We start from the raw sequence: 56,248 nt of genomic DNA on the forward strand, positions 1-56,248 counted from the left end.
TTCCCGTTCTCCTGAACGGCAACGGATCCGCCGACAATATTAACCTCATGCGCCGCCGCAAAGGCGGATAAAAACGCTTGCGTCCGTACACCGCCTTCATCGGCAGCACGCAATACATCGTCCGGATAAAAACCCGTATTCCACATTTCCGGCAAAACGACAACATCGGGTTTATCCGCCTGTACGGCCGCTTCCATCCGCTCGGCCGCAGCAGCGTAGTTGCAGTCGACGTCGCCGAGGCGGGAGGCAAATTGAATGATTGTTATTTTCATCATATCACCTGCTCTACGTAAAAAATTATTAGTAATTTTATTATACGAAAGGAAGACAGGCTATGCAACAAGACATGGCAGGCACGCCCCATTTATGATATAGTAAGGACATACTGAAAGGATGGGCCGGGCTCATGTCAAAAATAAAAAAGACCAATGTTATGCGTATACTTGATAAAGCGGGCATCGAATATACAGTCAAAACATATGAATATACAGAAGACGATTTATCCGGTCTTCATGCCGCAGCCGCAACCGGACTCAATCCCGACCGTGTTTTCAAAACGCTCGTCGGGGAAGGAAACAAGAACGGCCCTGTCGTCTTCTGTATTCCCGTGCATAAAGAACTGGATTTGAAAAAAGCCGCCCACGTAAGCGGCAATAAAAATGTGCGCCTCGTTCATGTCAAAGAGCTGCCGACTTTGACCGGATACATCCGCGGCGGCTGCTCACCCGTAGGTATGAAAAAACTCTTTCCCACTTATATAGACGCAAGTGCAATAAATACCGATATCATCAGTATCAGCGCCGGGCAAAGGGGTATTCAGGTGCTCCTTGAGCCCAAAGACATACAAGCCGTGACCGAGGCGGCCTTTGCGGATCTGGTCATGGAAGATATTATTTTAACGGAAGGACGTGTCCGCCCATGACAGCTTCTTGGCAAGATTGGCTTGACACCTTGACGCGCTGTGATTCCTGCCCGCTCCGTCACGAAGGAAATCGCGGCCCGACGCGCAGCTCCGGGCCTGCAGATTCGCCCATTATGTTCGTCGGTGAGGGGCCCGGCGGTGTGGAAGATGAATACGGCGTCCCGCTCGTCGGGCCGTCGGGAAAGCTATTGGATAAGGCGCTGTGGAGTGTCGGTCTGACGCGGGACCGCATATATGTGACGAACATCGTCAAATGCCGCCCCCGTAACAACCGCACGCCGACACTGGAAGAAGGCAGATACTGCGCAAACATTCACCTGGTGCGGGAGATTGAACTTGTAAATCCTAAGGTTATCGTCTGTCTCGGTAAGGTGGCTTTTCAATACTTTTACGGACAGGCTGCAAGCATTATGCGCAATCGCGGCAAGTGGCTCGAGCACGGAGATATTCCCGTCATGCCCACATATCATCCGGCCTTCCTGCTGCGGCAAACCGGCACAGAGCTGGTCGAGTCAAAATGGCAGGTCTATTACGATCTGAAGGCAGCCGTCGAAAAAGCAAAGAAATCCTGTCCCGACTACCTCTACGGCAGCAAAACCGTTCCCGATTTGCTGCAGCAGTATAAAGCGTTGAAAGAAAGCAGACATTTCTGAAAAAGGTTGCCATGACGGATTTGGTATCTTGTCATGGCAACCTTTTGTTCTGGAGCGGATGAAGGGGATCGAACCCTCGTACCAAGCTTGGGAAGCTTGTATTCTACCACTGAATTACATCCGCATGAGTTACTTGTTCAGTATATCAATAAAGCCATTTTTTGTAAAGGAGAACTGCTTCCATGGCTTGGAAAAACGACTGGATTCTCTTGGTACTTCTCATTTTCTACGGCTCTCTTTTTACGGTACTTTTCATTTCTTTACAAAAATACCGGGAATTATCCGGCCATGCCGCAATAGACTCCTGGCCTTTTATGGTTGTCGACAGCCGTTTGGTACTCAATAAATGGGCCTTGAACCGGTTTCCTCTCCTTCAGCTCTTTCACACCGCAACGATTTCCTTTCCCTTAGCGTCCGTTGAACAGGTGGAAATCGGATACAGCAGTTACCTTTCCATAGCCGGTTTCAATTCCTATGTGCGCATTCACACGAAAACCGGCAAAAAATCGGCCCGCTATTGGTATTCTTGGTCAGTCCGCAAACAACGTCCGGCACTGCATAATACAAAAGAAGAGTGTTTCCGCACGATGACTCTCTTATCGGAAAAGCTGATGGAAATGTGTATTCCCAACTATATACGCAAAGAAGAATTATGGACATTTTTCCATTGAGCTCTTCCAAACACGAGAGTTTTTCGGTTACAAATGCGAACTCCCAATCTCACAGAAATCCGTGCAGATTGGGAGTTCGCATTTACAGTCTATGGTGATCCACCCGAGACTCGAACTCGGGACACCCTGATTAAAAGTCAGGTGCTCTACCGACTGAGCTAGTGGATCATAGCTGGCAGGGGTAGCTGGATTCGAACCAGCGCATAGCGGAGTCAAAGTCCGGTGCCTTACCACTTGGCTATACCCCTGTGGGGCGAGTAAAGGGGATCGAACCCTTGAATAACGGAGCCACAATCCGCCGTGTTGACCGCTTCACCATACCCGCCATATAGGTCATCAAAAAGTCGATGACCTAGTCATCTTATCATGCAGACAAAGTCTCTGTCAAGCCTGTATGCTTTATTTACCCGCTTCTCCGTACAACAGTTCTTTTACGAAATTAGGCAATACAAAAGCGCTCTTCTGAATGCCTTCATTATAGTACTGCGTCGGGAAGATACGTTTTCTGTTCGGTTCCCACGTAAGGGGATCGTATTTTTTGGAGCCCATCGTAAAGCAGTGCATCCCCGTAGGGTAGAGGGGAATAAAAGCCGTGTACAGCCGCGTAATGGGGAAAATAGCACTTACTGCGTCGAACACTTCTTTCACCAGTTTACGATGCATAAAAGGAGATTCCGTCTGCTGTACGAAAATACCGTCTGCTTTCAAGGCTTTATACGTATCCTTATAAAATTCGCGCGTAAACAGCCCTTCGCCGGGGCCGACGGGGTCGGAGCAGTCGACAATGACTACATCATACAGATTTTCCGCTTCTTTCATGAAAGCAATGCCGTCGCCCACTTTAACGGTCAACTTCGGATTTTGTTCCAACATGGCCGACGCAATGCGCGGAAAGTATTGCTTGGACAACTCGATGACCTTGCCGTCAATATCGACCATCGTCACGTGTTCCGCTTCCGGGTGCCGCACGGCTTCTCTTGCCGTACCGCCGTCGCCGCCGCCGATAATGAGGACATTCTTCGGCTGTGGATGCAGGAAGAGAGGAATATGCGCAATATTTTCGTGATACGTAAATTCGTCTCTGTCCGACGTCTGAAACACGCCGTCCAACACGAGCACGCGACCGTATTCTTTGCTTTCCGCAATGACAATATCCTGAAAATCCGACTTTCCTTCATAAAGTATTTCCGATACTTCTGCACACAAATCCAGATAAGGGGACTGGTGTTCCGTAATATATTGTTTCATGTCATGCCTCCGAGTTGCTTCAATAATAAATATATCCGTTTTATTGTAGCACACTTCGCCCGGAGAAAACATATTTTTATGGGTCAGTCAAACATTATGTTACAAAATTGGTCAGGAGAAGAAAATGAGAAGAACTCCTTACCCAACTAAAATATTCCCGCAGTTATTTTGCACTGAAGCCGTTACAGGGATATTTTATTGCCGAATTATTACAAGTTAACTAAATTTGCCGTTCTGTGCAGAAAAATCTTTAATCAGAGCCATTCCTTATGATATACTAATGTTCAAGTTTTTTAATCAGTCTTTTATATGCGGGATCTATCTTCCCCTTACAGGTGATGAAATGAAATTGGATGTAAATAAGCTAAAAAAGAAACGTAAACTCCTCATAGTGGTCTTTCTTATCCATGTCTGTGCAATAGGCGGCTATCTCTATTATCAACATACAGTGACGGCACAAAATATGAAAGCCGTTGAAACGGCGGACGTCACAAGGATGAATATAAAATCAACCGTATCAGCTACGGGTACGATCAGCCCTGTAAACTCCGTTGAAGTATCGCCGAAGATCACGGCCCGTATCAGTACTGTAACGGTCAAGGAAAATGACAGCGTCACTAAAGGCGAAGTGGTCGCCACTTTAGACGGCAAGGACTTCGAAGCCAAAAGAGATCAGGCTCAATTCAAGGTAACGAATGCACAATTAAAATATGAACGGGCCAAGTATCTCTACGAAACCGGAGCCGGCTCCAAGCAGGATTACGACGACGCAAAGTTTAATTATGATACGGCTATCAGCAACTTAAGCGAAGCCGAGTCGGATGTTGCCGAAACGGTCATTACCGCACCCATGAGCGGTACCGTCGTAGGCGAACCTAAGACTCCCGGCACAATGGCGGTACAGGGCAACAGCAATCCGACAGTCATCATGCGCATTGCCGACACGGCAACCAAACAGATCGTAGCCAAGATCGATGAAACGGATATCGGTAAAATCAAAGTCGGTCAGGATGCCGTCTTTACGGTCGATACCTATACGAACAAGACCTTTACGGCCCGTGTATCCAAAATTTCTCAAACGGACACCGGTAATACATGGGATACGACGGATTCTTCCGAAACGACGTCATCTTCATCGTCATCTTCGGCAAGTGTTATCTATTACTATGTCACCTTGGATGTAGACGATCCGAACGATGATCTTCGCCTCGGTATGACGGCACGTGTCGACATCAATACCTCTCAAAAAGACAATGCCCTTGTCATCCCCATTGCCGCACTCAAGACAAATAACAACGGCTCTTACGTCTTGCTCGTTAAGGACGACGGCTCAACGGAAGCCGTAAATGTTACAACAGGTATTTACAGCGACGAGTATGTAGAAATAATCAGCGGATTGTCCGAAGGAGACAAAGTATCCGTCACGTACACGTCGGCAGGTAAATCTTCGTCAAACAATGACCAGGGACCGCCGCCGATGTAAAACAAGGAGTACACGATGGATAAAATAATGATTGATTTAAAAGATATCCGTAAAACTTACCGCATAGGTTCGCAAGATTTCGCCGCTCTGGCAGGTATTACCTTACAGATAAAGGAGGGAGAATTCGCAGCACTCATGGGCCCGTCCGGGTCAGGCAAGTCGACGTTGATGAATATTCTCGGTTGCCTGGATCGCCCCACTGCGGGATCATACAAACTGGACGGGGAAGAAGTTGCCAACCTGTCGGATGATGAGCTGGCATTTACCCGAAACAAAAGTATAGGATTTGTCTTTCAAAATTTCAATCTTCTCGGACGCATATCCGCACTTGACAACGTAGCTCTCCCGCTGGTATACGCCGGTATCAGCAAAAAAGAGCGGACTGAGCGGGCGATGGAAAAGCTTCGTGCCGTCGGTCTTGATACATGGTCTCACCACAAACCGAACGAACTGTCCGGCGGCCAACGACAACGCGTCGCCATCGCCAGGGCTCTCGTCAACGAGCCGCACATCATCATGGCCGACGAACCGACCGGCAATTTGGACACAAAGTCGACAAAAGAAATTATGAATATTTTCGAAGAATTGCATAGAGACAAGAAAACGGTCATCCTGGTTACACATGAACCGGAAATTGCGGCTTGTGCAGGCAGGCAGCTGCTGTTGAGTGACGGTGTGATCACGAAAGATGCCGGAAAAGGGGTGGTCATGGATGTTGTTTAGAGAAAGCATCGCCATCGCTTTAACGGCTCTCTTTTCCAATAAACTTCGATCTATTTTGACAATGCTCGGTATTATTATCGGCGTCGGAGCCGTCATCGTCATGATTTCCATAGGCATGGGAGTTAAGAAAGAGGTCACCGATTCGATTGCCAGCCTCGGCAGCAATATGCTTATCGTTACTCCCGGTTCATCGAATTCCCGCGGCATCCGCACAGCTGCCGGTTCGGGTAAAAAGCTGAAATATGATGATGCGACAGCAATAAAAAAGAAGATCAAAAATATCGACTATGTAGCTCCGACAGTCAACAACTCCTATCAAATAGTCAACGGCAACGAAAACTGGAATACCTCCGTATACGGAGTAACTCCGGAATACTTGAATATCCGTTCCCTAAACGTTACAACAGGCTCTTTTATTACTCAATCCGACTTGGATTCACGCAACCGTGTAGCCGTCATCGGCTCAACAGTAGCCTCAAATCTCTTTGACACGGAAAATCCTGTAGGTAAGAACATCCGTATCAATAATCAGCCTTATAAGGTCATCGGGGTCCTTGAAGCAAAGGGACAATCTTCCATGGGCTCCGACCAGGACGATGTCGTCCTCGTCCCCTTGACGACGGCACAGGAACGGCTCATGGGCATCACCTATCTCCGCTCTATCAACATTCAAGTTTCAAGTCCCGATAAAATTGATGAAGTACAAAGTCAGGTGGAGACCTTATTGCGCCAACGGCATCATATTACGGGCACAAAAGAGGATGATTTCACAGTTCGAAATCTGACGAGCCTGATGGAAACAATGACCAGCACGACAGCCATGCTGACTCTTTTCCTCGGCAGCATAGCTGCTATTTCCCTCATTGTCGGCGGGATCGGTATCATGAATATAATGATGGTTTCCGTCACGGAACGCACGCGGGAGATCGGCATTCGCAAGGCCTTAGGTGCAACGTATCGCACCATTATGATGCAGTTTCTCATCGAAGCGATCATTATCGGCGTCATCGGCGGTCTTTTAGGGATCCTTATCGGTATCGCCATCGTGGAACTCGTCAAGCAGACAGGCAGTTTTACACCTGTCATTACGGCTTCACCGATCATCGTCTCCTTCTCCTTTTCCGTCGGTATAGGTCTTTTTTTCGGGATCTATCCGGCACGAAAAGCGGCCAGACTCGACCCTATCGAAGCTTTGCGTTACGAATAAACAACTATATACAAAAAAGACGAGATTCGACTGTCTGCAGCCGTGACTCGTCTTTTTTTGTATAACTATCTTTCATTATTTCTTCGCCAAACATGTACGCTGAAGGCAAGAAGAACTCCCAACGTAACGATACCGGCAATAGCCGTCGTCACGAGCGTTATTCCTATTGCCGCCGGGGTTTGGAAAAAAATCTTACTTACATCACGAGCCGCTACGGCGAAAATGACAAGCGGAAATGTAAAAGAGGCAAATGTCGGATAAAATTTTCCGTTTCTGCAGAGGCGGACAATACAGGCGAGACTCATTCCATAAAAGGCCAGTCCCGGTACGGCAAGAAGCAGAAAAAAAGGCATATCCGGCAATCCTGTCGTATGAAGAAAAGCACAAAGACAAAGAGATGACGGTGCCGCAAAAATCGCCAGTGTCGGTTGTTCCCTTTCTTTTAGCGGCAAGACACGAAGGCGCCGGATAATAAGAGCTCCGATAACGACATATGCGATCAAGCCCCATGACAGCAGCATCGTCATCAGTCCGAAAGAAACAAAACCCGGGGGAGCCGTTACAACAGCAACAACAATACCTACATAGATGACAAACCATGAAGGCAGTACGTTTTCCAATCTGAATTTTCCGATAAATCGTTTTGTAAAGGATAAAATCAGACTGCCGTGCCAAATAAGTCCGCCATACCATAAAAGCAGGCCGGCAAAGTCCGACCAAGACACGGTATACGTCGACAGCGACATGACGGTCATCGACAAAACCGGCATGATCGGTGCCGACAAGGGATGTCCGGCATCCTCCTTATAGAGCCGGGGATACCGAAGATAGCGTAAGAGAACGATCGTCAAAAGCAGGCTTGCCGTGTACAGGCAAGCACAAGAAAAGCCCCGTCCGTACGGTTCAAGCAAACGGCTCATCGTTGCCAAAGCTAAGGCTATCCCGCCGCCTGCAACGGGGATGGATTCTAAAAGTCTCATAATATTTCCCTGACCGCAGGCTTTACCGAGCCGCTATATCGCGCAGTGCCGCAAGCGCAGCCTTTATTTCCGCTTCCGTCGTAAAAAGGCTGAGGGAAAAACGGACGGCGCCGCGGGCCTCCGTTCGCAGCTCTTTGTGCATGAGCGGCGCGCAGTGAAATCCCGCCCGCGTGGCAATTCCGAAATCTTCCCAGAGCAGTTCGCTCACCAGGGCGGATTCGGCTTCGCCTATGTTAAGAGCAAAGACGTTAACGCGCGGACCTGAAAAATCGCCGTATACGTGAAGGTTGTCTATTTGCTTCAGGCCGTCCACAAAAAGGGCGGACAGACGCTTCTGCACCTGCGTGACATCTTCGGCGCCTCTGTTCAGGAGATACTGCACGCCTGCACCGAGGCCGGCGATGCCGGCAATGTTGGCCGTACCGGCTTCAAAAACGCCAGGAACGGCATGAGGAAATCCCCTGTCAAAAGTGTGCACACCGTCACCGCCCGTAATAAGCGGCTTTACTTGCACATCCGTGCGCACGACTGCACCGCCCGTCCCGCCAGGACCGTAGAGCGACTTATGTCCCGTAAAGCAGGCAGCCGTAATCACATTATCGGACAGATCTACGGGATAAGCGCCGGCAGTCTGCGAAACATCGACAATCAGCATGAGTCCGTGTGCCTTACAGAAAGCTTTTATACGGTTTAAATCAAGAACATTACCGGTCAAATTGGAAGCATGATTGCAAACGACGGCCTTCGTTTCCGGCCGGAGCAAGGCTTCAAACTCATCGTAGTGGAGAATGCCCGTCTCCGCGTCGGAATGAACAAAGTCGACGGACAGGCCGTCATCTTCCAGTTGATATAAAGGTCGTAAGACCGCATTGTGCTCCCATGTCGTGGAGATGACATGGTCCCTTGCAGACAGCAACCCCTTTAAGACCTCATTTAAGGCGACTGTCGAATTATACGTAAAAGCGACATCGTAGGCGTTACCGGCATGAAACAACTCTTTTATAGATTCTTTCGCCTGCAGGACCGTGCGATAAGCGCGCAAGGCATAGCCGTGAGCACCCCGTGAAGGATTGCCCATTTGTCCGCTTGTCAGCGCTTCATATACGGCTTTGGCAACTACTTCCGGTTTATGGGCTGTCGTAGCTGCATTATCAAAATACATGCGTACTTCTCCCCTTTCTGCCACTTCCTTACAATCCGAAGCGGGCAAAGATTGTATCTACATGGCGCAACATTTTATTAACATCAAAGCACGCTTCAATGTCTTCATTCGTCATAACTGTTGCAATATCTTCATCTTTCTTCAGATTTTCCAGGAAATCTTCTCCTTCAAGCCACCGTTTCATGGCATTTCGCTGTACCCAGCGGTAAGCCTGTTCACGAACGGCGCCCTTTTCGACGAGCCTATTCAATAAGATGGGGCTGAAGATTAAGCCGCCTGTAAGCTCAAGGTCCTGCATCATTTTTTCGGGATACACGATAAGGCGATCGACGACACGCGTAAAGGTCGTAAGCATATAATCGAGGGCAATCGTGCTGTCCGGCAAAATGATGCGCTCTACGGAAGAGTGGGAAATATCCCGTTCGTGCCAAAGTGCCACATCTTCCAATGCCGCCTGGGCATTGCCGCGAATGACGCGGGCCAGACCGCACATGCGTTCACACGTAACGGGATTTCGCTTATGAGGCATAATAGACGAGCCCTTCTGTTTCGGGCTGAAATATTCTTCCGCTTCGCGCACTTCCGTCCGCTGCAAGTGTCTGATTTCCGTGGCAAATTTATCAATAGACGCGGCAATAACGGCCAAGGTCGTCATAAATTCGGCATGGCGATCACGCTGCAGTGTCTGCGTAGAAACGGGTGCCGGCAAAATACCGAGCTTTTCGCAGACATACCGTTCAATAAAAGGATCCACATCGGCGTACGTGCCGACAGCACCGGATATTTTCCCGACCGATATGACCTCTTTTGCCCGTCGCATGCGTTCAATATTGCGCTCCGTTTCGGCAAGCCACATGCACAGCTTCAGGCCGAAGGTCGTCGCCTCCGCATGAATGCCGTGAGTTCGACCGATGATCGGCGTGTACTTGAACTCGACGGCGCGACGACGCAAAACCAGGCGAAATGCTTCCAAGTCCTTCAGCAGAATCTCCGACGCCTCTTTTAACATATATCCCAATGCCGTATCCTTCACGTCTGTCGACGTGAGACCCAGGTGAACGTATTTCCCCGCTTCACCGATATTTTCGGAAAGGTTGGAAACAAAGGCGGCAATGTCATGGTGCGTTTCCGCTTCAATCGCATGAATGCGCTCTACGGAAAAGGACGCTTTTTCACGGATTTTCTCAGCCGCTTCCTTCGGAATATTTCCCAATTCCGCCTGTGCTTCACTGGCCAGGATTTCCACCTGCATCAGCGTATGCCATTCATTCTGTTCGCTCCAAATATGACCCATTTCTTCATTGGTATATCGTTCAATCACGCTGATCTCTCCTTTTCACGAAGTGATAATAAATAAAATACACACGACTACTTGCAAAGCAGCCGTGTATGTACTCACTTAAAACATAGTGTTGTCATCTTCCGCCTGTTCCGGGATATCCTGCAAAACCTCCCGGCGTCAGCCGGTATCGGCCAATTTCTTCCTTTTCAATCAAATACCTTGCTCTTGAGCTGCAATTTATTCATCGTCTGCGGCAATTCACTCTTCACCGCCGTCAAAATTACCGTGCATCTGAATAAAAACTGCCGAACACGGCGGCTATTGTTTTTTATATAAAATTCTCCCTCCCCACTCCTTGTACTCGTTGTTTTTTATTATCCTATATTTCCATATAATAGGCAATACAAAACACACGGCTGCAAACACAAAAGGGCATACATCCGCAATGTGACGTATGCCCTTGCCGCCGATATGACTACTCGACTACGATAGCCGTATCTTCTTTTACCGTTACGTACCCGATTATTTGGCCGCACGGCAAATTGTCTTTCAATTCTTTTTCCAAGGCAACCGCATCTTTTTCACTGACTGCGATCATGAGTCCGCCGGAAGTCTGCGGGTCATAAAGAATATCCATAACCGCTTCACTTATATCTCCGGCAATCTTTACGTGACCCTTCGTGTAATCGCGATTGCGATACGCGCCGGCCGGAATAAAGCCTTCCTCCGCCATACCGACGGCTTCCGGATGGTAAGGCATGTTCTTCACGTCCAAGTGAAGTGTCATGCCGCTTCCCGATGCCATTTCATAGGCATGTCCCATGAGGCCGAAGCCCGTAATATCCGTACAACTGTGAACGTCATACTTAATCATAATGTCGCGCCCGTATTTATTGAGCTCCGCCATTTCCTTGAAAAGTTGCCGTTCCAATGCCGGTTCTACGAGGCCAACCTTTGCAGCCGTCGTCAAAATGCCGACGCCAAGCGGTTTGGTCAGGAGCAGAACGTCACCTTCGCGAGCCGACGAATTGCTGAGCAATCGGTCGGGATGCATGAACCCCGTTACGGAAAGACCGTATTTCGGTTCTTTGTCTTCAATTGTATGCCCGCCCGTAATGAGTACGCCCGCTTCATAGGCCTTGCTGTAGCCGCCTTGAAGAATTTCCCGAACTGCGTCCTGCCCCATGGCGGAATTGATACACATGACATTCATGGCCAGTTTCGGATCCGCACCCATGGCGAATATATCGCTCAACGAGTTTGCTGCCGCAATTTGACCGAACATATACGGATCGTCCACAATAGGCGGAAAAAAGTCTACGGACTGAACAATTGCCAAGTCGTCGCGAACTACATACACGGACGCATCATCACTCTTATCGTAGCCGACAATCAAACGGTCATCGTGATGGCGGGGAATCCCGTCCAACATTTGTGCCAGCACGCCGGCACCGACCTTAGCGCCTCAGCCGGAGCAGGAAGCCATTGACGTTAATTTAATGTCGCTCATTGTAATCACACCCTTTATGTCGAACTGTAAATCTGCTCATAGCCGTTTTCCGTATGCCGGACAATTTGTTCGACTTCGCCACTTTCGTCACCGGAGTACGTGTAATCGTCAGGCGCCTGAAAACGGATGCCTGTGCCGCAAGACGAGCTCAGGTCCCGCGGCACGGGCATTAACTGAATGTCCGTTACCGACGGATGCGCTTCATTCTTAAAACGAATGGCCCCGAAATGGGAGTAAAAAGTAGCGATATATTGCATGATTACACCTGTTTTCTCACTTATTTTCTAGTAAACACCAACTTGAAATCTTCGCCTTCAGGCGCCGATTTTACTGTATACCCGTGGTTAGATACGTAGCGCGTAACATTTTCCATAGCCGTGTGTGTATCCACCATCATCTCATATTCCTGTTCCTGTGACTCCAAAGCCTTTTTCGCCATAATAACAGGTTCGGGGCAAGAGTATCCGCGTGCATCTATCATCGTGATCCCTCCTTCTATGCGCTCTGCTTACGTGTATTGACAACAGCAATAATAAAAGCAACGACAAAGCCGATGATAACGGCGACCTGACCGTTAAACGTCGGACCGGCGCCGGAAGCCGCCAAATTGAAATTATGAGCGAACGCCGCACCGACAATAAGTCCGAGAACGGTGACTGCCGAGTCGGAGTTTCCTTCACCGGTCAAAATAAGCTGACGCATCGGGCAACCGCCGAGAAGGATGCTGCAAAAACCTGCAAGAGCCATGCCGAGCAAATTCCACAAGCCGTCCGTATGGGCGATCGGTTGATTGGCAAAACCCGGATGGAAGTTACCGAAAGAAATATTTACAAGAAAAGCTGCAACCAATACAGCTACAAAGCCCAGTATCAATTTTGTTTCGTGGAATAAGATTATATCACGAATACCGCCTACCATGCAAAGACGGGTATATTGCGCCAAGCCGCCTACAACAAGGCCTGCAATCAAAGATACCGCCCAAGCCGCATGCATGGCACCGGGACCCTTTTCACTGAAGAAAATGAAAGCCGGGGCCGTAACGACAAAAATCAGCAATACTACCTGTAATACGGGCATAACGGCCGTATCGAGTTTCGTCAATTTATACGTGCGCTTCAGAGAATAGCCGTTCTTTAAGAAAACCGTCCCGATACCGATACCGATAACAAAGCCGACAAATCCCAAGATTGCATTCCAGTCACCGCCGGCAAGGCGAAGAATCAAGCGGAAAGGGCAACCGAGAAACATCAGGCACCCGATCATGACCAGGACTCCCAAAATAAAACGAGTCATCGGTGAAGAGCCGCCTTTAGACACATGTTCACCGCGAATAACCGACAAAATAAATGCACCTAAAATAAGACCGATAATTTCGGGACGAATATATTGTACCGGTGCGGCACGGTGCAGCCCCAAACCGCCTACAGTATCCCGAATGAAGCAGGCAATACAAAAGCCCATGTTGGCGGGGTTGCCCGCAAGGACCAAAAAGCCCGCAATGGCGCCGATAATCAAACCGGCAATAATAATAGCGCGTTTCTCATGTGTAATTCCCAAGATAAATCCTCCTCTCGAAATCGCGGTCAGGTACCGTTCACACCATACCGTCATATAAAAATATTTGAAAATCTCCGGCCTGTACACTATACTGAACGGGTAAAGAGAAATCAACAAACAGGAGAGAGAAAATGGAAAAACTTTATTTAGACAACGCGGCAACGACATTCCCAAAACCGGCAGTCGTTCCCGACGCAATGAGCGATTTCATCAAAAACCACGGGGTAAACATCAACCGCGGCTCGTACGCGCCTGCATATGACATGGAAGAACTCGTCTTCAACACGCGCCGCCGCCTTGCCGACCTTTTCGGCGGGAAGGATGTGAAAAACGTAATTTTCACGCAAAATGTCACCATGAGCCTGAACATGGTTATCAAAGGACTTTTCGGCAAGACGGACCACCTCCTCGTCTCCGCTATGGAGCACAATGCGGTTATGCGGCCTATTGTGCAGCTCAGTCATGACGGGCTGACCTTCGACAGGATTCCCTGTGCAGTCGACGGTACTCTTATTTCATCAGAAATGGAGCGGCTTGTCCGTCCTGAAACAAAAGCAATTATCATGACCCATGCGTCCAACGTCTGCGGTACGGTCATGCCGCTTGCTGAGGTCGGCGCTTTTTGTAAAAAGCACAACCTGCTCTTCATTGTCGACAGCGCCCAAACGGCCGGCACCTTGCCCATCGACATGAAGACGATGCACATTGACGTCCTGTGCTTTACGGGCCACAAGGGACTTCTCGGTCCCCAGGGCATCGGCGGCTTCGTTCTCAGCGATGAAGTGGCCAAAGCCATGACGCCGCTCATTGCCGGCGGTACGGGCAGCCTTTCCCATTCGGAAGAAATGCCCGACTTTTTGCCGGATAAATTCGAATCGGGAACAATGAATCTCCCCGGTATCGTCGGTCTCCACGCAGCCCTGAAGTTTCTTGACGAAACGGGCATGACCGCAATCCATCAGAAAGAAATGGCTCTTACGGAACAATTTCTCGCCGGCATTGCTGCAGTCAAGCATATTCACCTCGCCGGAAAGCAAAGCCTTGCCGATCGCACAGCCGTCATTTCCATCGCCTCAACAACGATGGACAACGCGAAACTCGCCGTTCGTTTGGAATCGGAATACGGCATCCTCACCCGTGTCGGGCTGCACTGCGCGCCGTCGGCACATAAAACGCTGCAAACCTTCCCGAGCGGCACGGTGCGCTTTTCTTTCGGTTATTTTAACACGGAAAGTGAAATCGATACGGCCGTAAAAGCACTTCATGCCATTTGTGACTAACAGTCATATAAAAGGCCTGTTCCTATGGAATAGGTCTTTTTTTATTCTGCCCCCAACTTTCCGCATGCATCGGCACGGCAACGACAGCAATGAGTCATTTGCGGCATTACTTGGCCGATGAATTGACGAATACGGTGCAGTTCTTTATCCGTCGGCGCCGTTTTCCCCGCAAAAGGCGTATCATGAACGGGAATCATAGAGATACAGTTCATAATATCCGCTCCCCAGGCGGATGCTTTGGCGGCAATTTCCGGTATATGCTCCATATTGACACCCGGTATGACAACCGTATTGATTTTGACGATCAGCTTATTTTCCTTCAAGCGCCTGATCGCTTCATCCTGACGATCCAGCAAAATTTCTGCGCCCTCTATACCCGTGTAAGTCCTGCCCTCATGACGCACGAACGCGTATACGTCGGCACCTACTTCAGGACGAACGGCGTTGACCGTAACCGTAACATGGCTAATGCCGATTTCGACCAGCTCGTCCACGTATTCCGGCAAGGCCAGTCCGTTACTGGAAAGACACAGCATGACTCGCGGGAAGTGAGCACGCACCTTCTCAAAGGTGGAAATCGTCTTATCGGCATCACACATGGGATCTCCCGGTCCGGCAATACCGACGACGGAAATATCCTGTCGCCTGGCGAAAAGTTTTTCCAGCATATCCACCGCCTCATCCGGCGTATACACGTGCTGTGTGACGCCGGGACGATTTTCATTGGCACAGTCATACATACGGTTGCAGAAGTTGCACTGAATATTGCAGTCAGGCGCGACGGGCAAATGAACGCGCCCCCAATTGGCGGACGCCTCCTTATTAAAACAAGGATGATTATTTAAAAAACTTTGTCCCCTTATGTCCGTCATTATTCCTTACCCTTTCTGCCGAACTTAATCGCGTTCTTATGGCATACGTTCAGGCAATCACCGCAGTTGGTACAGTTCATTTCGTCAGGACGCGTCCCCATTTCGCATGTACGCAGGCAAGCGTCGCAATTGTCGCAGGCGCTCGTCTTATATACGCGGAAAAAGGAAATTTTACGAATAAGTTCCATCGCGCCGCCGACAGGACAGATAAAACGGCACCAGAAGTTGGCAATAATGAGAGAAGCCGCAATCAGCGACACGACCATTACGGTACGTACGGCCCAATACCAATCGGCAAAGCGAACGGACATGATGACCGCATTAAAATACTCATCACTCGTACGCATAGGAATCATGACCCGCGGGTTATCAAGACAGAAGTATACGCCCAGGCCGATAAGAATTGTAATGACCATGCCGATTTGAGCGAACCTCATGCGCTTATCGCGTATCTTCAGCTTTGTAATCGCCAGCTTGCCGAGTATTTGATTGACAAGACCGCTCGGACAGAGCCAGCCGCAAAAGGCACGGCCCAAGAAGATGGCAAGGAGCGGTATAAAGAGCCAAAAACCGAAGAAATATGCCGTAATACGCCCCCAACAGGTGATGACGGGACATCGCTCACAATTGACGAAGGGAACAATAAAGGGACATCGGAAAATCCCGTAGTATACCCATTTACCCATAACTGCAAGGAATACGAGCTGTACTAAGCGGCGCAGCTTGGGAAGATAAAATGTATTTACTTTCTCTTTATTAGACATCTTTTACGCCGAACCTTTCTATTAAATCCAAGCCCCGCGGTGAATGAACGGAGGTAAACCCGTTGTGCTCAAACGCGGCCTGGCCTTCATCGGAACGAATAAAATCAACGAAGTCATCTGCCAACGCCCTGTCTTGAACATATTTCATCACATTAATAGTAAACGTTAACGGTGCCGGCGGAATAAATTTAGGATCGATCGGCATGTATTCGATTTTATCTTTAAACCGATCGTGCGTAGTCAACCGTTTTTCAATAATCGATACATCGCCCTTTCCCTCAATAAGGCCGCACATCATTTTAATGACGCACGTTTCGTTGACGATCATATTTTGCATAAATGCGTCCGTGAGCCCCGATTTCTTCATAATTCCCTGAACGGAAGCGCTGCCCGGAGGAGAAGCCCCTAAGGGAAGCATAACGCGTACTCCCGGTTCGGCCATATCCTGTAAATCACGAATACCCGCAGGGTTTCCCTTCGGCGTAACAATGACGTAATCCGTAAAACAGAGAGGTTTAAAAGCCAAGCTTACACCTTTCTTGCGCATATTCTTAGCCAGCTCCAGCCCGCGGGCACCGAAAATTTCCGTCTGTCCTTTTAGCGATAAAAGTGCTTTACCCAAGGCACCGGCAAACGCACCCGTATATTGAATATTATGACCCGTTTTCTTTTCGTAAATTTCGTTAGCCTCAATAAAAGCCTCCGATAAACCTCCGCAGGACCAAACTTCCAGAGAGTCTGATTTAAAGGGCGTGTATCCGGCGGAAATCAGCTTCGGCACGGCTGAAGCTGCAGCGGCGGATAGAGCGGCACCTTTAATAAATTGCCGTCTGGAAATCCGATCTTTCAAAAAATCCATATTTGTTACTCCTCTCACATATTCACAGGGTCAAGAAACCCGGTGTTTTCATTATCTTCTATTATCATTATTATGTACATAATATATAAAAAATATCTATAATTCCGGTTGTGGAATTATAGATATCAATAATTTTCTTTCACTTCTTAAATTTTGCGGGAATTTCAACATTCTTCCCGAGCCGTAATGACCTGTCCCACCGTTACTCCCGCAGCCGACGCTTGTACAAGACCGCGCGTAATACCGGCACCGTCACCTATAGCAAAGAAGTTGTGCACCTTCGTCTCCAGATTTGCACTAAGTTCAAGGCGATTTGAATAGAACTTAACCTCCACACCGTAGAGCAGTGTATGCCGCGAATTGGCCCCGGGCGCAACCTCGTCGAGAGCGGCGAGCATTTCCTTAATATCCTGCAAATGGCGATAGGGCAGGACAAGCGACAGATCGCCGGGCGTTGCCGTCGGCATAGTCGGCCGCACGAGGCCGCGCATAATTCGCTCTTCCGTCGAGCGGCGCCCGTCAAGCAGATCGCCCAAGCGCTGTACAATAACGCCGCCGCCGAGTATATTGGCCAAATTGGCAATATACTTGCCGTATTTAATAGGCTCCCGAAAAGGTTCCGTAAACTTTTTCGACACGAGGACGGCAAAATTCGTGTTCCCGCTCTTTTTATGGGCATAGCTGTGGCCATTGACTGTTAACAGTCCATCGTTGTTTTCCGTTACGACAAAGCCGTTGGGATTCATACAAAAGGTTCGTACGCGGTCATCAAAGGAGCGACTGAAGTAGACGAGCTTTGATTCATAAACGACATCCGTAATAGACTCCAGCACTTCCGCCGGCATTTCTACGCGAACGCCGATGTCGACGGCATTACTCGTAAATTCCAACCCAAGTTGCGACACTTCGTTAACAAACCATTCCGCCCCTTCTCTCCCGGGCGCGCCGACAAGATAACGGCAGCCGTAAAACATATCCTTAATGATGACACCCTTGACGACGCCGCTTTCCGCTATAATCCGGTCAACAGCCGTATCCGCCATAATGTCCGCCTTATCTGCCAAAAAATCGCGCATATTCGTCAAAATTTCACCGTTCACGTCGGTTCCTAAATGGCGAATGCGCGCCGGTATGAGCCGCAGGTCTGCCGCGGCAGCCTTGCGTTTCAAGTCACGAATAAGGTCGGCATGCTCATCGCCGTACACTTTTCGCCCGGCTCCGCCGAAATGACAGTACGTTTTATCGACATATCGAATCTTTTCGGCCAACTCTTCTTTGGACAAATAATCATCCAGGTTACCGCCGAATTCCGTCGTAAGTGTCAGCTTTCCGTCGCTGAACGCGCCGGCACCGCCCCAACCGCAGACGACGTTGCGCACCTTATCTTTAGGCAAGGCATTCTTATTTCGACTCGTCGCAATGCGCTCCCGTATATCCTGCCCCTTTTCGACCATCAGAATCTTCAGCCCCTTGCCGGCCAACTCGAGAGCGGTGAAAATACCGGCCGGACCGGCGCCGATAATAATAACATCGTATGTTTTTACGGCTTTCATATTTTTGCCTCCTCCGCCGTATGCTACGGCAAAATATGGTATAATAACTGCAATATCATGCTTTTTGAAAGGAGTTTCTCATGCCCGGAACACGCCGCCGCCAACCGTATGAAAAAGTAAATTTTCAGCAGGAAGTGTACTTGCAGGTGAGTATTTTCTTGTGGACGCTCTTCCTTATGATTATACTACTGGCCGCTTTCTTTTTCCAAATGCCCGTCGCCGCATCAGCCGTTATCACCGCCGTTTTACTGTCCTCTACACTGGTTTTACGCATAAAGTTCAAAGATTTTTACAAATTCCGCGACCGCGGCCAGCGGACCTGGTGTGCCACATGCGCCCTCTACGCAAGTCTCTGTCTGACGGGCGGCTGCATTTATGTATATAATCAGTCCGCCGAAATGACGTGGGATTACGCCCTCGTCTTTCTCTTCGGTTTTCTTTTTTTCACATATATGGCCTATAGAAGCCTCAGTCCGACAATGGTTGTCGGCAACAAACGAACGAGTATCCGCTAAGGTGTTACGGCAACAAATCATAACCACCAGTAGAACTGGTGGTTTGCTCTGACCCTATAAGGGTCTATCTCTTGTGGTAGCACCAAATGGTGCACTGAATAAAATCCGGCAATCACATCACTGTTACTGGCAGCCCCCTACTCGGGGGCTCTTTCTTTGCCTACTTATGTACTCTTCTTACCCGTAAACGGGTCTACATACTCTTTGAAATCCAACGTGTCCTGTGCTATATCTTCCTGCAGTTGTTGTCGGATATAGGTTTTTATCGCACCTTCGTATTTTCCTACCGTGTCCACATAGTAACCCCGACACCAAAAATGTCTATTGCCATACTTATATTTTAAGTTTGCATGTTTATCAAATATCATTAAACTGCTCTTACTTTTTAGATATCCCATGAAACCGAATACACTTAGATGTGGTGGTATTGTCACCAGCATGTGGATATGATCCGGACAACATTCTGCTTCCAGTATTTCTACGTGCTTCCGGGTGCACAACTCCCGCAATATTTTTCCTATATCCACCTTTATGGTCCCATATATAGCTTGTCTTCTATATTTGGGCGCAAATACGATATGGTATTTGCATCTCCATTTACTGTGTGATAAGCTTTGTACGTCATTCATTGACAGTGAACCTCCTATCCGTTATGTGATGTGGTTGCCAGACCATCATCATTCTAACACAGGAGGTTCCTTCTTTTTCTATAAGTATTTTTTTGCTCCCCCAGTAAACTGGGGGTTTAGTCATGCCTGTTCGGCGCCAACAAAAAGAACTATCTACCGGAAAGGATAGATAGTTCTTTTTGCGTATTTGGTGGGCGATGACAGGATCGAACTGCCGACATCTTGCTTGTAAGGCAAGCGCTCTCCCAGCTGAGCTAATCGCCCGAGTGTGGTGACCCCTACGGGATTCGAACCCATGTTATCGCCGTGAAAGGGCGGTGTCTTAACCGCTTGACCAAGGGGCCATGAAAGATTTGTGGTGATCCACCCGAGATTCGAACTCGGGACACCCTGATTAAAAGTCAGGTGCTCTGCCGACTGAGCTAGTGGATCATAAATTTGGCAGGGGTAGCTGGATTCGAACCAACGATGACGGAGTCAGAGTCCGTTGCCTTACCGCTTGGCGATACCCCTATGTGGCTCCTCAAGTAGGACTCGAACCTACGACAAATCGGTTAACAGCCGATTGCTCTACCAACTGAGCTATTGAGGAATACTTGCTTTCCTCTAAAGAGAAAAATGGAGCGGAAAACGAGGCTCGAACTCGCGACCCCCACCTTGGCAAGGTGGTGCTCTACCACTGAGCTACTTCCGCATGACAACGGTTATTATACTATAGTATTTTAAGCCTTGTCAATATACCTTTCTCTAATAAGCCGGTATACTTCTTCATGAATGGCCTCGGCAGGACGCAGAGTACCGTCGTAAACACAATTCACTACATGCCAGCCGTATTTCTTTACGAGTTCTCCATAGGCTTTATGACATTTATCAAGAAAGCTCCGGTTGTTTTCATGAATATCCCCCGTTTGTCCGCCTGTCTTACCTGCTCTTGCCGCCATGAGCCGCGCCGACACATCCTGCGGCACGTCGAGAAGCACCACGCCGTCCGGCTCGGGCAAGCCCAGTTTATGAAACTCGAAATCCGTCAGCCAGTCGAGGAACGCTTCCCGCTCCGGTGCAGCATCAATTTTAATCATTTGGTAAAGCATGTTACTCGTCGTGTAGCGGTCGGCCAGGACGATACCGCCGCTTTTAAAAAAAGCCTTCCACTTGCGTTCATACGAAGCGACCCGGTCCACCGCATAAAAGGCCGAAGCCGCATAGGGATTCACCGCATCGGCATGTGTACCGAAGTCGCCGCGCAAATACATTTTCACAAGGGCACTCGACTCGCTGTCATAATCGGGAAAGTTTACAGCCATGACGGGAAACCCGTCTTTTTCCAAATGCTTGTGCAATAATTCAGTCTGCGTCGCCTTGCCGCTGCCGTCGCCGCCTTCAATAATAATCAGTTTTCCTGCCATCTTACTTCTCCCGTCTCTTTATTACACGCAAAGCCTTCCCCGTCTTATCAGCGCAGCCGTGCGCTCCATAGCCTTCACTTGTCTTTTTGCGAATATACACGGCACAGGCTTCCGTCACTTCTTCACCCGGCGCCAATACAGGTATGCCCGGCGGGTAAAAGAGGACCGGCTCCGCCGCTATCCTGCCTATAGCCTGCTCCAACGGCACGAGCTGCGTCTCGCCTTGCCAAGCCTGCCGCGGCGATAAACGTACGACAGGTTCCGGCAGCGGTATTTCCGCAACGGCGCCGTTTTGCTCAGCTTCATTGCAAATTGTACTTATCTTGAGGCAAGCTTCATATAAGGCAGCTACACTTTCCACAGTGTCACCCAGAGTAATCAGTACCAGGACATGATTGCCTGCCGTCAGTTCCGCTTCTATCTTCTCCTGCCGCAAGAGCCGTTCCGCCTGCGCTCCGGTCAAGCCCAAGCCGGAAAAGTCAATACAGATTTTCGTTTCATCGAACCCGCCGAGACCGCCATATTTCGCTAAAATATCCTTACCGAAAGAAACTATACCCGGGATCTCGTTTAATTTACGGCGCAGCGCGGCTGCCAACGTCAATGTCCGTTCAAGCAGGCCGTGCCCTTCCAGCGCCATTTGCTGCCGCGCACTGTCCAAAGAGGCGAGAAACCAATAATGAGGGCTCGTTGACTGCACAAAAGACATTGCCTCAACCACCTTGTCGGTCAGCGCAAAGCCGCGGCGGCAATGAAGCATGGATGTCTGTGTCAAAGAACCTGCCAATTTGTGCGTACTTTGCGCCACGCAATCGGCGCCGCACGACAAAGCGGACGACGGCAAACCGGGATGCATGCCGAAGTGAGCTCCGTGCGCCTCATCGACAAGAACCACGAGTCCCTGCTCATGTGCATAATCCGCAAGAACCGTTAAGTCCACACACACGCCGTCGTATGTAGGATACGTAAACAGGACGGCCCTGGCTGCCGGATGTGCCGCAATAACCCGCTTCAATTCCGCCAAGTCCGGCCCCAGAGAAATCTGCTCGTCAAAGGCAAAACGACTCTTCATATAAACGGGCTTCGCACCGCTCAAAATAAGACCGTTCATGACGCTCTTATGAACCTCTCTGGAGATAATAAGTTCATCGCCTTCGCCGCAAACAGCCAAAATCATGGCTTCAATACAAGCGGTTGTTCCGTTGACGGAAAAACAGGTTCTTCCGGCACCATACAAGTCGGCAGCAAGTTCCATAGCTTCACCTAAAGGGCCGGTGGGATCGAATAAATCATCAAGCGCATACATGAGCCCCAAATCCCGCGTCAATGCCGAACCGAAGAGTTTTTTTTGGTAAGCGGAAATTCCCTGTCCCAGCTTATGACCCGGCGTATGATAGGCGAAAAAATTTTTTTTGCAATATTCTTCCAACGCCGTCACAAAAGGCGTATTTTGCTGCTTCTCTTTATCCATGGACTACCTCGATACAGGCTCATCGCTCTCAAACGGAGGAATTTCAAATTTATGTTATTGTATCATACGAGTCACCACCGCGGTAGATAAAACATTCCAGATAAAGACATTCCGTCTCCTCATCTGTCCATTTACAAACTCCTTGTTTTTCCATAAAATATAAGTACAGTTTTTTCTAAGGAGTGATATATATGTCTACAAAACGAGTCTTGGCAATACATGATTTATGCTCTTTCGGCCGGTGCTCTCTGACGGCGGCCATTCCTGTCATTTCCGTACTCGGCAGTCAGGTATGTCCTTTTCCGACAGCTGTTTTCAGCAATAATTTGACGTACGGCGAATTTACAAACACCGACTTGACGCCGCAAATGTCCGAATTTCTCGCTATGTGGGAGAAATTAGGTTTCCGGTATGACGCCATATACAGCGGCTTCCTGGCAAATGCCGCCCAAGTAACGCTCGTAAAAGAAACAATTGCCCGTTTTGCTGCCGACGGCACGCTCGTCGTCGTCGATCCGGCAATGGCCGATAACGGTGAACTATATCCTGTTTTCGACGAATCCATCATCGGTGCCATGCGTACCCTTATTGCAGATGCCGTACTGATTACACCGAATTATACGGAGGCGGCCCTCCTCTTGGGCGAAGATCCGCATATTTCAGGTATTCCGACAACAAAATCGCTCCTGCAAAAATGTAAAGACTTGTCCAAGCACGGACCGAAGCGGATCATTATTACGAGCGTACCTACGCAAACGGGCATAAAGAATATCAGCTATGACAGTATAAGTGAATCTTTTGACGAAGCGACGACATATAAGGTACCTTTCGCAACCTGCGGTACGGGCGACCTCTTTACCTCCACCGTTACGGGACTGCTCCTAAAAGGCATGGACCTTCATACGGCCGCCGAAACGGCAACAAAGTTCCTCACGCGCGTCCTCGACTATACGCACGAGTCGGGCTCCGATTATCGTGAAGGCGTTCAGGTAGAACCGTGTTTGGGGCTGTTAGCAACACCCGAATTGCTGTAATCCCTTAGAAGTGCAGCATAGAGTTTAAAAAATTTTTTGTCCGTTCATTTTTGGGCTGACCGAAAATCTCTTCCGGCGTACCTTCTTCCTGAATCATACCGTCAGCCATAAATATAATCCGGTCCGCCACTTCTCTGGCAAAGGCCATTTCATGAGTTACGATGAGCATAGTCATGTCGTCATCAGCCAGTTGTTTAATCGTCTGCAGCACTTCGCCCGTCAATTCCGGATCGAGCGCCGATGTAGGCTCGTCAAAAAGCATAATATCCGGATTCATCGCCAAGGCGCGGGCAATAGCAACGCGCTGCTTTTGGCCGCCTGATAACTGAGACGGATATACATCCCGTTTTTCCCACAATCCGACCTTGCGGAGCAAGTTTTCCGCCAACGGTCGGATTTCTTCGTCCTGCAACCCCTTTACAATGCGCGGCGCTTCCATAATATTGGCCAAAATCGTCATATGCGGAAAGAGATTGAACTGTTGAAAGACCATCCCCATACGGCGGCAAATAGCGCGAACTTTCGCCGTCGGCGCATATACGGAACGCTGACCGCCTTCAGGTTGCCGGACCATCACTTCACCGCCGACAACAATTTCGCCCTTATCGATTGTTTCCAATTCACAAAGACAGCGCAAGAACGTGCTCTTACCGCTGCCTGACGGACCGATGATGGAAACAACTTCACCTGCCTCCATATGGAGGGAAACATCTTTCAATACTTCCAGAGTTCCGAAATATTTTCCGATATGATTCATTTCAATAAAACTCATTTGCAGTTCCTCCTACCCCTCATATACGGCAAAGCGGTTTTCAAGATACATGAACAGTCGTGTCAGGACGAAGGTAAATACCAGGTAAAATACGGCGGCTACTACGAAGGCGGTCGTATCGAAATCGCGCTGTACAATGGAGCGCGTAATGCGCAGAACATCGTTCATAGCAAGAATATACACGAGAGACGTATCCTTCAGAAGATTAATCGTTTCATTGGCTACAGGCGGTAATACGCGTTTAATAACCTGCGGCAAAATGACATGGCGCATGGCCTGCTTATATGTCATGCCCAAGACCTTGGCACCTTCATACTGCCCCCTGTCGATGGACTGAATACCGCCGCGGAAAATTTCCGCAAAGTATGCGGCGTAGTTAAAGACAAAGGCGATGATGGCTGCCGGAAAATCAGGCAATCGCAGACCGGACACAAGAAAGGGCAGACCGTAATAGATAAAAAGAATCTGCAGCATGAGCGGCGTACCGCGCATAAGATAAATATAGGCGGCCATGAATTTCCGCAGCGGCACGAACGGCGCGAGACGCGCCATAGCCATGAAAATGCCGAGAGGCAAACTGAGGACGATGGTAATGACAAAAATCTTCAACGTAATCTGTAGGCCTTCGGCAATGGAAGGCACAATGGCAAGCATATAATCCATTAAAAACACCCCGTTGTGTAAACGAACGAAATGAGGGACATAAGCGCCCCTCATATGCGTACGTATAAATTGCTATTGAACTTTTATCGTAATATCTTCACCAAACCACTTTTGCGACAGCTTGGTCATCGTACCGTCTTCACTCAATTGTTTTAAAACACCGTCGAGTTTTTCTTTCAAGAGCGTATCTTCCCGGCGCATGCCTATGCCGAATTCTTCATCGCCCATATTTTGATCGACCACCTTGAACTGTCCCGGTTTCTTGCTCATATAATATCTGCCGACAACGCTGTCTACGAGAACCCCGTCAATACGACCTACTTCCAAGTCCATCAGAGCCGCCACGTAGTCGCCGTACATTTTAATATTTCCCAAGGAAGATTTAAATTCCGCTGCCTTATTTAAGGCATCTACGGCGCTGCTGCCTTCCTGCGTGCCCAAGACCTTGCCGGCCAGCCCGGCTTTGTCGTTGATATTCGCATCAGCACGTACAACAAGGAGCTGTGCATTTTTCATGTAAGGCTTGGAAAAAGCAATCTGTTGCTTTCGTTCGTCCGTAATCGTAAGGCCGTTCCAAAGAAGGTCTACCTGTTTACTCTTTAAGGCCGCTTCCTTGCTGTCCCAGTCAATGGGCTTAAATTCTACGGGCACACCCAAACGACTGCCCGCCTCTTTAGCCAAGTCAATATCAAACCCGACGATTTGACCGCTGTCATCACGGAAGCCCATGGGAGGAAAATTGTCATCGAAGCCGATAACAATTTTATTGGGCATTTTCTGCTCCGTTTTCGCCGAATCGCTGCCGCATCCTGTAAGTACCGCGGCTATTGTTGTTGCTGCTATTGCCGTTATTATCCATTTTTTCACATTCATGATGATTTCCTCCTGAACTTACTATACTTCCGGTAAGAACCTTGTGCCGGCTAATCTCTTTAGAAGGTCTTCCCTGTAAGATGTATTTCATTTTACTTTATCATGTTAAATTAGTAAAGATTCCTTATATTAAAAAATCATTATATCAATCCTATTTATCTTCTATTATATTTTCATTTCTTTCTTATTCTTCTTTTTATTCCTCTCTTTCCTGTTCACGTCGTATTCTCTCTAAAATATTTTGTTTTGCTTCCTTTGAAAGAAATCGTAACCGCACCGCCTGAATAACGATACCGCCGATTTCCGGCTGCCCCAGTTCAAAATCAGCCCATTCGGGGGATACGGAGAAAATAATTTCATAAGGAATAAACACTAAATACTCGGTCCCTTTTATCTGCTCGGAAAAAAATTCATATAAGGAATGACATTGCTTTCGCACGACAAGCCCTTTTTCCGTCACGTAGCAGACAATATCACGCTGCCTGTAAATACGCAGCAAGCAAAAGAAAAGCCCTGCCAGCAAATAAATTTTATGCCCCGCACTTGTCTCACGCATAAAAAGGCAAAAAAAGTAAATACTGACAACGGCGAACACGGCTTGCAAAACAAAGACAACCAGTCGCCCGTTTTCATATGTTTTTTCTACGGCGCCGCAAGAAAACCGCCGTTGTAATTCTTCCGCTTTCACTATCTCCGCCTCCGTTCGGACTTTGCAAGGCATGCCTCTATAGTATATGATATTTATATAGGGATTACATAGCAGGAGTGTATGATGAAAAAAAATAATATGCCTGCCCTCAAGGATCAGGTCTATACAATCATAAAAAATCGATTGCTTGAACAAACATATCAAGGCGGTCATATTCTGACGGAGCGCGCCTTGGCGGAAGAACTGCGCGTAAGTCGTACACCTGTGCGCGCAGCCTTGCAGCAGCTGCAAAAAGAAAGCTGGCTTCGTTATGTGCCGCATAAGGGAATTGTCGTTCGCAACCTGGACGAAAAAAACTTGACCCATATTTTTCAAATTCGAACGGCATTGGAAGAGTTGGCAGTCCGTTTGGCCTGTGAAAAAATCACGAAAGATCAACTGGAGCTTCTGCGCTTACTCGTTAATCAGCAAAAAAAACTGGCTCAGCGCGCCTTGCCCACATACAACGAATTTATTTTCAGCGACACGGAATTTCACAATATCATTGTTACCGCTACGGGAAACGCTTTACTTCGCACACTGGTAGACGAGATTCGCGACAAGATAAAACGAACCGGCATAAACTCCCTGTACAGTCGCCCAAACCGCATACAGGAAGCGGCCCAGGAACACGAAGCCATTGTCGACGCGTTGCAACGCGGTGATGAGGACAAGGCCCTTTTAGCCATGAAAGAGCATCTCCACCTCTGTTATACGTCCGCCTACAGCTATATCGTCTCCGAAACTGCTGAAACAGCTCCCATTGAATGCGATTCCGACATATGAATAAAGAGATTTTAAAGGACTTCTGTCTTTCTCTCGGTCTGGACGCGGTAGGCATCGCATCGGTCGACTTACCGCCGGAAGACTTGCAGTCTCCCATTTGCCCTCTGGCCGCAGGTCAAGGCAAAAGCAGGTACGACCCGCGGCGTATTATGCCGGACTGCAGATCCCTCATTGTGGTTCTCTTTCCTTACTTTTACGGCTATCCCCCTGAAAGTAATCTGGCCCTGTACTGTCACGGCCCGGATTACCACAACGTTATAAAATCATATTTGCATAAAATCGGCACCTTCCTACGGTCCGATGACGCAACGCTCACGTATATGCCCGTTGCCGATACTTCACCGCTGGCGGATCGCCTGCTGGCACGCATGGCAGGACTTGGATTCATAGGCGACAACCAATGCCTTATTAACGAAAAGTACGGTTCCTATTGTTTTATCGGCACCATTTTAGTGAATCGCTTCTTTGAACCGGACAGTCCGTCTGCAGGCGAATGCCTGCACTGTCGTGCTTGCAGTCACAGTTGTCCGGGCCGCTGTTTTGCACTTGACAGGACATACGACTATCGCTTGTGCAAGTCCTATTTGACACAGAAAAAAGGAGACCTTACGGCAAAAGAAATCGCCGTAATCCGCAAGACCGCCTATATTTTCGGCTGCGACGAGTGCCAACGCGTCTGCCCGCACAATGCGTCCGTCGCCGTAACACCCCTGCCGGAGTTCCGCGAAGACTTGCTTCCCTATCTGGATGCAACCGAATTGGAACCGATGACAAACGGAGAGTTTAAAGAACGCTACGGCACCAGAGCTTTTTCATGGCGCGGAAAAAAAATACTTATCCGCAATGCCGAATACTTAAGAAGCACGCTCAAAAAATAGTCTTGAACGTGCTTCTTTTTATTGCGGCGGCTCCGTGTGCTGCGTATCCAAATTCATAAACAGTGTGTACTCGCCCCTGAAATAAAGCTTCACCGTGCCGACGGGGCCGTTGCGATGCTTCGCAACGATAACTTCCGTTATATGCTGATTTTCCGTTTCCTTATTATAATAATCTTCCCTGTAGAGGAAGGAGACGATGTCCGCATCCTGCTCGAGTGCTCCCGATTCACGCAGGTCGCTGAGCATGGGCCGTTTGTCCTGCCTGGATTCAACGCTGCGGCTCAACTGCGAAAGCGCTATGAGCGGCACCTTCAATTCTCGCGCCAAGGCCTTTAAAGAACGGGAAATATCGGAAATCTCCTGCTGCCGACTTTCCGCGTTTCGCCCCTGCATGAGCTGCAAATAATCGACGACGATTAAATCGAGACCGTTCTCCGATTTGAGCCGTCTTGCTTTAGAACGCATTTCCGCAATGCCGATACCCGGCGTGTCGTCAATATAAATGGGCGCGTCGTAGAGCTTGCTGCATGCCTCCGTCAGCTTCGCCCATTCCTCATCCGTATTCAGCTGGCCTGTACGCAGTTTTTGCGAATCGACGTGCGAAAGTTGGCATAATAAGCGCTGAACCAGTTGTTCCTGTGACATTTCCAGGGAGAAAAAAGCGACTGTTTTGCGTTGCCGCACGCCGACATTTTGTGCAATATTCAGCGTAAAAGCAGTCTTTCCCATACTCGGCCGGGCTGCAACAAGAACCAGGTCGGAAGACTGCAGGCCCGACGTCAGCTGATCGAAATCGCGAAATCCCGTGGGCAGGCCGGTCAGGCCCTCTTTATTTTCATAGAGCTTGGTTATTTTATCCAGGGCCACGTCGACGACTTTCCCGACGGAAGCAAAATCGCCGTGTCGTCGTTTATCACCTAAACGCAGGATTTTCCGTTCCGCATTGTCCAGGAGTTCTTCCGTTTCCTTTTCGCCGCCGTACGCCTCTGCAGCCAAATCGGTACACGTATGAATAAGATTGCGGGCCAACGCTTTTTCCGAAACGATATTGGCATGGTATTCAATATTAGCGGCCGTCGCCACAAGATTGGGCAGACTGAGCACATACTCCAGGCCTCCGGCCTCGTCTATCTTTTTCATGCGCCGCAATTCTTCGGACAAGGTAATTACGTCAATTTCTTTATTCTCTTTATGTAAGTGCTCCATAGCCTCGAAAATAATGCGGTGCGTGTCGCGATAGAAATCATCGGACTTCAGCATTTCCAGACCTGTAACGACGGCGTTGCGCTCAATGAGCATGGCACCTAAGACGGCCTGTTCCGCTTCTACATTTTGAGGCGGTATACGTTGTTCCATACGCGGCTCCTACTCGACAAGCAACAAGGCAAGAACTTCATCAACAGTTTTAACGGCATGTATGGACATCTGCAAGTGACTCGCTCCTATGTCGTCCTTATTTTCAGAAGGAATAATCATTTCTTTCATACCCGCTCTGGCGGCGCCATAAGCCTTTTCAAATATACCGCCAACGGCTCTTACGCGGCTGCGCACGGAAATTTCTCCCGTTACGGCCGCATCCTGGCGAACTGCCCTGCCTGTTATGGCCGAAATGAGTGCAACCGTTACGGCAACGCCGGCCGACGGTCCGTCTATTTGCCCGCCGCCAATAAAGTTGACGTTAATATCGTAATCGGACAATTCTTTCCCCGTTACGGCGCGGACAACGGCAGCTGCATTAAAGAGGGAATCTTTGGCCATAGAGCCGGCCGTATCATTGAAGCGGAAATACCCCTTTCCCTGCTGTCGTGCCGGAAAAGCGACTGCTTCGATTTCAATAACCGAGCCCAAGTAGCCGGCTACACCGAGACCGAAAACCTTGCCTACTACGGGCGTAGACGAGGCCTTTTCCGTAACATACGGCACATGCCTGCCGATACGGGCAACATGCCTTGCCGTATTCGTCGTAATGGTGATGCCGTCTGCCGTTCCTGCCGTGTATACTGCATAACCGTACATGTCGGCAAGGATATTGACGGCCTTTCGCCCTTCCACCGTAAATTCACTGATATAGGAGGCAACGCCATCAGCAAGGTTCACGTGCAAATCGTTGGCCGCATTTACAACGATTTGCTCAATATGCTGAGGCGTGAGCGGCTCGAAGAACACTTCTGCGCAACGGGAACGGATAGCCGGATTAATTTCGCCGGGGCTGCGCGTCGTCGCACCGATTAAGATAAAATCGGCCGGAGCACCTTCGGCAAAGAGCTTGCGAATGTAGGTCGGTATAGCCGGATCCGTTTCGTCATAATAGGCCGATTCGAATTGAACTCGCTTGTCTTCCAGTACTTTCAATAATTTATTGAGCAGGAGCGGATCCATTTCACCGATTTCATCAATAAAGAGGATACCGCCGTGCGCTTCCGTCACAAGACCCGGTTTCGGCTCGGGAATCCCCGTATCCGCCAAATCTCTGCGCGCGCCCTGATAAATGGGATCATGCACGGATCCGATGAGGGGATTAGTCATATCGCGAGCATCCCAACGCAATGTCGTACCGTCCGTTTCCACAAAAGGGGCATCTTTACCGAACGGTGTATAGGTAAGCTTTTTCGCTTCTTCCAGAATAATTCGCGCCGCCGTAGTCTTACCTACGCCGGGCGGGCCGTAGAGAAGGATATGTTGCGGATAAACGGAGGCCAGTTTGCCGCGCATCGCCTCAACGGCGCGTTCCTGACCGATAATGCGATCCAACTGCCTGGGGCGCACTTTTTCCATAACCGATGCGGTCAGCTTCACCTTGTCCAACGCTTCGAGGCGTTCCAATTTTTGCTTTGTTTGCGGCGTCTCTACATCCTGCTGCTCTTCCTGAATAATCTGCATTTTAATTTCCTGCACATATTCCTGCTGCTTTTCTTCCATACGGCGGGAAATCTTTTTCTCCAAGCGCTCCTCTACAGCTTGACGCGCCAGCATTTCAGCCAGTACATTTTCCAAATCATCGAGGACGACTACAACTTCTTCATCAGTCGGCACGTTTTTATAGGACGTGTCCTCATAAATAAGGCGCTGCAGCCCGACGAGACGGCGCCGCGGATCGGCCGAGTGAATATACGCCAAAGCGGAATACTTACCGGCCCGCAGAACCATCTTTTCCGGCCCGATAAGTCCCGTAAAGGCGCCGTACAGTACATTGACCTGTCGGCGCAATTCCTCTTCTGCCGACGGCTCCAAATATTTCTGCCGCTGCAGGAGTTTTTCCAGCAATTCCTTCATACCCTTATCCTTCGACAACATGAACTTTAATAGCCGCCGTAATCGTCGGATGCACGCGAATGACGACTTCGTATGTCCCCAATGCCTTAATGGGCGCCTTTATTTCCACTTTCCGCTTGTCCAGCTCCAAATCATACTGCGCTTTTGCCGCATCGCTGATGTCTTTGCCCGTAACGGCGCCGAAGACTTTACCTTCCTTGCCGATGCGAACGGGTATCGTCAGCTCCACCTTCTTCAATTCGCTGGCCAGGACAACCGCTTCATCCGACGCAACTTGCGCCTTATGTGCAGCTGCCGCTTTTTTCTGCTTTGCATCGTTTATATTTTCAGTTGTTCCCGGTGCAGCCAATTTTCGGGCCAATAAATAATTACGGCCGTACCCGTCGGATACTTCTACGATTTCACCTTTTTTACCGAGTTTCTTTACATCTTGCAATAAAATTACTTTCATGCCTGCTCAACCTCCGTTTCTTCCGTAACTTCCTTCAGCGCCTTCCACACGGCTGCCTGCGCTTCTTCCGTTGTCATGCCTTTAAGCTGTGCCCCGGCAACGTTGCTGTGCCCGCCGCCGCCGATAAGTTCCATAACACGCTGCACATTGACTTCACCCTTGGACCGGGCGCTGATACCAATAGTGTTTTCAGGAAGTTCATAAAAAGTAAAGCTTACTTTTACGTCTTTAATATTGACCAGCAGGTCTGCCAATTGGGCCGCCACCATGGATGCGTTCTCTTCCAGCCGGCCGCAGTCGGTCATGACGGCGCCGTCACGAACGACAGCCCTCGAAATAAGTTCCGCCTTCAATTTAACCGTATTGAAATCAGAACGGAAAATGCTGCGCACAATTTCCGGATCTGCGCCGCAGCGGCGCAAATAAGCGGCTGCATCAAAGGTACGTACGCCCGTCTGTACGGCGAAGTTCTTCGTATCGACAACAATGCCCGCATAGAGGGCCGTCGCCTCAAGCTTACTGAGCTCCACGTCTTCCTGATAGTACTGAATCAGCTCCGTAACGAGTTCGCTCGTAGAAGAGCTTGACGTTTCCATATACGTCAAGAGGGGACGTTTAATGATTTCCGCACAGCGGCGGTGGTGGTCGATAACCACTCGCTGCGGCGTCATGTCGAGAAGATTACTTGCGGCCGTCATGTCGCCACGATGCGTATCGACGACAAAAAGGAGTGTCTGCTCCGTGCAAATCCGCGCCGCTTCGTCAGCCGAAATAAGTAAATCGTCAAAGGCCTCGTCGGCGTGCAGCTGTTCTGTCAAAGGCCGGACAGCATCATTTTGGTCGCTGACTACAATGTGCACAGGATGACCCGACAGACGGGCCATATGGGCTACACCGATAGCCGCACCGAGGCAGTCATAGTCTTCACGCGTATGTCCCATAATGAGGACGGAATCGCAATTGGCAATGAGTTCGTGCATGGCCTGAGCCACAACGCGCGCACGTACACGCGTATGCTTTTCGACAGACTGACTCTTGCCGCCGTAAAAATGAGCATCGCCGTCATCTTCATAAACGACGACCTGATCGCCGCCGCGGCCGAGCGCAAGATCTAAACCGGCGCGGGATTTTTCCGCCAAGCCGTCAAAGTTGGTCCTGCCCGACTTGATGAGCTCTTCCGAAATGGCGGCCACGCCCATACTGATCGTAACGGGAATGCGATTGACCGTATGAATGGTCCGAATCTTATCTAAGAAGGAAAAATTCTCCTCCTTCAGCGTATCAAGTGCTTCCCTGCTGAGGCAGGCAAAGTATTTGCCGTTGCTGTACGAGTGTATGTAGCACCCCAGGGCCGTCAATTCGCTGACAATGCAGTTATTGACGTCCGTCCACAGTGTCGCCTGCTGCACGGCCGACATACCCTTGGCAACTTCTTCCATGTTGTCGATTTCGATTTCCCCGAAAACGGGAACCGCTTTCAGGCACAAGGACTTTTGCTGCTCCGTCTCCGTAATATCGTCAAAATAAAGGATAAGATAACCGTCTCCCTCAGTCACTTCGCTTGAGAGACTCTTATACACGACGCGATACGTGCGGCTGTCAATTACTTCAAAAAAGTATCCCGCCTTGGTCCACATCTTCTCAATCTGCAAATTATCCATGACCCGATCGAGCCGATCACTTTCGGATACGGAACCAACCCAATCGAGAAAAACGCTGTTTGCCCAGCAAAGACTCGTTTCTTTATCAATAATGGCGATGCCGATGGGAAGATTTTGAACAGCATAAGTCGTTGCCTGATCGACGCTTTGCGAAATGGCATCAAAATAACGGCTTATTTCCCGGTTGCGCTCCGTATCGCTTTTATGAGTCAATACGAGAACGCCTGCAATTAAAATCAATGCCAATACGGCAATAACCCAATTGTAAAAAGCCAACGAGGCCACAAGAATAAGAATGACCGCCAAGTATACAAATTCAGCTTTACCTGAAAATAGGTGTTTAAGCATATTCCACTCCTACGCATCAGTTGACGCGATATTTACGGCGATACGTAAAAATAATATCCGCAATACCTGCCAGAAATGTTATGTACTGCGTCGGCACAGGTAAAAACCAATATACGAAAATAAGTATTCCCTGGCTGAATGTGCTCATTATAAATCGCCGCTGTAAAAAAAAGAATATAACAGCCAAGCCATTGAGGGAAATGAGGAAAAACATGAGATTATCCAAGTTTATTCCGCATCCGTTCAGAAGCATAATTTCCCGCGTCGTTCCCCAATACTGCATGATTTGCGCTAATACATATAAGTATAACACAGGCCTTCCCATTTCCCAATAACGGATGGGCAGAAGCGGCGCGACTTCAAGCCCTGAAAAGTTTAAGAGAAGCCGCGTAAGCTTCGCTTCCGCATATGTCATGACGGCGACGGCAATAACGAGGGCTGACGGGATCATAAGGGGAATGACATCCGTAAGAGCGACTATGTTATATTTCACATTCATAATTTCCAAATCGGAAACACCGGCTGCCGTCGCATTTTGCAGCGCCTGCTCAAAAGCCGCTGCCAGACTTTCCCGAGCAACTGCAAAAAGGTTAAAACCCATGGTCACATATAAGATCACAAAAAAAGCGGTCATAACGACGGTCATATAGCCTACAGTCACGGCAAGCATTTTTTTCAGCGACCAGCCGTAACGAAAAGCCGCGCCTATACATACACCGAAAGGGGCGCCGACGGCCAATAAAAACAGGGCCGTTGCCGCCGTTGACACCAAGGCCGCAGCAATTCCCGTGAAAACGATAAAACCGAAGGTGCGATAAAGGCCGAAAACCGCAAACACAACTGCCGCAGCCAAAGAAAAAGCGATTAAACTGAAAGGAAAGGTCACCGGCAAGATAATAAACAGCACGGTCAATACGGTCAAAATACCCGTAATGAGTGCCGCCCCGGGGACAGACCTTATATTTTCTTCCACCGTAGTCCTCCTTCATGTCTTCTTTACAACTCAGAACAGCGGAGGACGCCGCCTCCGCTGTCTCTTGTGCCGTTAAATTTTATACTTCCATAATAATCGGCAAGATCATGGGACGCCGCCGCGTTTTTTCAAACAAATACCGGCTGAGCGTATCCCGTACTTGCGACTTAATGACCGACCATTCACGAATTTTTTCTTCTTCGCATCGTTCCAAAACGGCGGCCACTTTCTCATGAGCCTCTTTCATAAGCTCTTCCGAATCGCGAACGTACACAAATCCGCGCGAAACGATATCCGGTCCCGCCAATGCATGACTTGTTCCTTGAGCCAAAGTCATGACAACAATAACCATCCCTTCCATAGCAAGCTGCTGACGATCACGGATAACAATATTGCCGACGTCGCCGACCCCGAGGCCGTCAACGAAAACCCGTCCCGCATTAACACGGCCCGCTTTTTGTCCGGACCGGGATGTAAATTCAAAAATCTGCCCGTTGTCGCCAATGAGAACGTGATCTTTTTCTACACCCATTTCGACAGCAATATCGCCGTGTTTTCTGAGCATTCTGTATTCACCGTGAACGGGAATAAAATACTTCGGCTTGATGAGGCCAAGCATAAGCTTCAACTCTTCCTGACTGCCGTGACCGGAAACGTGGATCCGCTTATTGCTGCCGAAAACTACCTTTGCACCGAGGCGCATGAGATTATCAATTGTCCGGCCTACACCCGTTTCGTTGCCGGGAATGGGCGTTGCCGAAATGATTACCGTATCACCGGGCATAATGCTGACGCTGCGATGGTTGTTGGACGCCATGCGGGACAAGCCGGCCATCGGTTCACCCTGACTGCCTGTCGTCAAAATAAGAATTTGCTCAGCCGTATATCGGCTCAATTCATCCGCTTCAATAAGCACACCGTCAGGTACATTCAAATACCCCAGCTCCGATGCAATCTGTACATTATTAACCATGCTTCTGCCCATGACAAGGACCTTGCGCTTGTACAGAACCGCCGTATTGACAGCCTGCTGAATGCGCGAAATATTAGAGGCGAAAGTCGCCAAAATAATGCGTCCCGTCGCTTCTTTAAACTCTTTACGGAAGGCTTCACCTACAGTGCGTTCCGACTCCGTATATCCCGGTCGTAAGGCATTGGTACTGTCCGACATTAAGAGCAGTACGCCGCGCCTGCCCAGTTCCGCAAATTTGTGCATGTCCATGAGCAGGCCGTCAACAGGCGTCAAATCGACTTTAAAGTCCCCTGTGTGCACAATCGTGCCGACAGGTGTCTTAAAATAAAGGGCGCTCGCATCGGGGATGGAGTGATTTGTATGAATAAAACCGACCTTCATGCAACCGATTTTCACTTCATCGCCATGGCGCACTTCATTTAACGTGTACTGACCGATATGATTTTCCTTCAGTTTTCCTTCAACAAGGCCGCAAACAAGCTTTGTTGCATACACGGGCACATTAATTTCGTTCAGCAAATACGCCAAACTGCCGATATGGTCTTCGTGTCCGTGCGTAATGACAACAGCTCGCACCTTATCTTTATTCTCAATCAAATAGCTTATATCGGGAATTACAAGGTCGATTCCGAACATGTCATCATCAGGAAACGCTAAGCCGGCATCAAGAACAATAATATCCTCACCGAACTGAATAGCCGTCATGTTCTTGCCGATTTCCCCGAGTCCGCCTAAGGGAATAATCATAAGCTTTTCCTTCTTAGCCAAAACTTTTACCTCCTATATAGTTTTAAACAAAACATCCTGTATATCCGGGCCCTCCTTCGGGCTTATAAAAAGTCACGTCCGTTTACGGTTTATCATATTTTCCACTTTTTTACGGCTCCTGTCAATATCAATCAGATAACAGAGCTATACCCAATTCCAGAGCTTTTAAGCGGAACCCCTTTCATTTGGCGCGAACTCTTACGGACATTTTTTCTCTTATCTGCGGCCGGCCTGCTCTTTTACATAGTCGGGTACACGTAAATCCACGTCAGCCGATAATTCAGTATAATCCAAAGTGAACATACCCGTACTGTATTCGGCTATCTGTCGGCCGACAGCTTGTTCTTCCGGTGTCAGCGAACCGCTCATAGTCAGGGCGTAATTTAAAATACCGCGCAGCTGTCCCGTCAAGGGAATTTCAATATGTGTAATTTTATGAATTGCCGGATCAACGTAAACCGTTGCCGTAACGCTTCCGCTTTGTTTGATCGCATTCAGAATGCCTACGGCATTTTCCATGTCTTTCTCGCTTACACCTGCCGCTTGATGAGAGTTTTTCCAATGCTTCACCATACTGTCGACATCAAGCTGTGATAAATCGACGGTCGCCGTATATGTGTCGGGACGTATTTCTTCGACATTGCCCCACTGATTTGCAGTCACTTTCCGTTTACCGATCTTTTCCGCCAAGGGCACGGCATCTTTCAGTTTCTCCGTACCTGATTTCCACCGCTCATCATTTTTATGGTAATAATAGGCCAAGGTGTCTTCTATCTGTTCGGCATATACATCGGCGCGGCCTGAAAAAGTCAGAAGACCCGTGGAATTTACATCCGCATGTCCCTTAGCCCGAAAGGGAGTCATTTGCACGGATAATGTTTCATTTACGGCAGCCGTCATGGCAAAGGGAATCTGCGTACTTACATGTAAGGTATACACACCTTCCGGATGAGATGCCAAATTACCGGCAGCCTCACTGAGTACTTCCTTCGGCGTCGCTGCCATTACCGTTCCCGACAAAGCGGCCAGCATCGCCAGGGCACAGCAACCACGTTTTACATGGGTCATAAGTTTCATGATTACTCTCCTTTATAATTATATACCCGCTCTTTTATAAAGCTCATAAAAATGATGAATCGGTCCGTGTCCTTTCCCGATCGGCTCTGCATGAGAAATACCGTCAAAGACATATCGCTTAGCTTCCCTCACGGCTTCGACGAGCGGCATACCCTTGGCCAAGTCGGACGCAATGGCGCTGGAAAGAGAACATCCCGTACCGTGCGTACTCGTGCTTTCAACACGTTCCCCTTTAAAATAGTGAAATTCTTTACCGTCAAACAGAACATCTGTAGTATCGTCAGCACGGTGCCCGCCTTTGACCAGGATCGCCCTTGAACCGAAGGCGGCAATCTTACGAGCTGCCTTTTCCATGTCGCCGAAGTTCTTAATTTTCATTTCCGCCAGCACTTCCGCTTCCGGAATATTCGGTGTCAATACGGTCGCCCACGGTAAGAGAACTTCTTTTAATTCTTTTTCCGCTTCCGGCGCCAACAGTCTGTGACCGCTCGTTGCCACCATGACCGGGTCGATGACGACAATATCCGGTTTGTACTGCAACAATTTTGCCGCAATGACGCGTATTGTTTCGGGCACACTTACCATCCCGATTTTCACGGCGTCTACAGAAATATCTTCAAAGACCGCATCGATTTGCGAGGCGATTAATTCAGGCGACACATCCATATAAGCGCGAACACCTTGCGTATTTTGAGAAACTACTGCCGTAATAACATTGAGGGCAAAACAGCCGTGCGCACAAAAGGTCTTGCAATCGGCCGCTGCGCCGGCTCCGCCTGACGGGTCCGTACCGGCAATAGATAAGACATGTTTCATTCCGAATCCCTCCTTTCCGTCTGTTGTCTCAAAAGCGGCAAGACAGCGGGCTGTACATACAAAAGCAATTGCCCCGTGCCGACACTGTCACCGCCCTGTTTATAGTCGACAAAAGCTGCGGCAGCATGGGAAAAATCAATTTCCGCACCGGTCCAGTACTGCAGCCACTCTTCCAAATAAGGCGAATGACCTACGCAAAGCACCGTTTTTTCCGCCGTCTGTCGCAAAACATGCTCATAAAATCCGTTTATGTCGCCGTCAATCAAGGTCTCATGGCGCTGCACTTCATGCACACCCAATTGTGTCGCCATGATTTCCGCCGTCTGAACGGCGCGCGTAATCAAGCTCGAATACACGGCAATATCATTTTTTCCCGTATAGGAACGAATGATTGCCGCCATAGATTTGACATCGGCAACACCGCGTGCAGACAATCTATACTCCACATCCGCACCCTTTCCGGAAAGCTCCGTCGCCCCATGCCTCATGAGCCAAATATACATATTTGTCACACCTATTCGGAAACGTGTTCCAAGCCTACTGCCAATAAAGCGTATACGTGGTCGTCAGCAAGCGAATAGTATACCTCTTTACCGGCCCGCCGGAACTGCACGAGCCGCGCGTTTCGCAAAATACGCAATTGATGGGAAACTGCCGACTGGCCCATATTGATTTGTCTCGATATATCATAAACGCATACTTCGTCATGCAAGAGAACGCGTAAAATCCGTAACCTCGTCGGATCTCCCAATACCTTGTATATATCGGCCAAAGGCTGCACGTAATCATCATCCATAACGGGGTTCGGATTTACCTTAATATGAACGCATGGGGTCCGTTGCGCCGCTCCCGTTTTTATTTCTTCCGTCACTGTTTCCTTCCTTCTCCTGCTATTTTCAGGTTACAAATATTTCTATATAGCCATTATAGCATACAATACTGCTTTCACTCATTTCCGCCCGTCACCACATCATACAGCCGGCCCATATCACGCGTCGTCGCCATGTTTTCCAAACCGCGCCGCCCTGTCGCACAAGTTCACAATACCGGGTCGGGTATCCTTTTCCACCTTATCGATCCGTTTTTTTAGAGCAATCACTGCAATAGCCGTAAAGCTCCAAGTTATGTCCGATAATCTCGAATCCCGTATCTGCCGCTACGTGTTGTTCAAATTCACTCAGCGGACAATGAGAAATATCGACGTGTTTATGACAGCTCATGCAAATAATGCGGTGCGTGTGGCCCCCGGACTTGAGGGAAAAGCCGTAACTGCGCAAATCGGGGAAAAAGCTCTTTGTGACAAGACCTTTTTCCGTAAAAAGCTCCAATACGCGGTAAATAGTGGAAAGATTGGCAGTTCCTCCGACTTCCAGGAGAATGCGGTAAATTTCTTCCGCCGTCAATACGGTTTTTCGCTCCGCCAACACGGTAAGTACGGCATTTCGCGGCTTTGTGCTTTTCAAATGACAGCGGTGCAATAATTCCGCGCAATTTACATCCTCTTTCATGACATTACACCTCCTCGGGCCGTCCGTCCATAATTTGACACACTTGCCGATACATAATGACGCCGAGGAGGACAATAACGGAAAGAACGGCGATTAATCCTCCCGGAGCGGTCCCTATTTCGTAAGACAGGCAAAGTCCCGCAAGGACGTCAAAAAAGCTGAATACGACGGCATACACGACGGTACGGCGGAAGCCCTTATGCAGCTGGAGAGCCGTCGCTACGGGCAGGGCAATAAGCGAGCTGATGACAAGAATGCCGACAATGCGAATGGCTACGGATATGGTCGCCGCCACGAGAACGGAAAAGATATAGTTAACGGTCCGGTTTTTCACTCCCGCAATCCTGGCCGCATCTTCATCAAAGGTCAGCATCAGCAGCTGTGGGAATAAAAGCACCACCGTTCCGATAGTCACGGCACTGAGAAGGATGACGGAGAGGACGTCGTCGTCCGTAACCGTCAAAATACTGCCGAAGAGGAAAGACTCTACGTTGGCCCGTACGGCGCCGGAACTGATGATCGTAATAGCGATACCTACGGAAAAGGATAAAACGATGACTAAAATCAGTTCGGCATAGCGTTTAAATTTGTTACGCAACACTTCAATGAGCACGCCGAAAAAAGACGTAACCGCGAAAGCGCTTAAAATCGGATTCGCGTGAACAAGAAGACCGACGGCCACACCCGCCAGCGAAGCGTGTGACAAGGCATCGCCAATCATGGAATAACGCCGCAAAACTAAAAATATACCGATTAAGGGGCAAACAAGGGAAATCAATATGGCCACGATAACGGCATTCTGCATGAATCCGTACTCAAACATAGGCCTCACCTTCCGTATTGGCCGAGATATATTCACGCACGTACTCGTCAGGCGAACAGAGATGCCCCTTTCCTGAAGCGAGATGGAACATATAATCAGAATTGCGTTTAGCCGCCCTCAAGTTATGTTCAACCGTAATAACCGTCATCCCAGATTCATTGAGCTGCCGCAAAAGAGCGTATAATTCACGCTGTCCGCGCACGTCGATGCCGGCAGACGGTTCATCAAGAATGAGCAAATCCGGCTGTGCCATTAAGGCCCGCGCAACAAAGACGCGCTGGCACTGTCCGCCCGATAAATTACCGATAAGGGCATGCACGAACTCTTCCATGCCGACAAGATGCAAATAATGCCGTATGGCGCTTCGGTCCTTTATTTTCATGATTTTCCCGTAATAATTCATGACTTCCCATACAGTAATGGGAAACTGACTGTTCAAAGCATCAAAACGCTGCGGTACATAGGCGGGCCGTGTAAAATCATTGAAAATTTCGCCGTGTGTCGGCGTTTGCAGTTTTAAAATCAACTTTATGAGCGTACTCTTACCGGAACCGTTTTCGCCGACAACGGAAATATAATCACCGTCACGAACGGTTAAATTGATATCGCTCAATACATAGGGCGACGTCAAATCATAAGCAAAATAAATATGTTTTAACTCAAGCACGGGAATTCCCCCCTCGTCAGATTATTATATAGTCGCGCTTACGCAAATGCAAGTTATTCGCATACTCCAATCCGTCCGTGCCTGCGGCCCTTACGGATACAAAAATGCGTTTCCGCCTTACGGCCATCGCCGCTCTGCGGAAACGCATTCAACTATATCACTTTTTACTTTACGACGATGACGGGAGAGCTCACGTGTTCCAACACATACGTACTCACAGAACCCATTGCGACACCTGCCAATGCTCCCAAACCGCGTGTTCCCATAACGACCAGATCAGTCCCGGAACGTTCCGCAACAGAGACAATGACCGCCCCGGGTGAACCGATTTCAAATAATTCATCCGCCGTGATCTCTGCAGGAATACGTTTTTTCGCTTCCTGCAGAACGGCATCACCCTTCTGCTGCACTTTTTTTGCAACTGCGCCGGCATCATAGCTGCCGAAAAATCCGTTAATACGCGTCATTGCCGACGTTAAGGAGGCAACATAAAGAACCGTAACGGAGCTCTTCATTTCGCCGGCCAAATACACGGCATGCTCCAAGGCCAGTCGGGAATATGGCGAGCCGTCGAAAGGAACCAGTATTTTCTTATACTCCTTCATATTATCTCCACCTTATGTACTGCGTTTTCCCGTTTTCGATCTCGTCTTTATAACAATATTACGTCCGTCTTTTACAACTTCCAATGAAATGTCGCCGATACCGTCTTTATAATAGGCCAGCTTAATTTCCAACAGCAACGCCCCGACCTTTGTCTGCAAGTCTTCCGTAAAGAACTGTTTTCGCAAACCGGCTGCTTTGTCCTGCGGTTTTACAGACAAGGCCCGTTTTTTCGGTTTCACCGCTTCATCGTCCCAATCAGCCGTCTCAAAAGTTATATTTTCTTCCGCTCCGGCAAACATATCTGCAAGGGAACGATTTTTCGGTATTTTATTTTTTCCCATGTAATTACACCTTCTTTACTTATCGGTTTCGGCGTTTTCAACCTTATCCGAGGCTTCATGCATGCTGTCCAAGGTTATTTGACTGAAATCTTCCGGCGTTTTGTACGTTGCAATCTTCGTAAATCCCTTGCGCAAGCGACCGCGATACGCAGCAATCACCTTATTGTCCGCATTCATTTCGGCAATGTAAATTTCTTGCCCGTCTATGCCGACGAGACGGAAATTTCCGTTCGGTGAAATTTCCCGCCATGTTCCCGTATCACCTTCAAGCATGTAAACAATACCCGTACGCAAATTATCGTAGAAGAACACGTCTTTATCGTAAAATACGGCAATTTTACCGATATTTTCCGCTTGCACGGGAATGCGCCGCGTGTCGTAGTTGGCGTCGGTGCGGTAAATGCGGTACTTGTCTTTATCCACTTCCAGCTTCATATAGACCACATTGGTCGCTACGGAGTAAGCCACATCGACGATTTTGCTGTCTCGCGGCGCGTTTTCAATCTCCGTATCCAGTTCTCTGTCCGGTGCCAAGGGATTATATTGCGCTATATAAACGCCGTATTCGCCGGTCCGGTCGTCGCGGCCGTAGCTGGCAAAAATCGCCAAATTTCTGTCAGGCAGCCATTCAAAGAAAGAGAGCTTCCGTCCGTGTAAGCTGATGCGCTGCGGTTCGCCCTTTTTGCCGGCCTGATAAATAGTAACTCTGTCACCGACAACGGTGGCCATGAAGCGCTTATCAAAGGAGTAATAGGCCTGCCCGTCCGGCTCTACGCCGAATCCGAGGGCCTCCTGCTGATTCGTGCCGCCGATTTGATAATCCGACGTGGCCGCAAAGAGAATATTATCCAAGTAATAATATATGCCCGCCTGCAGCAAGAGTCCGGCGGCAAACATGAGTGAAACTTTTTTTAACTTCATTCCCGCCCCTCCCTATTTCACGATAAACGCGGTCGGAATCATGCGTTCGCCGAGCAAATCGGCCGGCTTATTGACGACATTGCCGTTCATATACAAGGTCGAGCTTGAGCCGCCGTCCAAGTTTGCCGCAATATAGGCGCCTTCTTCATAAAGAATATTCTGTACATCGCGCAGTGTCGCGCCGATGGAGTAGGACGGCTGCCGTCCGTCGATGACAAGGAAAAGAACGGTACCGTCTTTACGCTGACCAATAGCCGTACGCGGGCCGACGCCCCAACCGCCGTCGCCGCTCGTAATCATTTTTTCGCCGTTCACAATGAGGGCGGGGCCGAAAGAAATGCCTTCGCGTACGTCAAGTGAAATCAGCTCGCCTTTACTGTAATTACCGGCAAGAAGATTGCCGTCCTTCGTAAAACCTACAAACTCGTTTACTTCGCTGTCCGCCACATGCTGCCCTAAAACAAAGGTGCCGTCATGGATGATGAAGCCGTACGGGCTGCGGCCCGTACCGGTTCCGTTGGCGTCATAAAAACCGCCGGCGTTAATGGCCGCAACAGCGTTATTACGTTGCGCGATGCCGCTCGTCGTATCCCCCTTTTCATCCAGATTTTCGGCTGTTGCAATTTCCACACGCTTCGGATCCGGAATTTCCAATAAAAACCCCTTAAAGCGGCTGGAATCGATATTTTTTAATTTCAAAGACGGATCCGTACGAGTCGTGAACTTAAAAAGCTCCTGCTTCGGAGCCGTACTGATACCGCCAAGAATCTTGTCAATTTCGTCCTGCGAAAAAAGCCAGGTTATATATTGCGGGTGTCTGCTTTTCAAAATAGCACCGACAACGGTACGCTTAATATTGTCGAAAGGCCCGAAAAGCACGACGATCGGCGACGTAACCGCAAAAAACAGGAGCGTCACCACCAAAAATTTACCGATTTCTTTAACTATCTTCATATATACCTCATATGCCGATACGCGCCGGTTAACGTTCTTCGTAATGTTCCGTCGTAACGCGTTGTTTGAAATTATCAATATCCACTGCATTGCCTATCCAAATACGATGAATTGCATAGGGATTGTCACCGTATTTTGCCCAGCCCGGGTTCATCGTAAAAGCCAACTTAATACCGTTTTTCTTCATGACTGCCTGGGATGCGGCATCATTCGAGCCGTAAGGATAGCAGTAAAATTCGTTTGTAATTCCCAAGTGGTCTTTCAATTCCTTTTGGCACATGGCGACTTCTTGGTTTAAGACGGTTTCGTTCATGCCCGCCAAGCGTTCATGATGGTATCCGTGACCGGCAATAGTCATGCCTGAAGCTTGCATTTCTTCAATCTGTTCCCATGTCAAACGAGTCCCTTGATCGGCATCATACGTAGGAATAAAGACGGTGCACGCAAAGCCGAATTCCTTCATAAGCGGCATGACGACAGAATAGGTATCCGCATACCCGTCGTCAAAAGTAATAACCACCGGATTTACAGGTACGGGCTTGTTGAATACGACATAATCGTACAGCTGCCCCATCGTAAGAGGGTGGAAATCATTATCTTTTAAGTACCGCATTTGTTCCCGCAAATGAGATTCCTTCAAAACGGCATCATTATCTTCTATGTCGCCGATCATATGATACATGAGAACAGGAATCCCGTTTTCAGGCACTGCCATGGCGACTTCTCCGGGCGCCGTTTCTTTTCCCGTCGCTCCGTCCGATGGTGTATCCGTACTGCAGCCGGCCAAAAACAGGCCTGTCAGACATACACAAAAAAGCAGCTTTAAAATTCGCAAGGCAATGCCTCCTCACACCCAATCATCGTTACAGCCGCCTGCACGCGTTTATTCTTCAACGGGAAGGCGCACAAAGGGAATATCTTCGTATTTTTCGTCTAAAAAGAGGCGAATAAACCGTTCCGCATCATCATACTTTTCTTTTTCCGCCTCTACGGAATGACACCGTACATCCGGCGTCAATAAAAATTCGGGCCGTTCCAACATTTCCAGCAACATGGCACTCGGGTGTTCCATGGTCAATACGTCCAAGGCGACACTGCGAATATGTCCGTCGTCTACGGCATGATACAGCGCAGCTTCGTCGACAAGGCCGCCGCTGCCGCAGTTCACGAGCATAGCCCCCCGCTTCATGCATTCAAACTGTTCTTCCTGGAACATGTTGCGTGTCGATTCTTCTATAGGTAAATGGAGAGAAATTAAATCACTGGTTTTTAACAATTTATCAAAGTCCACGGGGTTTACGCCGTTGTCGGACATAATTTTTTCACTGACAAACGGATCGTAGGCCTGAAGCTTACATCCGAAAGGCTGCAAACGCCGAGCCACGGCCTGTCCTACACGGCCGAAACCGACAAGGCCCAGCGTGTTGGCGCTGACACGATGGAGCGGCCAGGGAATTGCCCCGAACTGCCACCGGCTGTTATTGCGCACATCGCCGGCATACTCCGGTATTTGTCGGAGCAGGGCCAGAATCATGGCGCAGGCATGATCGGCCACGTCTTCCTCAAAATAGCCGTGCAGGCAGGCAACCTTGATGCCGTGTTCTTCAGCTGCCTTTAAATCTACATTGGCAGCCGATTCGCCCAACACGACGATAAATTTCAAATCATTCAGTTCCGTCAACACGGCCTGCGACACGACTTCATCTTCACAAATGAGCACATCGGCATCATCCAATTGTTCTATTAATTCTTCATCATCTGTGGCGGAGCAATATTCCACATCGGCAATATCGCTCAACCTCTCTCCAAAATCATCTTCATCCTGGTGACCTGTAAGAACACGTATGTGGTACATATCACTGCTCCTTTTCTGCAAAACCCGTTTAAAGATATAAAGATACAGTTAAATATATAACATAAATGCAGTGAAATAGCAAGGCTGCAGAAGCGCCGTCGTCTCAAAAAACACACGACAGTTACCTGTTGTGACACGGAGTTCATCTCATCGATAATACAAAAATATATTTTTGAAATCTTTGCGGACCTTACCTCATCCGCAAAGACCGCGGGAATGAAAAAGAGGAATCACCAAACAGTTTTTAAACCGCTTGCATAATAGCGGCTTAAATGGACTGAAAGTGTTTCCTCTTCTTATTTATAAATATGGCGGAAGGGGTGGGATTCGAACCCACGGTACCTCGCGGTATCACTAGTTTTCAAGACTAGCTCCTTAAACCTCTCGGACACCCTTCCGCAACGAAACAAGTATAGCAAATTCAAAAGTTTATCGTCAAGAAAGGCCGTTGCGTGGAAATAAAGCCGTCACGTTCAATAAACAAAATCTTCCGCCAGCCGTGCATTATACACCAGACTTGCATATACTTTTGAACTGCGGATAAGGTCATCGTGCTTTCCGCAGGCGTCGGTCTTCCCGTTATCGATGACGACGATCCGGTCGGCATTTTCAACGGATTTCAGCCGATGCGAGATGATGAGAACCGTTTTTCCCTTTATGAGCTTGTTTAGACTGTCCTGTATCTTTTTTTCATTATCCACATCCAGGGCGGCAGCTATCTCATCCAGGATGATGATGGGGGCATCCTTTAAAAATGCACGGGCAATCGAAAGCCGCTGCCTTTCCCCGCCTGAAAGAAGGGCTCCGTTTTCCCCAATAACTGTTTCATACCCGTCCGGGAGCTTATTTATAAACTCTTCGCAGTTCGCAAGCCGCGCCGCATTTTTGATCTCTTCGTAAGACGCATCTTTTTTCCCGATCCGTATATTTTCCGCAATCGACGTATTGAAAAGAGTCACATCCTGGAAGACGATAGATATCTTTTCGAATAAAGTCTTTGTAGAAAGCCGTTTAATATCTTTTCCGCCGATCGTTATCGTGCCGCCGTCATAATCATAGAGCCGGGAAATAAGCCGCAGGATGCTTGTTTTTCCGCAGCCGCTTCGCCCTACCAACGCGGTCACCTCATTTTGAGCGGCTTTGAAGCTAACGTCGTCCAATACCTTCGTCCGGCCGTCATAGGAAAAAGACACATTTTTGAATACGACGTCATAGCCGGACAACTTCGTATCTTCACCTTTCTGTATTTCCGTTTCCCTGATTTCTTTTATCCTGTTAATTCTGGCGTCGAGATAAAATAATTCCGCTATATTTTGATTAACGCCGTCGGCAGATTCTTTCAGCTTCATTGCCGCCAGTATATAGCCGATCAGATAAAGTATCGTGACCTGCCCGGCCGCATACAGGGTAATCCCCGTAATGATGACAACGGCAAGAGAAAGCTGCAAGAGCAGTCCGGCGAATACGACGGGAATGAAGACCATAAGTTCCGCTTTTATATGCATTCTTTCGCTTTCTTCCATTTTTTTATACAAGAGGCATTTGATCTTTTCCGACAATCCGAAGCTTTTGATATCTTGCTGCAGCTCAATGGTTTCCTGAAAATAGTCCGAATTATCTCTGAGTTTTTTGTAATATTTCAGATTTTCCCTCAGCTGCATCTTTTTAGACAGCCATATAAGGAAGAAATTCAACAGGACCGGCAGGATAACGGCAAGGCCGAGGAATATATTTCCCCACAACAGCAGAGCCGTAAAAACAGGGAAAAAAATAAAGAATCCCGCCGCCATTGCCATGGCATGGCTCATGGCGTGTTCGACGGCTTCGACATCGCTCATGACAGTTTGAGAGATGTCGGCGACGTCATGCTTTGAAAAATAAGACAGCGGCAGTTCCTTCAATATTTCTACAATTTGTATCCGTAAATTGGCACTTTCCTTATAAGTAGCATTATATAAGCTGTCATACTGTATACTCAACAATATATACATGGCAATCAGGATCACGACAGACAGCACGATATATAAATACCCGCTTTTAGTATTTCCCAGTATGAGTCCATCTGTCATCAGCATGAGGAGTATGAGGGGAAACATATTTATTATGTAAACGGAAAGGGATGCAAAGGTCGCTTTTACCAAATCCCCGGCCCCTTGCTCGGTCAACGCGAAGTATTTTTTAAACATCTCTTTCATCATTTTACCCTCCATTCGTTGGCCCGGCCGTAAAGCTGCTGAAGCGCCCTGTACTTGCTGTCTCTACCCATCAGAAATTCGTCGGTGCCTCTTTCTATGACTGTGCCGTTATCCAACACTAAAATCTCGTCCACCTTCCGTATGCTGGTCAATCTATGGGCGATCATCAATACCGTTTTTCCTTTCATCAGGCGAGAGAATGTCTTTTGAAATTCATGCTCGTTTTCAGCATCGATGGCGGCGCTGGCTTCATCCAGGATAATGATACCGGCATTTTTCAAAAGCGCTCTGGCAATAGCAATCCGCTGCTTTTCCCCGCCCGATAAATAAACGCCGGCCGTACCGAGCATTGTATTCTCTCTTGCCGGAAATTTATCGAGAATACTGCCGCACCCTGCCTGATAAAGAGCTTCCAGCACCTGCTCCCGTGAGGCATTTTTATTGGCAAGCCTGACGTTTTCGAAAATAGTGTCTTTAAACAGCTTCGCATCTTGAAAAACAAAGGCAATATTTTGAATAAGCGCTTTTTCCGTATAACTTTCCAACGGCCGGCCGCCTATTTTTATGGAACCGGAATTAACGTTATAAAAACCGGAAATCAGCTTCGCTATAGTGGACTTTCCGCTTCCGGAAGCACCTACAAGGGCATAGCTCCTGTTTCCCGCCAATTTGAAGCTCAGGTTCCGTATGACCGGCTCATCACGGTAACCAAAGCTCACCCTATCGAATTCGATGTCAAAATTCTCAAAAACCGTATTACTTCCGAAGGTAAGCCGGTCACGGTACATCTCGTCAAAAAGCCGCTCAAGTTTTTCTACTGCAGATGTTCCTTGGAAAGCATACATGGATACATACATGATCTTCATAAAAGCATTGAACAGAACGCCGCTCAGGAAGAACAGCATGATCAGTTCGACAGCAAGAGCCTTCGGCTGCTCCTGCAGGTTTAGAAGAAGGACAACAACTAATATTACAATAGGTATTACCCCGAAAAAGATCAGTTGAAAGATTGTATAAGGCCTTTTACAGCTCATTGAATAATTAAAGGCATAACGGGAATAATCTCTGATAGCTTTATTAAGCGCTTTAAAAGAGGCAAGGCCGGCACTGAAAATCTTGACTACCGGTATGCCTCGTACATACTCGACGGTTGCACTGCTGAGATCTTCAAGGGCGGCGTAATATATCTTCATAAAATTTTGGTCACCCATCATGAAATATACAAGGATACCTGCGGAGACCGTCAAAACGGTCAATGCGACGCCGACCTTCGCACTGATAAAAAAGCCCAGAATCAATATGAAAACAGGAGTAAGAACGGCACCGGCATTATCCGGTATCAGATGAGCGACGATCATATGTGTTTGCGAGGCATTATCATCTATTATTTTTCGTATTTTTCCCGAAGTTTCAAAATCAAAAAACCGAAAACTCGCATTTGCCAGGCCGTCGATCCCCTTTTTTCTCAGATTTGTTTCTAATCGGAAGCCCAGAAAATGAGTGAACAAAACGGAAAAATAGTATAATATAGCGCCGCCGGCCAACATTGCCGCAATCAGTACGGCAAAAAACCGGGATTGTTCCGTCTGCTCCAAGACGATCAGTTTATGCAGGAACTCATATGTATAATAATAAGCCCCGCATATCATAATTGTCGACAGAATCGTAAATACTATAGCCAAATACGCCAATTTCTTTTCTTTAGGAACATAGTACAGGAGTTTTTTATATGCACGGATCATTTATTTCACCCTTTCCTACCGGCGGACCGGAAAGATTACAACAATGATCTTTGAATATACTGCAGTTTGTCCATTGTCGGGGAAGTGCGTATGATACGTATTACTTACGGGCAATTATACAAAGACGCCCTCTTTTTATTATTTCTGCCGGTTCCATACGGATGGACAAAAAACCGCAGTCCCGTAAATAGCCCCGAAGCTCCTGCGGAGAATAAACGGTCATCCCCTCAATTCGCGAAGACCATGTCTTATCAGACGGGTCACCTGCCTCAAGGCCGATCACCAGTCTGCCGCCTTCCTTCAGAACTCGATATATTTCAGCAAAACCTTTACGCACATCCTGCCAAAAATACACAGATTCAAATGTAGTTACCAGTTCAAAGGACGCATCATTATAAGGCAGCGATTCTGCACAGCCCTGCTCGATACGGCAGCGTTTTCCCAAGTACTGCCGGTTCTCTTTCCTGCTGTAAGCCACAGCTTCCGCCGATACATCGACAGCGTCGACAAGCAGCGTCGGATGCCGGTCCAACAATTTTCTGATCATCTTCCCGCCGCCGCAGCCTACATCAAGCAGACGAAAATTTTTACCGATCCGCACTTTAGCCAAGCACCAATTCCACAAAGGCCGATGCCCGATATTCATGGCGCGAATAATAAATCGTCCCCACGTCCCCTCAGGGCAGCCGAACTGATTCAACAACCGCCATTTCATGGTTATTCCCACCTTTACATATAATCGGACCGCTGCAGTTTTTATATAGTTTACTATATAAGTATACTATATATGTTTGTCGACAACCAGTCAAAAAGAGAAATTCTCTGAACGGAATAGATAAGAAATTTCAAAATAACACTAAATATCCAACAGTCCCAACAACCCCAAGACAAGTCCCAAAATACCGGAACCGACAAGAATTTGAATGACACCCGTTTTGCGGCGTACTGCCAAAATGGCGACAGCGAGAATAATGATGCCGCCGATGCTGAAATCGCTCCATATGAGAGGAGCATCTTCCGTATTCCACACGGAAAGGAGAACGAAGCTGATAGAAGCGGCACAGATAAGAGCAACAACGGCGGGACGCAGGCCATTCAAAACGCCTCTGATCGGACCTATATCTCCGTACTTCAAAAATATCTTTGCCAAGATGACACCTATTATCAAGGACGGGACGACAAATCCTGCTGTAGCAGAAATTCCGCCAAACAGCCCGGCCGTTTTCATACCGGCAAAAGTGGCGGCATTGATACCGATAGGCCCGGGGGTCATTTGCGAAATCGTGAAAACGTCAATAAATTCACTCATTGTCAACCAATGATATGTGTCGACGACGCCGGCCTGAATAAGAGGCATCGATGCATAGCCGCCGCCGACACAGAAAATACTTACTTTACAAAATTCCCAAAAAAGCTGCCCATAGATCATATCCGATACCTCCTCTAGTTATACTTGGTTGAACGCATGAACAAGAGCCCGATCAGTCCGTCGATCAAAATCAAATACATGATATTTACGCTAAAGACCGTATTGGCAATAAAAGTACAGACAATAATGAGGAGCGGGAGGGCAAGCTTTCTTCGGCATTGACGGAGAAAAAGATCAATGCCGACATTAACGATGAGGGCGGTTGCTCCGCACTGCATACCGCGCAAAATAAGCTTGATAATATGATTTTGAATAAAAAATTCATAAAAAACGGAAATAATGGATAATGTTATGAGAGGAGGCAGCACAGTCGCAGTCATAGCCGTAACGGCTCCCGGAAACCCCGCCATGCGATACCCCAATATGATAGCCGAATTAACGGCCACAACGCCGGGCATGGATTGCGCGACGGCAACGAGGTCAAGCGTTTCCTTATCGGAGAGCCACCCATATTCATCTACATATTTTCCCTTTAGAAGAGGAATAATGACAAAGCCTCCGCCGACCGTAACGGCACTGATAACAAAGGTCGATTTAAAAAGGGTCCAATAAAAATGAGCGGTACGCTCTTCTCCCGGTAATTTGATATTCGCCAATTCCCTCGCCTCCCAAACAAGCAGTATGCCCTATTATAGCACTCGCGCCAACCCAATTTGCACAGCTCTTTTTCCATATTATTTCTACTTATCCGAATTAGCACGAACACATTTGTCCTATATCCCTAAATATCTCCGGCGACGCTGACGCTCCGTTTGCCGATGTCACCGATATGAACGGGCAAACCGTATAATTCCGTCATTGACGCTTCATCAATGATCTCCTTTGCAAGGCCCCGCTTCCAAAGCTTCGTATCTTTAAGAATAAGTGTTTCCGATGCTAAATATAAGGCCTGATCCGGAAAATGAGTCGTCATAAAGATGCCGATGCCTTCCGACTGCAGACGCAAAACGAGATCAAGAAACCGCTGCGCATTGCCGAAGTCGAGATGGGCCGTCGGCTCGTCAAGAATAAGAAATTCAGGCTCCTGCGTCAAGGCGGCCGCCAACATGACCAGCTGGCGCTCGCCGCCGGATATTTCCGTATATGCCTTGGGCGCCAACGGAGCCACACCGAGGAAATCTAAATTTTTCAGTGCCATTTCCTGCTCCGTTTTCCCGGGTACGCCGAAATAACGCATATGCGAAATGCGCCCCATCATGACGACATCAAGAACGCGATACGGGAATATGGGGACATGGCTCTGCGGAATATACGCAATTTTCCGTGCCAATTCATAGTAACTGTAATCCCTGCGACTGCGGCCGTCAATGCGTACATTCCCGGTTCCCTTATTTTCCCCGATAATACATTTTAAAAGCGTACTCTTGCCGGTACCGTTTTTTCCGAGGAGTGTAACTATACGGTTTCCTTCAAAAGAAAAAGAAATATTATCCAGCACTTTCCTGTCGTCATAGCCGAACGAAAGTTGTTCCACATCGAGCTTCATCCCCAGCTCACCTTCTTCCGCAAAATGAAGTAAATGAACAGGGGAATACTGATGATACCCGTAATAACACCGATAGGGATTTCAAGAGATGTCAAAGTTCGGCACAGGTCATCGATAACAAGAAGATAACAAATACCGATTGAAGCGGCTACGGGCATAAAGCGACGGAAGTCGGGGCCTGCCAACATCCGCGCAAAATGAGGAATGACAATACCTACCCAGCCGATAATGCCGGCAATGCTGACAATAAGAGCCGTCAAAAAAGTAGCTGCAATGATGACAATAGTTCGATCCTGCGAAACATTTATCCCCATTGACCGAGCTTCCACCGTTCCCATACTCAAAATATTAATGCGCCATCTATATAAGAATAAAACGGTTAAGGCAACCAGAAAAGGGGGCAAGACCGGCAGTAAGCTTGCATATCCGACACTTGCAAGAGAGCCCATAAGCCAATAGACGATTTGCGGCAGCTTTTCTTCCGAATCGGCCGTAAACTTCAGCAGCGCCACGAGAGAGGCAAAAAAAGCGCTTACGAGCATTCCCGACAGAATAATGGTTACATTCGTATGCACCCGTTTACCGGCAAGGAGAAAGGCCAGCCCCATAGATAAAATCCCGAAAAAAAGCGCGGCACCTTGGATCATACCGAAGGGCAGGGATAAAACAATCGCCAATGCCGCACCGAACCCGGCACCGTTGGATACGCCGAGCGTATAAGGACTGGCCAAAGGATTGCCGAAAAGAGCCTGAAATACCCCGCCTGCAACAGCCAATCCGCACCCGGCCAAAACGGCGCCGAACACGCGCGGCAAGCGAACATCCAAAATCATAGACCGTTCAATGGGTGCAATATTCGCCGAGCCGTCGCCCGTCACTGTATTCACCAAAATTTGAGCCACATGATCGGGAGCAATATAAAAAGCCCCGATACCCAGGGAAAAGAGAATAACGAGAAGAGGGAGGGCGACCAAAAGGCCGGCCTCCCTCTTCCGCAATCCCATAGTATAGGTCTGTTTCATTATCGTCTCATTCCTTCTCCGACGGTACCCGTAAAATCGACACCGTAGAAGGTTTTATAAAATTCTTTGGCCCGTTGCAGAACCGCATCCGCACTGACCTTGTCGGGGTAGAAAATATGTGCCATCCATAATTCGCCGAGGGCAAAAGAGTCGGCATCGGGATTGCCCCACGGTTTAGTCCAGTACGGTGCTTCAATGACGTTACCGTTTTGAACGGCCCGCAACTGCGCATATGCCGGATCTTCCGTAAACATTCGGTACACGTCGTGATGACGATCCTGCGTAATGATCACATCGGGATCCCATTTAGCTATCTGTTCAGGCGTAAACGCACCGTTGCCTTGAATATCGGCTGCCGCCGCATTGATTCCGCCGGCACGCTGGAGCATACAGCCCACGTACTTGTCGTTACCGTACATGGAATCTTTTCGTTCCACAGCAATAGCACGAACCCGTTGGGCGTCATCCATATTACCGACCGCGTCTTCCACCATAGTACGGCTTTCTTCGCAGAAAGCCTGCAGTTTCTTCGCCTGTTCATCACGGCCGGTCAGCTTGCCGAGAATAGAGATTGCCTGATAAAGTCCGTCCGTATAGGCTTTATCCGCATTGGCAAGACGCGGATTCTGCGCTTCTTTCTGTTTCCCTTCACCGCGAAGAGAAATAACGGCGACGGGAATACCCATTTCGCGGAGTTTTTTCGCCGTCGCCTGGTCGGATTGAGACGCAACGATGACGATATCCGGATGAAGCTTGGCTATTTCTTCAACGTTCGGCTGTTTAAGCGTACCCGGCGTCGGCAAATCTTTAATGGCCGGCCAAATATCGGCAATATAACTGCCTAAATCATTCTTCCAAGTCGATTCGACACCGACGATTTTATCCTGGCCGCCGAGCTGACAAATGATATCCAATGAATGGTGCTGCAAAACAACCATGCGATCTACCGGTGTTTTAACAGTTACTTCATTGCCTGCCTGATCGACAAAATTCCAAGTTTCTTTCTGTTGCTGCACGGCACTCGTCGTTTGCTCCTGCCGTTCCGCGCCGCAGCCTGTCAAAAAAGTGACGGTCATAACGACACAAGTCAGCAGAGCAATACACCTTTTTCCGAACAACTTGTTCATAACGTCCTCCTGTCCGCTTTGATATCATCAAGATTAAAGACCAATAAAAATTTCATTTGCATTATACTACAAAAGAACAGGTTATTAAAGATTAATGATTTACAGTAATTTCCGTTGGAATTATCACGTTTTTTATTAGCTTTTTGTAGTATTATATAAGCACCACCGGTTGATAATACTCTATACCGCCTCGGGCGGTCCGAAAGGAGGCGTACCTATGTGGGAAGTCATTCCGGATTATTATAAGGATGAGACGCGCTGCGTCAGCTGCGGTTGCTGCGCCGCCTTATGTCCCGTCGGCGCTCTGGAAATGAAAGCCGATGAAACGGGCCGCGTGATGCCGGTCTTTGACAAGTATAAATGTATCCGCTGTAATCGCTGCGTAGATGCTTGTCGCATTTACGAAAGCTACTCGCCTCACCCCTTCAATCATGCCGTTTCTCCTCTTGAAACGGCAATGAAATAGATCCGTACACACGCCAAGGAGATTGTCATATGTCCGAAACGATTGAACTGCGCCCTTTTCCGCCTTTTTTGCCGCCACAGGCAACAGTGCTTATGATGGGCAGTTTTCCGCCGGCTGCGGAAAAAAGGGCCATGGACTTTCACTATCCGAATTTTCAAAACGATATGTGGCGCGTATACGGCCTTGTATTCTTCGGTGACAAAGATCATTTCCGCAAAGGAGCGGAACACGCCTTTGACGCAGACAAAATCAAAGCATTTTTAACAAAAAAAGGGATTGCGTCCTGCCCGTCCGTCGTCAGAGCCGTTCGCGAAAAAGGAAATGC

At 48.5% G+C, this 56,248-nt stretch carries 60 protein-coding genes and 11 tRNA genes (2 of these 71 only partly in view); 13 read left to right on the top strand and 58 right to left on the bottom strand.

Features of this window, described 5'->3' with window-relative positions:
* Nucleotides 1-275 carry the 5' end (the start) of a carbon-nitrogen family hydrolase gene (locus BQ2674_RS06325; protein WP_205407615.1) on the bottom strand. The gene continues 538 nt to the left of window position 1, outside the view, so 275 of the gene's 813 nt are visible here — the first part of the coding sequence; it begins with the start codon at nucleotides 273-275; its stop codon lies off the left edge, out of view.
* Between the two features lie 131 nt (nucleotides 276-406).
* On the opposite strand from BQ2674_RS06325, the gene ybaK reads away from it, so the two are divergent.
* A complete protein-coding gene (gene ybaK, locus BQ2674_RS06330; protein ID WP_075572967.1) occupies nucleotides 407-922 on the top strand; it encodes a Cys-tRNA(Pro) deacylase in 516 nt (171 codons plus the stop codon).
* Nucleotides 919-1,575, top strand: a complete 657-nt coding sequence (locus BQ2674_RS06335) for a uracil-DNA glycosylase (protein ID WP_075572968.1) — start codon at nucleotides 919-921, stop codon at nucleotides 1,573-1,575. The genes ybaK and BQ2674_RS06335 overlap by 4 nt, the downstream gene beginning before the upstream one ends.
* A 50-nt stretch (nucleotides 1,576-1,625) precedes the next feature.
* Here BQ2674_RS06335 and BQ2674_RS06340 read toward each other — a convergent pair.
* Nucleotides 1,626-1,699, bottom strand: a tRNA-Gly gene (locus BQ2674_RS06340).
* Between the two features lie 58 nt (nucleotides 1,700-1,757).
* On the opposite strand from BQ2674_RS06340, the gene BQ2674_RS06345 reads away from it, so the two are divergent.
* Nucleotides 1,758-2,246 (top strand): hypothetical protein, encoded by a 489-nt coding sequence (locus BQ2674_RS06345; RefSeq protein ID WP_075572969.1) that lies wholly within the window; start codon nucleotides 1,758-1,760, stop codon nucleotides 2,244-2,246.
* A 92-nt stretch (nucleotides 2,247-2,338) separates the two neighbouring features.
* Here BQ2674_RS06345 and BQ2674_RS06350 read toward each other — a convergent pair.
* The 4 genes from BQ2674_RS06350 to speE all read right to left on the bottom strand — a co-directional run bounded on the left by BQ2674_RS06350 (nucleotide 2,339) and on the right by speE (nucleotide 3,494).
* Nucleotides 2,339-2,414 (bottom strand) — tRNA-Lys (locus tag BQ2674_RS06350).
* Nucleotides 2,415-2,419: 5 nt separating this feature from the next.
* A tRNA-Gln gene (locus tag BQ2674_RS06355) sits at nucleotides 2,420-2,494 on the bottom strand.
* Nucleotide 2,495: 1 nt separating this feature from the next.
* Nucleotides 2,496-2,571: transfer RNA gene (locus tag BQ2674_RS06360), tRNA-His, on the bottom strand.
* A 74-nt stretch (nucleotides 2,572-2,645) separates the two neighbouring features.
* Nucleotides 2,646-3,494 (bottom strand): polyamine aminopropyltransferase, encoded by an 849-nt coding sequence (speE, locus tag BQ2674_RS06365; protein ID WP_075572970.1) that lies wholly within the window; start codon nucleotides 3,492-3,494, stop codon nucleotides 2,646-2,648.
* 343 nt (nucleotides 3,495-3,837) lie between these two features.
* Here speE and BQ2674_RS06370 point away from each other — a divergent pair, with 343 nt between their 5' ends.
* Genes BQ2674_RS06370 through BQ2674_RS06380 form a run of 3 tightly spaced genes read left to right on the top strand, consistent with a single transcriptional unit; the run spans nucleotide 3,838 to nucleotide 6,907 of the window.
* Nucleotides 3,838-4,977 carry an efflux RND transporter periplasmic adaptor subunit gene (locus BQ2674_RS06370; protein ID WP_075572971.1) on the top strand — a complete coding sequence of 380 codons (1,140 nt, stop codon included), beginning with the start codon at nucleotides 3,838-3,840 and terminating at the stop codon, nucleotides 4,975-4,977.
* Between the two features lie 15 nt (nucleotides 4,978-4,992).
* Nucleotides 4,993-5,700, top strand: coding sequence for an ABC transporter ATP-binding protein (locus BQ2674_RS06375; RefSeq protein WP_075572972.1), 708 nt, complete (start codon nucleotides 4,993-4,995; stop codon nucleotides 5,698-5,700).
* The gene (locus BQ2674_RS06380) at nucleotides 5,690-6,907 is read left to right on the top strand and encodes an ABC transporter permease (protein WP_075572973.1); all 1,218 of its coding nucleotides are present in this window, start codon (nucleotides 5,690-5,692) and stop codon (nucleotides 6,905-6,907) included. Before BQ2674_RS06375 ends, BQ2674_RS06380 begins: the two co-directional genes overlap by 11 nt.
* 65 nt (nucleotides 6,908-6,972) lie before the next feature.
* On the opposite strand, the gene BQ2674_RS06385 is transcribed toward BQ2674_RS06380, so the two are convergent.
* The 7 genes from BQ2674_RS06385 to yedE all read right to left on the bottom strand — a co-directional run bounded on the left by BQ2674_RS06385 (nucleotide 6,973) and on the right by yedE (nucleotide 13,398).
* Nucleotides 6,973-7,887, bottom strand: a complete 915-nt coding sequence (locus tag BQ2674_RS06385; RefSeq protein ID WP_075572974.1) for a TDT family transporter — start codon at nucleotides 7,885-7,887, stop codon at nucleotides 6,973-6,975.
* Nucleotides 7,888-7,909: 22 nt separating this feature from the next.
* On the bottom strand, nucleotides 7,910-9,049 hold the full coding sequence (locus BQ2674_RS06390) for an aminotransferase class V-fold PLP-dependent enzyme (RefSeq protein WP_075572975.1): 1,140 nt from the start codon (nucleotides 9,047-9,049) through the stop codon (nucleotides 7,910-7,912).
* 28 nt (nucleotides 9,050-9,077) lie between these two features.
* On the bottom strand, nucleotides 9,078-10,370 hold the full coding sequence (gene purB / locus BQ2674_RS06395; protein WP_075572976.1) for an adenylosuccinate lyase: 1,293 nt from the start codon (nucleotides 10,368-10,370) through the stop codon (nucleotides 9,078-9,080).
* Between the two features lie 436 nt (nucleotides 10,371-10,806).
* A complete protein-coding gene (gene selD / locus BQ2674_RS06400) occupies nucleotides 10,807-11,847 on the bottom strand; it encodes a selenide, water dikinase SelD (protein ID WP_392397681.1) in 1,041 nt (346 codons plus the stop codon).
* 8 nt (nucleotides 11,848-11,855) lie between these two features.
* Entirely contained in the window at nucleotides 11,856-12,098 is a 243-nt protein-coding gene (locus BQ2674_RS06405; RefSeq protein WP_075572978.1) for a DUF3343 domain-containing protein, read from the bottom strand.
* A 20-nt stretch (nucleotides 12,099-12,118) separates the two neighbouring features.
* Nucleotides 12,119-12,322, bottom strand: coding sequence for a sulfurtransferase TusA family protein (locus tag BQ2674_RS06410; protein WP_083222315.1), 204 nt, complete (start codon nucleotides 12,320-12,322; stop codon nucleotides 12,119-12,121).
* A 14-nt stretch (nucleotides 12,323-12,336) separates the two neighbouring features.
* Nucleotides 12,337-13,398, bottom strand: a complete 1,062-nt coding sequence (gene yedE / locus BQ2674_RS06415; protein WP_205407616.1) for a YedE family putative selenium transporter — start codon at nucleotides 13,396-13,398, stop codon at nucleotides 12,337-12,339.
* Nucleotides 13,399-13,529: 131 nt separating this feature from the next.
* Between yedE and BQ2674_RS06420 the strand changes: the two genes are divergently transcribed.
* Nucleotides 13,530-14,678 (top strand): aminotransferase class V-fold PLP-dependent enzyme, encoded by a 1,149-nt coding sequence (locus BQ2674_RS06420; RefSeq protein ID WP_075572981.1) that lies wholly within the window; start codon nucleotides 13,530-13,532, stop codon nucleotides 14,676-14,678.
* 41 nt (nucleotides 14,679-14,719) lie between these two features.
* On the opposite strand, the gene BQ2674_RS06425 is transcribed toward BQ2674_RS06420, so the two are convergent.
* From BQ2674_RS06425 to BQ2674_RS06440, 4 genes are all read right to left on the bottom strand, one after another.
* Nucleotides 14,720-15,550, bottom strand: coding sequence for a radical SAM protein (locus BQ2674_RS06425; RefSeq protein WP_075572982.1), 831 nt, complete (start codon nucleotides 15,548-15,550; stop codon nucleotides 14,720-14,722).
* Nucleotides 15,550-16,314, bottom strand: coding sequence for a 4Fe-4S binding protein (locus BQ2674_RS06430; protein ID WP_075572983.1), 765 nt, complete (start codon nucleotides 16,312-16,314; stop codon nucleotides 15,550-15,552). The genes BQ2674_RS06425 and BQ2674_RS06430 overlap by 1 nt, the downstream gene beginning before the upstream one ends.
* On the bottom strand, nucleotides 16,307-17,173 hold the full coding sequence (locus BQ2674_RS06435; RefSeq protein ID WP_075572984.1) for a substrate-binding domain-containing protein: 867 nt from the start codon (nucleotides 17,171-17,173) through the stop codon (nucleotides 16,307-16,309). The genes BQ2674_RS06430 and BQ2674_RS06435 overlap by 8 nt, the downstream gene beginning before the upstream one ends.
* 164 nt (nucleotides 17,174-17,337) lie before the next feature.
* Complete coding sequence (locus tag BQ2674_RS06440) at nucleotides 17,338-18,726, bottom strand: NAD(P)/FAD-dependent oxidoreductase (protein ID WP_075572985.1); 1,389 nt, start codon at nucleotides 18,724-18,726, stop codon at nucleotides 17,338-17,340.
* Between the two features lie 80 nt (nucleotides 18,727-18,806).
* On the opposite strand from BQ2674_RS06440, the gene BQ2674_RS06445 reads away from it, so the two are divergent.
* Entirely contained in the window at nucleotides 18,807-19,241 is a 435-nt protein-coding gene (locus tag BQ2674_RS06445; protein WP_075572986.1) for a hypothetical protein, read from the top strand.
* A gap of 164 nt (nucleotides 19,242-19,405) precedes the next feature.
* Here the strand turns inward: BQ2674_RS06445 and tnpA are convergent, their stop codons facing one another.
* From tnpA to BQ2674_RS06490, 9 genes are all read right to left on the bottom strand, one after another.
* Entirely contained in the window at nucleotides 19,406-19,870 is a 465-nt protein-coding gene (gene tnpA, locus BQ2674_RS06450; RefSeq protein WP_075572382.1) for an IS200/IS605 family transposase, read from the bottom strand.
* A gap of 188 nt (nucleotides 19,871-20,058) precedes the next feature.
* Nucleotides 20,059-20,134, bottom strand: a tRNA-Val gene (locus BQ2674_RS06455).
* Between the two features lie 5 nt (nucleotides 20,135-20,139).
* Nucleotides 20,140-20,214, bottom strand: a tRNA-Glu gene (locus tag BQ2674_RS06460).
* Between the two features lie 12 nt (nucleotides 20,215-20,226).
* Nucleotides 20,227-20,302: transfer RNA gene (locus tag BQ2674_RS06465), tRNA-Lys, on the bottom strand.
* Between the two features lie 7 nt (nucleotides 20,303-20,309).
* A tRNA-Gln gene (locus BQ2674_RS06470) sits at nucleotides 20,310-20,383 on the bottom strand.
* A gap of 3 nt (nucleotides 20,384-20,386) precedes the next feature.
* A tRNA-Asn gene (locus BQ2674_RS06475) sits at nucleotides 20,387-20,462 on the bottom strand.
* Between the two features lie 27 nt (nucleotides 20,463-20,489).
* Nucleotides 20,490-20,564: transfer RNA gene (locus BQ2674_RS06480), tRNA-Gly, on the bottom strand.
* A 28-nt stretch (nucleotides 20,565-20,592) separates the two neighbouring features.
* The gene (locus tag BQ2674_RS06485) at nucleotides 20,593-21,276 is read right to left on the bottom strand and encodes a dTMP kinase (protein ID WP_075572987.1); all 684 of its coding nucleotides are present in this window, start codon (nucleotides 21,274-21,276) and stop codon (nucleotides 20,593-20,595) included.
* Nucleotide 21,277: 1 nt separating this feature from the next.
* Entirely contained in the window at nucleotides 21,278-22,747 is a 1,470-nt protein-coding gene (locus BQ2674_RS06490) for an aminotransferase class I/II-fold pyridoxal phosphate-dependent enzyme (RefSeq protein WP_075572988.1), read from the bottom strand.
* A gap of 191 nt (nucleotides 22,748-22,938) precedes the next feature.
* Here BQ2674_RS06490 and BQ2674_RS06495 point away from each other — a divergent pair, with 191 nt between their 5' ends.
* Nucleotides 22,939-23,781: a pyridoxamine kinase gene (locus BQ2674_RS06495; protein ID WP_075572989.1), complete on the top strand. Its 843-nt coding sequence runs from the start codon at nucleotides 22,939-22,941 to the stop codon at nucleotides 23,779-23,781.
* Between the two features lie 4 nt (nucleotides 23,782-23,785).
* Here the strand turns inward: BQ2674_RS06495 and BQ2674_RS06500 are convergent, their stop codons facing one another.
* From BQ2674_RS06500 to BQ2674_RS06515, 4 genes are all read right to left on the bottom strand, one after another.
* Complete coding sequence (locus tag BQ2674_RS06500) at nucleotides 23,786-24,553, bottom strand: amino acid ABC transporter ATP-binding protein (RefSeq protein WP_075572990.1); 768 nt, start codon at nucleotides 24,551-24,553, stop codon at nucleotides 23,786-23,788.
* Between the two features lie 12 nt (nucleotides 24,554-24,565).
* Nucleotides 24,566-25,216, bottom strand: a complete 651-nt coding sequence (locus BQ2674_RS06505) for an amino acid ABC transporter permease (RefSeq protein ID WP_075572991.1) — start codon at nucleotides 25,214-25,216, stop codon at nucleotides 24,566-24,568.
* A 72-nt stretch (nucleotides 25,217-25,288) separates the two neighbouring features.
* On the bottom strand, nucleotides 25,289-26,089 hold the full coding sequence (locus BQ2674_RS06510; protein ID WP_075572992.1) for an amino acid ABC transporter substrate-binding protein: 801 nt from the start codon (nucleotides 26,087-26,089) through the stop codon (nucleotides 25,289-25,291).
* A 196-nt stretch (nucleotides 26,090-26,285) separates the two neighbouring features.
* The gene (locus BQ2674_RS06515) at nucleotides 26,286-26,777 is read right to left on the bottom strand and encodes a hypothetical protein (RefSeq protein ID WP_083222316.1); all 492 of its coding nucleotides are present in this window, start codon (nucleotides 26,775-26,777) and stop codon (nucleotides 26,286-26,288) included.
* Nucleotides 26,778-26,858: 81 nt separating this feature from the next.
* Between BQ2674_RS06515 and BQ2674_RS06520 the strand changes: the two genes are divergently transcribed.
* Together BQ2674_RS06520 and BQ2674_RS06525 are read left to right on the top strand one after the other, a co-directional pair.
* The gene (locus BQ2674_RS06520; RefSeq protein WP_075572994.1) at nucleotides 26,859-27,563 is read left to right on the top strand and encodes a GntR family transcriptional regulator; all 705 of its coding nucleotides are present in this window, start codon (nucleotides 26,859-26,861) and stop codon (nucleotides 27,561-27,563) included.
* Entirely contained in the window at nucleotides 27,560-28,441 is an 882-nt protein-coding gene (locus BQ2674_RS06525) for an epoxyqueuosine reductase (RefSeq protein WP_075572995.1), read from the top strand. The genes BQ2674_RS06520 and BQ2674_RS06525 overlap by 4 nt, the downstream gene beginning before the upstream one ends.
* An 18-nt stretch (nucleotides 28,442-28,459) precedes the next feature.
* On the opposite strand, the gene dnaB is transcribed toward BQ2674_RS06525, so the two are convergent.
* The 28 genes from dnaB to BQ2674_RS06665 all read right to left on the bottom strand — a co-directional run bounded on the left by dnaB (nucleotide 28,460) and on the right by BQ2674_RS06665 (nucleotide 55,457).
* Complete coding sequence (gene dnaB, locus BQ2674_RS06530; RefSeq protein ID WP_075572996.1) at nucleotides 28,460-29,797, bottom strand: replicative DNA helicase; 1,338 nt, start codon at nucleotides 29,795-29,797, stop codon at nucleotides 28,460-28,462.
* A gap of 9 nt (nucleotides 29,798-29,806) precedes the next feature.
* The gene (gene lonC, locus BQ2674_RS06535) at nucleotides 29,807-31,714 is read right to left on the bottom strand and encodes a Lon family ATP-dependent protease (RefSeq protein ID WP_075573379.1); all 1,908 of its coding nucleotides are present in this window, start codon (nucleotides 31,712-31,714) and stop codon (nucleotides 29,807-29,809) included.
* A gap of 4 nt (nucleotides 31,715-31,718) precedes the next feature.
* Nucleotides 31,719-32,165, bottom strand: a complete 447-nt coding sequence (rplI, locus tag BQ2674_RS06540) for a 50S ribosomal protein L9 (RefSeq protein WP_075572997.1) — start codon at nucleotides 32,163-32,165, stop codon at nucleotides 31,719-31,721.
* Nucleotides 32,162-34,174, bottom strand: a complete 2,013-nt coding sequence (locus BQ2674_RS06545) for a DHH family phosphoesterase (protein ID WP_075572998.1) — start codon at nucleotides 34,172-34,174, stop codon at nucleotides 32,162-32,164. Before BQ2674_RS06545 ends, rplI begins: the two co-directional genes overlap by 4 nt.
* A gap of 16 nt (nucleotides 34,175-34,190) precedes the next feature.
* Nucleotides 34,191-35,147 (bottom strand): DUF2232 domain-containing protein, encoded by a 957-nt coding sequence (locus BQ2674_RS06550; protein ID WP_075572999.1) that lies wholly within the window; start codon nucleotides 35,145-35,147, stop codon nucleotides 34,191-34,193.
* A gap of 79 nt (nucleotides 35,148-35,226) precedes the next feature.
* Nucleotides 35,227-36,888 carry a ribonuclease J gene (locus tag BQ2674_RS06555; RefSeq protein ID WP_075573000.1) on the bottom strand — a complete coding sequence of 554 codons (1,662 nt, stop codon included), beginning with the start codon at nucleotides 36,886-36,888 and terminating at the stop codon, nucleotides 35,227-35,229.
* 216 nt (nucleotides 36,889-37,104) lie between these two features.
* A complete protein-coding gene (locus BQ2674_RS06560) occupies nucleotides 37,105-37,965 on the bottom strand; it encodes a hypothetical protein (protein ID WP_075573001.1) in 861 nt (286 codons plus the stop codon).
* Nucleotides 37,966-37,983: 18 nt separating this feature from the next.
* Nucleotides 37,984-38,781 (bottom strand): bifunctional hydroxymethylpyrimidine kinase/phosphomethylpyrimidine kinase, encoded by a 798-nt coding sequence (gene thiD / locus BQ2674_RS06565; protein ID WP_075573002.1) that lies wholly within the window; start codon nucleotides 38,779-38,781, stop codon nucleotides 37,984-37,986.
* Nucleotides 38,778-39,284: a SixA phosphatase family protein gene (locus BQ2674_RS06570; protein ID WP_075573003.1), complete on the bottom strand. Its 507-nt coding sequence runs from the start codon at nucleotides 39,282-39,284 to the stop codon at nucleotides 38,778-38,780. Before BQ2674_RS06570 ends, thiD begins: the two co-directional genes overlap by 4 nt.
* Before the next feature lie 11 nt (nucleotides 39,285-39,295).
* A complete protein-coding gene (locus tag BQ2674_RS06575) occupies nucleotides 39,296-39,577 on the bottom strand; it encodes an ArsR/SmtB family transcription factor (RefSeq protein WP_075573380.1) in 282 nt (93 codons plus the stop codon).
* Nucleotides 39,578-39,851: 274 nt separating this feature from the next.
* Nucleotides 39,852-40,289, bottom strand: coding sequence for a Fur family transcriptional regulator (locus tag BQ2674_RS06580; protein ID WP_075573004.1), 438 nt, complete (start codon nucleotides 40,287-40,289; stop codon nucleotides 39,852-39,854).
* Nucleotides 40,290-40,293: 4 nt separating this feature from the next.
* Entirely contained in the window at nucleotides 40,294-41,112 is an 819-nt protein-coding gene (locus BQ2674_RS06585; protein WP_075573005.1) for a metal ABC transporter permease, read from the bottom strand.
* Nucleotides 41,105-41,779 (bottom strand): metal ABC transporter ATP-binding protein, encoded by a 675-nt coding sequence (locus tag BQ2674_RS06590; protein WP_075573006.1) that lies wholly within the window; start codon nucleotides 41,777-41,779, stop codon nucleotides 41,105-41,107. The genes BQ2674_RS06585 and BQ2674_RS06590 overlap by 8 nt, the downstream gene beginning before the upstream one ends.
* A gap of 164 nt (nucleotides 41,780-41,943) precedes the next feature.
* A complete protein-coding gene (locus BQ2674_RS06595) occupies nucleotides 41,944-42,384 on the bottom strand; it encodes a universal stress protein (RefSeq protein ID WP_075573007.1) in 441 nt (146 codons plus the stop codon).
* A 12-nt stretch (nucleotides 42,385-42,396) separates the two neighbouring features.
* Nucleotides 42,397-42,726 (bottom strand): hypothetical protein, encoded by a 330-nt coding sequence (locus tag BQ2674_RS06600; RefSeq protein ID WP_075573008.1) that lies wholly within the window; start codon nucleotides 42,724-42,726, stop codon nucleotides 42,397-42,399.
* 15 nt (nucleotides 42,727-42,741) lie between these two features.
* Complete coding sequence (locus tag BQ2674_RS06605) at nucleotides 42,742-43,647, bottom strand: hypothetical protein (RefSeq protein WP_075573009.1); 906 nt, start codon at nucleotides 43,645-43,647, stop codon at nucleotides 42,742-42,744.
* 12 nt (nucleotides 43,648-43,659) lie between these two features.
* On the bottom strand, nucleotides 43,660-44,601 hold the full coding sequence (locus BQ2674_RS06610) for a phosphodiester glycosidase family protein (protein ID WP_075573010.1): 942 nt from the start codon (nucleotides 44,599-44,601) through the stop codon (nucleotides 43,660-43,662).
* A gap of 28 nt (nucleotides 44,602-44,629) precedes the next feature.
* Nucleotides 44,630-45,436 (bottom strand): polysaccharide deacetylase family protein, encoded by an 807-nt coding sequence (locus BQ2674_RS06615; RefSeq protein ID WP_075573011.1) that lies wholly within the window; start codon nucleotides 45,434-45,436, stop codon nucleotides 44,630-44,632.
* 48 nt (nucleotides 45,437-45,484) lie between these two features.
* Nucleotides 45,485-46,456 (bottom strand): C-terminal binding protein, encoded by a 972-nt coding sequence (locus BQ2674_RS06620; RefSeq protein ID WP_075573012.1) that lies wholly within the window; start codon nucleotides 46,454-46,456, stop codon nucleotides 45,485-45,487.
* 309 nt (nucleotides 46,457-46,765) lie between these two features.
* Nucleotides 46,766-46,854: transfer RNA gene (locus tag BQ2674_RS06625), tRNA-Ser, on the bottom strand.
* 75 nt (nucleotides 46,855-46,929) lie between these two features.
* Complete coding sequence (locus tag BQ2674_RS06630; RefSeq protein WP_235828830.1) at nucleotides 46,930-48,654, bottom strand: ABC transporter ATP-binding protein; 1,725 nt, start codon at nucleotides 48,652-48,654, stop codon at nucleotides 46,930-46,932.
* Nucleotides 48,651-50,393: an ABC transporter ATP-binding protein gene (locus BQ2674_RS06635; RefSeq protein WP_075573014.1), complete on the bottom strand. Its 1,743-nt coding sequence runs from the start codon at nucleotides 50,391-50,393 to the stop codon at nucleotides 48,651-48,653. The genes BQ2674_RS06630 and BQ2674_RS06635 overlap by 4 nt, the downstream gene beginning before the upstream one ends.
* A gap of 100 nt (nucleotides 50,394-50,493) precedes the next feature.
* Entirely contained in the window at nucleotides 50,494-51,108 is a 615-nt protein-coding gene (locus BQ2674_RS06640) for a class I SAM-dependent methyltransferase (protein ID WP_075573015.1), read from the bottom strand.
* Nucleotides 51,109-51,249: 141 nt separating this feature from the next.
* Nucleotides 51,250-51,822 carry a chromate transporter gene (locus tag BQ2674_RS06645; protein WP_075573016.1) on the bottom strand — a complete coding sequence of 191 codons (573 nt, stop codon included), beginning with the start codon at nucleotides 51,820-51,822 and terminating at the stop codon, nucleotides 51,250-51,252.
* Nucleotides 51,823-51,836: 14 nt separating this feature from the next.
* Nucleotides 51,837-52,418, bottom strand: coding sequence for a chromate transporter (locus tag BQ2674_RS06650; RefSeq protein WP_075573017.1), 582 nt, complete (start codon nucleotides 52,416-52,418; stop codon nucleotides 51,837-51,839).
* Between the two features lie 125 nt (nucleotides 52,419-52,543).
* The gene (locus BQ2674_RS06655; protein ID WP_205407617.1) at nucleotides 52,544-53,296 is read right to left on the bottom strand and encodes an ABC transporter ATP-binding protein; all 753 of its coding nucleotides are present in this window, start codon (nucleotides 53,294-53,296) and stop codon (nucleotides 52,544-52,546) included.
* An 8-nt stretch (nucleotides 53,297-53,304) separates the two neighbouring features.
* Nucleotides 53,305-54,330, bottom strand: coding sequence for a FecCD family ABC transporter permease (locus BQ2674_RS06660; RefSeq protein WP_075573019.1), 1,026 nt, complete (start codon nucleotides 54,328-54,330; stop codon nucleotides 53,305-53,307).
* The gene (locus tag BQ2674_RS06665; protein WP_075573020.1) at nucleotides 54,330-55,457 is read right to left on the bottom strand and encodes an ABC transporter substrate-binding protein; all 1,128 of its coding nucleotides are present in this window, start codon (nucleotides 55,455-55,457) and stop codon (nucleotides 54,330-54,332) included. The genes BQ2674_RS06660 and BQ2674_RS06665 overlap by 1 nt, the downstream gene beginning before the upstream one ends.
* Nucleotides 55,458-55,674: 217 nt before the next feature.
* Here BQ2674_RS06665 and BQ2674_RS06670 point away from each other — a divergent pair, with 217 nt between their 5' ends.
* Together BQ2674_RS06670 and BQ2674_RS06675 are read left to right on the top strand one after the other, a co-directional pair.
* On the top strand, nucleotides 55,675-55,923 hold the full coding sequence (locus BQ2674_RS06670) for a 4Fe-4S binding protein (RefSeq protein ID WP_075573021.1): 249 nt from the start codon (nucleotides 55,675-55,677) through the stop codon (nucleotides 55,921-55,923).
* A 29-nt stretch (nucleotides 55,924-55,952) separates the two neighbouring features.
* Nucleotides 55,953-56,248 carry the 5' portion of a DNA glycosylase gene (locus BQ2674_RS06675; RefSeq protein WP_075573022.1) on the top strand. 292 nt of this gene lie beyond the right edge of the window, so 296 of the gene's 588 nt are visible here — the first part of the coding sequence; it begins with the start codon at nucleotides 55,953-55,955; the stop codon falls past the right edge of the window.

This window comes from Megasphaera coli (assembly GCF_900095855.1).
In the GTDB taxonomy this organism is placed as follows: Bacteria; Bacillota; Negativicutes; order Veillonellales; family Megasphaeraceae; genus Megasphaera; species Megasphaera massiliensis_A.

Bases quoted from the DNA above. Each gene is read 5' to 3' on its own strand.
- BQ2674_RS06545 (WP_075572998.1), bottom strand. From the start codon at position 34,174: ATGCTTAAACACCTATTTTCAGGTAAAGCTGAATTTGTATACTTGGCG.
- BQ2674_RS06420 (WP_075572981.1), top strand. From the start codon at position 13,530: ATGGAAAAACTTTATTTAGACAACGCGGCAACGACATTCCCAAAACCG.
- BQ2674_RS06375 (WP_075572972.1), top strand. From the start codon at position 4,993: ATGGATAAAATAATGATTGATTTAAAAGATATCCGTAAAACTTACCGC.
- BQ2674_RS06345 (WP_075572969.1), top strand. From the start codon at position 1,758: ATGGCTTGGAAAAACGACTGGATTCTCTTGGTACTTCTCATTTTCTAC.
- BQ2674_RS06490 (WP_075572988.1), bottom strand. From the start codon at position 22,747: ATGGATAAAGAGAAGCAGCAAAATACGCCTTTTGTGACGGCGTTGGAA.
- BQ2674_RS06440 (WP_075572985.1), bottom strand. From the start codon at position 18,726: ATGAAAGCCGTAAAAACATACGATGTTATTATTATCGGCGCCGGTCCG.
- rplI (WP_075572997.1), bottom strand. From the start codon at position 32,165: ATGAAAGTAATTTTATTGCAAGATGTAAAGAAACTCGGTAAAAAAGGT.
- BQ2674_RS06635 (WP_075573014.1), bottom strand. From the start codon at position 50,393: ATGATCCGTGCATATAAAAAACTCCTGTACTATGTTCCTAAAGAAAAG.
- BQ2674_RS06560 (WP_075573001.1), bottom strand. From the start codon at position 37,965: ATGAAACTTATGACCCATGTAAAACGTGGTTGCTGTGCCCTGGCGATG.
- BQ2674_RS06580 (WP_075573004.1), bottom strand. From the start codon at position 40,289: ATGAAAGAGGATGTAAATTGCGCGGAATTATTGCACCGCTGTCATTTG.
- dnaB (WP_075572996.1), bottom strand. From the start codon at position 29,797: ATGGAACAACGTATACCGCCTCAAAATGTAGAAGCGGAACAGGCCGTC.
- BQ2674_RS06505 (WP_075572991.1), bottom strand. From the start codon at position 25,216: ATGGATTATATGCTTGCCATTGTGCCTTCCATTGCCGAAGGCCTACAG.
- BQ2674_RS06525 (WP_075572995.1), top strand. From the start codon at position 27,560: ATGAATAAAGAGATTTTAAAGGACTTCTGTCTTTCTCTCGGTCTGGAC.
- BQ2674_RS06370 (WP_075572971.1), top strand. From the start codon at position 3,838: ATGAAATTGGATGTAAATAAGCTAAAAAAGAAACGTAAACTCCTCATA.
- BQ2674_RS06435 (WP_075572984.1), bottom strand. From the start codon at position 17,173: ATGGATTTTTTGAAAGATCGGATTTCCAGACGGCAATTTATTAAAGGT.
- BQ2674_RS06385 (WP_075572974.1), bottom strand. From the start codon at position 7,887: ATGAGACTTTTAGAATCCATCCCCGTTGCAGGCGGCGGGATAGCCTTA.
- BQ2674_RS06670 (WP_075573021.1), top strand. From the start codon at position 55,675: ATGTGGGAAGTCATTCCGGATTATTATAAGGATGAGACGCGCTGCGTC.
- BQ2674_RS06620 (WP_075573012.1), bottom strand. From the start codon at position 46,456: ATGTACCACATACGTGTTCTTACAGGTCACCAGGATGAAGATGATTTT.
- BQ2674_RS06665 (WP_075573020.1), bottom strand. From the start codon at position 55,457: ATGAACAAGTTGTTCGGAAAAAGGTGTATTGCTCTGCTGACTTGTGTC.
- BQ2674_RS06630 (WP_235828830.1), bottom strand. From the start codon at position 48,654: ATGATGAAAGAGATGTTTAAAAAATACTTCGCGTTGACCGAGCAAGGG.
- BQ2674_RS06335 (WP_075572968.1), top strand. From the start codon at position 919: ATGACAGCTTCTTGGCAAGATTGGCTTGACACCTTGACGCGCTGTGAT.
- BQ2674_RS06520 (WP_075572994.1), top strand. From the start codon at position 26,859: ATGATGAAAAAAAATAATATGCCTGCCCTCAAGGATCAGGTCTATACA.
- BQ2674_RS06610 (WP_075573010.1), bottom strand. From the start codon at position 44,601: ATGAAGATAGTTAAAGAAATCGGTAAATTTTTGGTGGTGACGCTCCTG.
- BQ2674_RS06640 (WP_075573015.1), bottom strand. From the start codon at position 51,108: ATGAAATGGCGGTTGTTGAATCAGTTCGGCTGCCCTGAGGGGACGTGG.
- BQ2674_RS06445 (WP_075572986.1), top strand. From the start codon at position 18,807: ATGCCCGGAACACGCCGCCGCCAACCGTATGAAAAAGTAAATTTTCAG.
- ybaK (WP_075572967.1), top strand. From the start codon at position 407: ATGTCAAAAATAAAAAAGACCAATGTTATGCGTATACTTGATAAAGCG.
- BQ2674_RS06495 (WP_075572989.1), top strand. From the start codon at position 22,939: ATGTCTACAAAACGAGTCTTGGCAATACATGATTTATGCTCTTTCGGC.
- BQ2674_RS06645 (WP_075573016.1), bottom strand. From the start codon at position 51,822: ATGATCTATGGGCAGCTTTTTTGGGAATTTTGTAAAGTAAGTATTTTC.
- lonC (WP_075573379.1), bottom strand. From the start codon at position 31,714: ATGAAGGAATTGCTGGAAAAACTCCTGCAGCGGCAGAAATATTTGGAG.
- BQ2674_RS06500 (WP_075572990.1), bottom strand. From the start codon at position 24,553: ATGAGTTTTATTGAAATGAATCATATCGGAAAATATTTCGGAACTCTG.
- BQ2674_RS06605 (WP_075573009.1), bottom strand. From the start codon at position 43,647: ATGAAGTTAAAAAAAGTTTCACTCATGTTTGCCGCCGGACTCTTGCTG.
- BQ2674_RS06425 (WP_075572982.1), bottom strand. From the start codon at position 15,550: ATGACGGACATAAGGGGACAAAGTTTTTTAAATAATCATCCTTGTTTT.
- BQ2674_RS06570 (WP_075573003.1), bottom strand. From the start codon at position 39,284: ATGTATATTTGGCTCATGAGGCATGGGGCGACGGAGCTTTCCGGAAAG.
- BQ2674_RS06405 (WP_075572978.1), bottom strand. From the start codon at position 12,098: ATGCAATATATCGCTACTTTTTACTCCCATTTCGGGGCCATTCGTTTT.
- BQ2674_RS06600 (WP_075573008.1), bottom strand. From the start codon at position 42,726: ATGGGAAAAAATAAAATACCGAAAAATCGTTCCCTTGCAGATATGTTT.
- BQ2674_RS06380 (WP_075572973.1), top strand. From the start codon at position 5,690: ATGTTGTTTAGAGAAAGCATCGCCATCGCTTTAACGGCTCTCTTTTCC.
- BQ2674_RS06575 (WP_075573380.1), bottom strand. From the start codon at position 39,577: ATGGATGATGATTACGTGCAGCCTTTGGCCGATATATACAAGGTATTG.
- BQ2674_RS06390 (WP_075572975.1), bottom strand. From the start codon at position 9,049: ATGTATTTTGATAATGCAGCTACGACAGCCCATAAACCGGAAGTAGTT.
- BQ2674_RS06510 (WP_075572992.1), bottom strand. From the start codon at position 26,089: ATGAATGTGAAAAAATGGATAATAACGGCAATAGCAGCAACAACAATA.
- BQ2674_RS06430 (WP_075572983.1), bottom strand. From the start codon at position 16,314: ATGTCTAATAAAGAGAAAGTAAATACATTTTATCTTCCCAAGCTGCGC.
- BQ2674_RS06660 (WP_075573019.1), bottom strand. From the start codon at position 54,330: ATGAAACAGACCTATACTATGGGATTGCGGAAGAGGGAGGCCGGCCTT.
- speE (WP_075572970.1), bottom strand. From the start codon at position 3,494: ATGAAACAATATATTACGGAACACCAGTCCCCTTATCTGGATTTGTGT.
- BQ2674_RS06485 (WP_075572987.1), bottom strand. From the start codon at position 21,276: ATGGCAGGAAAACTGATTATTATTGAAGGCGGCGACGGCAGCGGCAAG.
- tnpA (WP_075572382.1), bottom strand. From the start codon at position 19,870: ATGAATGACGTACAAAGCTTATCACACAGTAAATGGAGATGCAAATAC.
- BQ2674_RS06585 (WP_075573005.1), bottom strand. From the start codon at position 41,112: ATGTTTGAGTACGGATTCATGCAGAATGCCGTTATCGTGGCCATATTG.
- BQ2674_RS06410 (WP_083222315.1), bottom strand. From the start codon at position 12,322: ATGATAGATGCACGCGGATACTCTTGCCCCGAACCTGTTATTATGGCG.
- thiD (WP_075573002.1), bottom strand. From the start codon at position 38,781: ATGAAACATGTCTTATCTATTGCCGGTACGGACCCGTCAGGCGGAGCC.
- BQ2674_RS06595 (WP_075573007.1), bottom strand. From the start codon at position 42,384: ATGAAGGAGTATAAGAAAATACTGGTTCCTTTCGACGGCTCGCCATAT.